Origin of the sequence: uncultured Mailhella sp. (assembly GCF_944324995.1) — a bacterium.
In the GTDB taxonomy this organism is placed as follows: Bacteria; Desulfobacterota; Desulfovibrionia; order Desulfovibrionales; family Desulfovibrionaceae; genus Mailhella.
The window spans coordinates 1-57671 of the sequence record NZ_CALUYL010000006.1 but is presented as its reverse complement, the minus strand read 5'-3'; the positions used below and the strand labels follow the sequence as shown (position 1 = coordinate 57671).

Sequence of the window (57671 nt, the reverse complement as noted above, 5' to 3'; positions counted from 1 at the left end):
CTGCTCTCCAACGCTTCGGACGCCCTGGAAAAGGTGCGCTTTCTTCAGAGCACCGGCGGCGAGGTGCGCGATCCGGAACTGCCGCTGGAAATCACCATCACCACGGACAAGGATAATCACGTCATCACCGTTGCCGATACCGGCATAGGCATGACCGAACAGGAAATGATCGACAACCTGGGCACCATTGCGCGTTCCGGTTCCGAGCAGTTCCTGAAGGAGCGCGAGGCGGAAAAGGCCGCAGACAAGCCCGCCGAAGAAGCGAAGGCCGACGCTGAGAAGTCCGACGAGGACAAGGACGACGAGGACAAGCCCGCTGACGCCGAAGAGCCCATCGTGGAGCACGACGACAGCAAGCCCGACGACGCGGCTCAGATCATCGGTCGTTTCGGCATCGGCTTCTATTCGGTGTTCATGGTGGCGAGGAAGGTGGAAGTGACCTCCGTTTCCGCCACGGGCGACGGCACGCCGCACGTGTGGACTTCCGACGGCACGGGCAGCTTCACCATCCGCGCGCTGGAAGGCGCGGAGGCCGAAGGACTGAAGCGCGGCACCAGCATCAAGATCTACCTTCGCGACGACGCGCACGAGTACGAGGAAAAATATCGTCTTGAAGGCGTCATCCGCAAGCATTCCAACTTCCTGCCCTTCGCCATTCAGCTCGACGGCGAGCGCGTCAACACCACGGCGGCGCTGTGGCGCGAGCCCAAGTTCTCCATCACGAAGGAACAGTACAACGAGTTCTACAAGTTCCTCACCTTCGATCAGAAGGAACCGCTCGACGTCATTCACTTCTCGGTGGATGCGCCCGTGCAGTTCAGCTGCCTGCTGTACATTCCCGGCACGGCGGTGGACGTCTTCGACGAGCGCAAGGACGAATGGGGCCCCGATCTGTACGTTCGCCGCGTGCTCATCGACCGTCACAACAAGGAGCTTCTGCCCAACTATTTCGCGTTCATGAAGGGCGTGGTGGACACCGAAGATCTGCCGCTCAACATTTCCCGTGAAACGCTTCAGGAAAACGTGGTGCTGCGCAAGATAAGCCAGACCATCACCCGTCAGCTGCTCACGCATTTCGAGCGCATGGCCAAGAGCGATCCTGAAAAGTACGAGGCCATGTGGAAGCTGCACGGCAAGTACATCAAGTTCGGTTTCGACAGCTATCAGTACCGCGACCGCGTGGCTCCGCTGCTGCGCTACTACTCCACGGCGCAGGACGACAAGCTCACCAGCCTCGACGACTACATTTCCCGCATGAAGCCCGATCAGAAGGAAATCTGGTACGTGTCGGCTCCGTCCATCGAGGCGGCCAAGGTGAATCCTCATCTCGGCCAGTTCCGCCGCAAGGGACTCGAAGTGCTGTACCTCACCGATCCGGTGGACGAGTTCGCGCTGGACGCCATCATGGAATACCAGAAGCATCCGTTCAAGTCCGTGGAGCTGGTCGAAGCCGGCGCGCTGGACGCCTTCCCGGACGTGGAGAACGCCGAACCCAAGCCCGAGCCGCTTTCCGAGGAGGAAAAGCCGGAACTCGATGCGCTCATCAGCGCGGTGAAGACCATTCTCGGCGATCAGGTGAAGGACGTGCGCGCGGCCTCGCGGCCCATCGACGCGGCGGCTTGTCTCGTTTCGCCCGAGGGCGTAAGCTCTTCCATGGAAAAGCTCATGCGCGTCATGCAGAAGAGCGAAGGCATTCCGAAGAAGATTCTCGAACTCAATCCCGATCATGCTCTGGTGCGCTCGCTCATGCGCATCTGCAAGGAAGGCGCCGAGGACGAGACCTTCAAGGACATGGTGAACGCCCTGTTCGATTCCACGCTTCTGCTCGACGGCTACATGAACGAGCCCTTCGCCATGGCGGAACGCAGCATGCGTCTGCTTCGTCAGGCCGCGGGCTGGTATTCTGATCTGCGCAAGTAAACGCAAGGAGAGCGCCCATGTACTACGACCTCGTCATCCATGTGGACGACAACGATCCCGCCCGTCTCAATCTGGCCTTCAACAACGTGGCCAACTACAAGGCCGCGCTGCCCGGCGAAGACTTCCGTGTGGTCATGGTGGCCAACGGACCGGCGGTGCAGCTCTTTACCCGCGCCAACGCATCTCTTGCCGAACGCGGCGCGAAGCTCATGGCCGAAGGTCTTTCCATCAGGCTGTGCAACAACGCGCTGAAGTCGTTCAGCGTGGCCCGCGAAGACTTGTGGGAAGGCTGCGAAGTCGTGCCTGCTGGCGTGGTGGAAATCGTGAAGCTGCAGCGCGAGGGCTTTGCCCTGCTGCGTCCGTAGTTTTTTGGCAGACAACGGCGCGCAGAGATTCTGAAGAGAGTCTTTGCGCGCGGAACAAAGAGGCGGAACGCGTGAGTGTTCCGCCTCTTTTGCGTCTGCGAGCAGGCAGCGCTCTTTACGGAGAGAAAAACGCCGTTCGGAACAGAAAAAATTCCGGACGGCGTTTTTGGGTTAAAACAGGCGGCGCGCATCAGGGCTGAGCGCTTTGCAGGGAAAAGTGCGCGATGACGGACGAGGGCAGTTCGTGCAGCGGGGCAAGGTCGGAAGTCACGCGGCCCATGGGAATGACCTTCATGGTAAGATTCGGCCGCGAGGTCTGGGCGTAGAAGAGGGCCACGCTGTTGTTCTGCGGGCAGTAGGTGATGTCGCCGTCGTCAAAGCGCAGTCTTCCTTCTTCCGTCGTGGGGATTTCCCGGTCGAGGCCGCCGTAGTATTCACGGCCGCCGTACTGCACCATGGGTATCGAAAGCGGCAGTCGGCGCAGGAATTCCCCGGCGACGGGACTGTTGTCGAGCACGGCGGAAAGTTCGACGTCGTTGATGCGGATGACGATGTTCCACGCGGAGGAAGCGGCCACGCCGAGCTCCTGCAGCCATGACGCGAGTTTTGGTTCCGCGTCTCTGGCTTCGGAGCCGAGCATGTCGAATATGGGGAGCACTCGCGCCTTCGGACAGTATTCCTCCACCACGCGGGCGCTGCGTCCCGGGCCGTACCCGTCGTGCGTGCAGAAGGGAAGGATGGTTTTTCCTTCGAGAGGATGTTCGGAAAGGAAGGTTGCCATGGGCTGCGGAATGGAATTGCTCCAGATGGGAAAGCCGAGATAGATGGTGTCGTAGTCGTTCAGATTTGCCTGAAGGGGCAGAAGGGGAGGAAGATAGCCGGTGCTTCGCTCCTGCCTTGCCTGTTCCACCACGGCGTGAAAGTCGTCGGGATAGGGTTCGACGGTTTTTATTTCCGCCAGGGGCGCGCCGGTGAGACGGCTCAGGGCTTCGGCCGTCAGACGGGTGTTTCCCGAGAGCGAATAGAAGAGAATGAGGCTTCGGCCGGAGTCTGTCGAGGCGGGAGCGCCGGAACAGGGCGAGGCGAGAGTAAAGGTGAGCAGGGCTCCAAGCAGCGTGACGAGTATGTCCTTCATGCAGCGTGCTCCTTGAATGTTGGAGATGATGGACTCTTTTGCGTGCGGGAAAAGGTGGCAAGGGGCGGATCAGTCTTCCTTCAGATATCCGAGATCCTTCAGCCATGCGCGCACTCTGCCTTCGGCGTCGCGCACGTCGTTTCGATAGACGGAAAGCGCGTCGCGGACAGTGGCATGCAGGGGAAGGGCCTTGAGATCGTTTATGGTGTTGGCCGGGCCGCTGGTGCCGTGCGTGCAGAAGGGCACGATGGTTTTTTCCCTGAAATCGTGCTGTTCCAGAAAGCTGAAGACCGGCATGGGCATGGTTCCCACCCAGTTGGGAAAGCCCACGAAGACGACGTCGTAACGACTCATGTCGGAGATGGTTTCCTTTAGCTTCGGCCTCGCCTGTTCCCTGAGTTCCTGTCTGGCCTGCTCCACGGCGGTGTCGAAGTCGGGGCCGTAGCGGCGCACGGGACGTATTTCAAAGAGTTCTCCGCCGGTCATGCGCTGAATGTCGCGGGCGATGAGACGGGTGTTTCCTGAGAGGGAAAAGTAGGCGATGAGCATGCACGGAGAGTCTGCGTGCTTTGAAGAACTGCTTTGAGGCGCGGCCGACGCCGTGCCGCAGAAGACGAAAAAGAACGCCAGAAGAACGAAGAGAGGGGACGTAAGGGGTTTTGGATAATGCATGGTTCCTCCCGGATGCATGTTCCGCCGGATGCGCTCCGGTTGAAAGCAGCCGGGGAGAAGCGTCGGCGGAAAGAGATCCGCTTCTTATTTATGCATAACGGGAGGGCGCGACGGCGAACAGCTGCAATTCTCGCATCTTCTTGCCTGTTTCTCGCAGATTGTTTTGTTACGGGCAACGCGAATGCGGCATCTTCGGGCAGATGCATCGGGCGGCCTGTTGTTTCTGCAACGATCAGGCAAAAAATAGAGAGTATCGTAGCTGGCTGAGCGCTGCGCCTCCCGGTACCATGCCTTCATGCTCATCGAAAAACCGGAGGATGTCTCTATGAACAAGTTGATCCTGTCCATGGCTCTGACTCTTGCCGCCCTCTGTGCTCTGCCCGGGCAGGGCGACGCCGCCGAAATCGGCAAGTCGCAGACCATTCTGCGCAACGGCGAGTTCCCGACCGCCAAGGGGTCGGATCAGTTTTTCACCGGCAGCGTGCGCGTTGAACAGCTCTATCCCGCCAACAACGACATGCGCTCCAGCGTGGGCGTGGTCACCTTTGAGCCGGGCGCGCGTTCCAACTGGCATATTCATCCGGTAGGGCAGGCGCTCCTCGTCACGTCCGGCGTGGGCCTCACGCAGGAGTGGGGCAAGCCCATTCAGGTCATCCGTGCGGGCGACGTGGTCATTTGTCCCGTCAATGTCAAGCACTGGCACGGCGCGGCGCCGAACAGCGCCATGACTCATATCTCCATCTGCGAGGAAAAGGAGCCGGGCAAGGTCGTGGTCTGGATGGAAAAGGTCACCGACGAACAGTACAACGCCAGGTAATTGTTTGATTCCGCAGTATTGAGCGGTCATCCCCGTCCTGCGGCAAGTCCCGGGGCGGGGTGTTTTTCTTGTGTCGCAGCCTGCATGCCGCGGCGTTTTTGAGCGAACGGCATGCTCGGCCCTGTGCGTACCGAGGCGCAATGCGTCCTGCTTATCCGCCTCTGAACACGGCAGGGGGAGGCGGCGGAGCCCTGCGCGCGTTGTCTGCGCCGCGCGAAGCAGATCGCGGTCGCGCCGGGCAAGGCAACGTTCGTTAATGAGACTCATTCGTAAACAAAGGAGAATTTTTTATGGCAGAGAACACCATGAAGGCCGGCGTGCTCGTCGGTCCCGGCGAGGTGCGGATCATGGACGTGCCCGTCCCGGACATGGCTCCGGGCATGCTGCGCATTCGCGTGCGCGCCTGCGGCGTGTGCGGCAGCGACATTCACATGTGGAAGGCAGGCAAGGGCTGGAGCAGTCAGCCGCCGGAACACTTCATCATGGGGCACGAATTCTGCGGCACGGTGACCGATCCCGGCGACAGCGATTTTCGCGCAGGCGAGCGCGTCACGTTCTGGGCCAACCTTTACTGCGGCGAATGCGACATGTGCCGCTCGGGCCGGGAACAGCTCTGCCGCGCCGTGAACGGCACGAACTACATCGGCTTCGTGTGCAACGGCGGCTATGCGGAATACTTCGTCGGCAAGGCCATGAACGCCTATCGGCTGCCCGATACGGTGTCGGACGTGGCCGCAGGCCTCATTGATCCGCTCATGGTGGCCTATCACGCGGTGCGTCGTTCGGGGCTCAAGCTGCACGACAAGGTGCTTGTCGTGGGCAGCGGCATCATTGCCCAGCTCATCGGCGGTCTGGCGAAGAAGGCCGGAGCCTCGCTGCTCGTCATGTCCCGCATCGACGATCGGCAGACGGGCAAGGCGCGCGAAATCGGCGATTTCGACGCCTACGTGTACGGCAACGCGCCGGACAGGGCCGAAAGAATGCTGGAGCTTTCCGAGGGCGGCTTCGACGTGGTTTTTGAGGCCGTGGGTTCCGGCGACTCGCTGGCGGCCTGTCTGGACGGCGTGAAGCCCGGCGGCGAGGTGGTCATGATAGGCAATTCCGTCTCGCCCACGGTGCCTTTCGAGCTGAACCGGGCAGTGCTGCATGAAGTGAGGCTCACCGGCAGCGTGTCCTGCACGCGCCGGGAATTTGAGGAAACCATTGATCTCATTGCCCGCGGCATTATTGATCCTGAAAAGTACGTCACCGACGTTCTGCCGCTGGAAGAACTTCAGCATGCGCTGGAAATGCAGGTGTCTGCCGAGGGACGCGTGCTGAAAACGGTGATCCGCCCGTAGCGGGACGCCGGGGAGGTGTGACATGAAGAAAAGAAGGCTGGGACGCAGCGGTCTGGAAGTTTCGGCCGTGGGCATGGGCTGCATGGGCTTTTCGCACGGCTACGGGGTCGGCCCTTCGGAAGAGGAGGCCGTGCGGCTCATACGCCGAGCCTTTGAGCTCGGCTGCACCTTTTTCGATACTGCGGAAGGATACGGGCCCTTTGTGAACGAGGAACTTGTGGGGCGGGCCGTGGAGCCTTTTCGCGACCGCATCGTGCTGGCGACGAAGTTTTCGCCGTTTGCTCTGCCCGGTCAGAACATGCCCGAGGGCAAGCTCAGCCGAAGCGGGGTGCGCCGGGCCGTGGAGGATTCGCTGCGCCGTCTGCGCACGGACTACATCGACCTTTACTATGAGCACCGCGTTCCCGACGACGAAACCGTGGAAGAGGTGGCGTTCTGGATGGGCGAGCTGATTGCGGAGGGCAAGATTCGCGGCTGGGGACAGTCGCAGTCCACGGAGTCGCAGATACGCCGGGCCCATGCGGTCACGCCGCTTGCGGCCGTGCAGAGCGAGTATTCCATCATGGAGCGGATGTTTGAAAAGGACGTCATTCCCGCCTGCGCCGAGCTCGGCATCGGCTTTGTGGCGTTTTCGCCGCTGGCCAGCGGTTTTCTGAGCGGCAGGTGCGCCGTGAACGCCGTGTATCAGGGCGACGACGTGCGCCGCGTCATCACCCGTTTCGAGCCCGGGAACATGGCGGCCAACGAGCCGATTCTGATGCTGCTCCGACGCGTTGCCGAAGACAAGGGGGCCACGCCCGCACAGATTTCGCTGGCCTGGATGCTGCATGGTCGGGATTTTGTGGTTCCCATTCCGGGCATGCGTCGGGAAGAGCGCATTGTGGAGAACCTCGGCGCGGCGGACGTGGAACTTTCCGACGATGAGTTCGAGGCTCTGGAGCGCGCGCTTTCGGGCATGGTCGTACACGGCAACAGAACGGACGAGGATATCGAACGGCTGGGCTCGGTGAGGGCCAGGTAGCCGGACGGAGCGTTCGTCGGCGCCGGGGGCGAGCATGCGCGGAGCGGGGCAGGAGAGCGCTCTTCCTGTGCGGGGGCGGCAGGGATGCGTTCCGTTCACGCCGCCTCGGGCAGAATCGGGCAAGAACTCAAGAGGAATGTATCTGGCGGCCTGGGCATGGCCTGATATGATTGAGGCACAAACAACAAAAAGACGCCGCGGCTCATAGTTGCCGGGCAAGGGAGTTTTTATGAAGAAAGCCGTTTCTCTGGGTGCGATGATTGTTGCGGGCCTGATGCTGTCTTCCTCCGTGGCCCTTGCCGCGCCGGACCAGAGCTCAGGACGCGTGGATGCGACGGCGCGGAACATGCAGAAGTTTCTCGGAAGCACAACGTCGTCTCTGGCGGCCACGGATCCCGATCTTGCCGCCATGCGCGACAGGCTCCTCTACGGCGAGATCATGGATCACGGCACGCTGAGCGACAAGCAGCGCATGCTGGTCACGCTGGTGGTGCTGACCGCCGGTCAGACGCTGGACGACTTCAAGACGCAGGTGAACGCCGCGCTGCGCGTGGGCGCAGCGCCCGTGGAAATTCGGGAAGCGCTGTATCAGTGTGCGCCCTACATCGGCTTTCCCCGCACGGAAGCGGCCGTGAAGCTGATGAACGAAGTGTTTGCGGAACATAAGATCGCCCTGCCTCTGGAAAAGCAGAGCACCGTGACGGAGCAGACCCGCTACGCCGACGGTCTGGCGGTGCAGAAGTCCATTTTCGGCGAGGGCATCGACAAAATGCACGAGGCCGCCACCGAGGATCAGAAGGCCGTGGTGCAGAACTATCTTTCCGCCTTCTGCTTCGGCGACATCTACACCCGCAAGGGGCTGGATTTGAAGACCCGCGAACTTCTCACCTTTTCCATCATCAGCGCCTTCGGCGGATGCGATTCCCAGGTGCGTTCCCATGTGCAGGGCAACATTGCCGTGGGCAACACCCGCGAGAATCTGATCGACGCGCTCGCGCAGAGCCTGCCCTACATGGGATTTCCGCGCACGCTGAACGCGCTGGCCTGCGTGAACGCCGTGGCTCCGGCCGCGGGCAAGTAGCTTTTTCCGACAAAAGGCGTTTTTCGCCTGACTGAGGATCCCGCAGTTGAGCGGGGTGGTCTTGGTCTGCACATTTTTTCCGCCGGGCGAGAGCCCGGCGTCATGAACAGGAGACGATTGTGAGCAACTCTGATGATCGCCGCGTGTCGGCAGACATGTGTTCTCTTGAGGTCGGCGTCGCATCGAGACGCGTTTTTCTGAAGACTCTTGCGCTGGGGGCCGCTGCGCTGGCCGCGCCCGCGCTGTTTTCCACGCGGGCCCTGGCCGCGGAAGCGGGAGGCAAGGTGCTGATCGTGTATTTTTCTCATAGCGGCAACACGCGTCGTCTTGCGGGATTCATTCACGAGCACGTGGGCGGCGACATGGTGGAACTGAAAACCGTGAAGCCCTATTCCGAAGACTATGATACCGTGGTGGACGAGGCGAAGAAGGAGCAGGAGGCGAACGCCCGTCCGGCCATTGCCACGGAACTGCCTTCGCTGGACGGCTACGACACGGTGTTCATCGGCTATCCGAACTGGTGGGGCACGCTGCCCATGCCGTTCTTCACGCTGCTTGAAAAGTACGATCTCGGCAATCGGACCGTCATTCCGTTCTGCACCCACGAGGGCAGCCGCTTCGGACGCAGCGAGAGAGATCTCAAAACGCTGTGCCCGCAGGCCCGCATGCTTGAGGGCTTCGAGGTGCGCGGCTCCCGCGTGTCCGGCGCGGCCGACGACGTGAACGAATGGCTGAACGGTCTGGGCTTCAAGACGGCCGGATAAACGCGGGCTCTCCGGTTCTGTGGGGGAGCGGAGAGCGTAGCACTGCGCAGACGGAAAGGGCGGCTTTCAGGGCCGCCCTTTGTCGTGGTGGTAGGGAGAAGTCTTCGATTTCGTAATTCGCGACTTGTCGCGGGGAGGCGCTTTTGCCTTGAGTATCGTCCCGCTTGCAGGAACAGCGTTTGAGCTTTTGTTTTGCGCGTCGTTCGTTGCGTGTTTTTGCTTCGGGCTTCGCTTTTTCCGCAGGGCGGTCTCTTAGCAGGCGCAAGTTCTTTATTTCGGACGCTTCCTTGGATCACGAGCGCCGCTTGCCCTCGCGGCTTTTGTCGTCGGCGCGGCGGGCGCGTCGTTTTGGCGTCGGGGCTTGAGGTTCCGACGCGATCTGCGTGGCCGCGCCTTCGTCAGGAGAGGCCGGACATGGTCCTGCGGCGATTCATGTCGCGCAGCGGCGGCTCGCCGAACACCCGTTTGTATTCTCTGTTGAACTGCGTCACGCTTTCGTAGCCCACGCTGAGGGCCGCGCTGGAAGCGCGTTCGTGCTCCATCAGCATGAGGCGCTGGGCCTCGTACAGGCGAAGCTGCTTCTGATATTGCAGCGGACTCAGCCCCGTGAGCAGCTTGAAGTGACGGTGCAGATTGGATGCGGACATGTTCACCTGCCTGGCCAGCGATTCCACCTTCAGCGGATTTTTGTAGTTTTCCCGTATCCAGCTGATGGCCTGCATGACCTGATGATTCTGCGTGCCCGGCGTGTTCAGACGGCGCAGCAGCGGGCCGTGCGGACTGATGAGCAGAAGATAGTGCAGTTCGCGCAGCATCATGGGCGCGCGGACGGGAATTTGTTCGGGCTTTTCCAGAAGCTCGATAATCCGAAGAAACATTTCCATGATGTCGAGGTCGGCATCGGCCACGGAAACGCCGACGCTTTCTTCGTCGCTTTCGGGCAGTGCGTCCTTCATTTCCAGGGCCAGGGAGGAGAGCATTTTTTTGTTCAGATAGAGGTAGGCGAAGAGAAACGGATGGTCGTGCGTGGGATTGACCACGTAGGACGCAATGGGCATGTCCACGCCCGCCACGACGGTCTGGTTCTCCGTATAGACGTATTCCTGCCCGGCCATGATCGAATGCTTCGTGCCCTGCACCACGAGTCCGACGAGGGGCTTTTCAAAGCACTGTTCCGGCGCGCCGCCGTCTTCGCGGCGGACGAGGTGAAAGCCCTCCACGGCCGTGGCAAAATTTTGGGGAGACTCCAGATAGCGGAGCATGTTTTCCTTCAGCGATTCCTGCAGTTGCCTGATCCGTTGCAGCTGTTCCGACATGGGCATGACCTCCGCCAGAGTAAAAGAAAATGTTTTCCGGCCCGGCGCGCTCGATGCAGACTGTGCTTTGCCGGAGCTCTTTCGGCGGGCGCGCCTCGTTGCGACGGCAAGATAGCCTCCTGACTTCGGCGGCCCTTTTCCGGCGGGAGAGGGGATCCGCGTCGGCGTCCGCACCGCGCCTGAGCCCGGCGTAATTTTTCCGCAGCGCCCCGCGCCTTCGCAGCGCTCCGCTAGGCCTGCCGGGCGGCCAGCGCTTCCCACCAGCGGGGAAATTCCGGCAGAGGTCGCGCCAGGGACACGACGTCGCCGATGATCGGCGTGACCAGACGGAACGCCTTTCCCTGCGAGGCGGTCGTCACGCGGCGGAACGGTTCGTCCCAGGGGTGATAGGCCAGGGCGAACTTGCCGATGTGCGCGGGCAGCAGCGCCTTTGCGCCCAGATCCTGCGCTGCCTGCACGGCCTCTTCCGGCGTCATGTGGATGTACTTCCAGCGCTCGTTGTACTGTCCGCAGTCGAGCAGCGCGAGATCCGGCGCGCCGAGCTTTTTTCCGATGTCGGCGAAGTGGGGGCCGTAGCCGCTGTCGCCGCTGAAGAAGACGCGGCAGCCCGGTGCTTCCAGCATGAAGCCGGTCCACAGGGTCTTGTTCTGCGTGAGGGTGCGGCCGGAATAGTGGCTGGCCGTGACGAAGCGGATGCGAACGCCGTTCAGGTCGATGTCGTCGCCCCAGTCGGCCTCGCAGATGCGCTCGCGCTCAAAGCCCCAGCGCCGAAAATGCGCGCCCGTGCCGAGTCCGCACGCGACAAGACCGACGCGCGTTTTCAGCGCCGTGACCGTGGGGTAGTCCAGGTGATCCCAGTGATCGTGGGAGATGAGCAGGGCGTCGATGTCGGGCATGTCTTGCGCCGTGCAAGGCGTGCTTCCGGCAAAGGCCCGAGTGCTGAACGAGACCGGCGCGGCGTGATCGCTGAACACCGGATCGATGAGCAGGCGTTTGCCGCCCATCTGGAGGAAAAAGCTGGAATGCCCGAGCCAGACCACGAAGTTTTCGGAGCGGTCTCGCGAGAGAAGGTCGGGCTTTTTGGAGGGAACCGGCGCAGGAGGCGCGGGATTGGGGCGCTCTTCCACGAGAGAGCGGAGCAGCGCGCCCGCAAAGGTGCTGTTGTCGCTGAGCACGGGGCGCTCAATGAGATTGTGGAACGCTCCGTCGGCATAGTGCGGCGAGCGCAGAATGCGGCGCATGTCTTCGCCTTCGGGCAGGGCTCCGAACTGTTCCTGACGCAGAAAGGCGAACACGCCGCCTGCGCCCGCCGCAACGGCGGCTCCCGCCATCATGCCGAGAAAGGCGCGTCGTTTCATAGCGCGCTCTCTTTCTGAAGGCGCAGTCCTTTGCCGAGGCGGTAGGCTTCTTCGGGGAAGGGCGTGTTGCGTATGGAGCCTTCGGTCCACACTCCGGGAGCGACGACGCGTCCGGCGTCGGTCCAGCCGAGGTAGTCCAGCAGCACTTCGTAGTGCGTGAGCATGGGGCTTTCGTCGCGCCTTGAGTTGTTGGCGTAGGTCATGAGGAGCACGGCCTGCTTCGGCCTGTGGATGGAGCCGTTTATGGCGTAGAAGCGGTCGATGACGGCCTTGAGCTGGGCGGATATGCCGAAGTAGTACATGGGCGTGACGAAGGCCACGAGATCGGCGGAAACGATGTGCTCGCGCACGAGACTGAAGTCGTCGTCATCGAATACGCAGGGGCCGTCCATGCCGCAGCTGTTGCAGGCGATGCAGGGATGGACGCTTTTCTGCGCGGCGTCGAAGCGGAACACGTCGTGCCCGGCTTCCTGCGCGCCTTTGATGAAGTGATCGGCCAGCGTGTTGGAATTGCCGTGTTCCCTCGGGCTGCCGGTGAGAACGAGAATCTTCATCTTTTTCTCCTTGTCGGGTTCTGCGCCGCGCGCTTCGGAAAGGGAAGACGCCGCGCCGGAGAGAAGCAGACCTCCGGCAGCCGTGGCCATGAGAGAGCGTTTGAGAAAGTCTCGCCGGTTCATGATTCCTCCGTGCGTCGGCGACGGGGGCGGTCGCCCGCGTTGTTTCACTGACGATAACGTTCATGAAACGGTCAGGATAGATACTATTCTTTCGATTAATTGCCTGATTCTGTCAGGGCGTGGAGAATTGCGGAAGTTTTGCCGTTTAAAAGGAAAACGCCGTCTCTGAGGCGGCGTTTTCTGCTCAGGAGGAGCGTTCCGCCGTCGTTTTGGGAACGCGCGGCGGAACGCCGGAAATGCGGAATCATCCGGCGGCGGATTCCTTTTGGGCAAGGCATTCATCGTATTCCCTGCGCAGGGTTTCCATGAGTTCGTGAACGGAAACGATGCTCTTCACGCGGGCCACGTTGGCTCCGCAGAACACGAAGCCCTTGTCGAGATTGCCCTTCATGGCGTTGATGAGCGCCGAGGAAATGCAGTAGGGCGTGGTGCTCGGATCGCAGGTCTTGATGCAGTGGAATACGCACTTGAAGGGCTTTCGCTTGCCTTCGCGCGCGGCCTCGATGAAGGAATTGTTCAGGGCGCGGCCGGGCATGCCCACCGGGCTGTGAATGATGGTCACGTCTTCTTCTTTTGCGTCCACGTAGGCCTGCTTGAAGCGGATGTCCGCGTCGCATTCGTCCGTGGCCACGAAGCGGGTGGCCATCTGCACGCCGGAGGCGCCGAGCGAGAGCATTTTTGCGATGTCCGCGCCGCTGAACACGCCGCCGCCCGCAATCACGGGAATGGCGCGTCCGGCCTTGTCTTCCAGAGCCTTGGCGGCGTCGACCACGCCGGAGACCAGATGTTCGAGGGAGAATGCCTCGTCGAAGATGTGTTCTTCGGAAAAGCCGAGATGACCGCCGGCCTTGGGGCCTTCGAGCACGAAGGCGTCGGGAACGAGGCCGGTTTTGTGCATCCACTTTTTGGCGATGAGCGTGGCGGCGCGGCCGGAAGACACGATGGGCACGAGCTTGGTGCGGAATTCTTCCTTTTTCTGGGCGCAGGCGTCGAGAAAGATTTTCGGCAGATCCATGGGCAGGCCGGCGCCGGAGAAAATGACGTCGGCGCGCGCTTCGACGGCGGTGCGCACCATTTCGGCAAAGGTGGTGAGCGCGACCATGATGTTCACGCCGATGATGCCCCTGGTGGCGGCGCGGGCCTTTTCGATTTCGCGGCGCAGGGCGCGGACGTTGGCTTCCACGGGATTGGAAGCCACGTCGGGCTCGCGCATGCCGACCATGGCTCCGGCGATGACGCCGATGCCGCCTTCGTTGGCCACGGCGGACGCCAGTTTGGAAAGAGATATGCCGACGCCCATGCCGCCCTGAACGATGGGCGTGCGGGCGACCAGATCACCGATTTTCAACGCGGGGAAAGACATGAAAAACCTTACCTCCGGTCTCCGACGAAGGAGACGGAACTGTTCGTTCGTTATAATAAAGGGCTCTTCCTGGAGAGCGGCGCTATAGTAAAACCCGTTTTCTTTTATGACAAGGGGGGAAGAAAAATAACAGTTATTACCGGATAAGCGTTAAAAGTCGTCAGTTCAAAGGGTTAGTTATAAAATCGCCGTTATTTTCAAAACAAGAGGGGAAAAATTTTTTCGGCGCTTTAAACAGTCGTTCCGGCGCGACGGTTCGGGAAAAAGCGCCCGCGGGACTCTTTGTTGCATGAATGTGACAACGAAGTCTCTTTTGTGTCGGATCGGCTCGGGCGGCGGAACAAAAAAATAACGTCGTCCGGGCGGGAAAAAAGACGCGTGCCGGCCGGGGAACGCAAGGAAAACTGACGGGTTCGAGGGAGATTTCGGCGGCTGTGGACTCTTTGCCTGTTTTGGCGTAAGGAAGAAAACCATGCCGGGGGCGCGGCCCGCGGCGCAACGGAAAAACAGGATATGCGTGTGAAATCGTCCTATGCGGAAACGCTGGCCTTCGACGACGCCGGTCTGGCCAGTCAGCTTTTCGGCCCCCTGAACGCCCATCTGGAACTGATATCCGACGCTTCCGGCGCGGATCTGCAGACGCGGGGCACGGAACTTACCGTGAGCGACCCGCGCCCGGCGCAGCGGGAACTGCTGCTCAATCTTTTTACGCAGGGGTACGGACTTCTGCGCAGCGGACATACGCTGCGGGGCGAAGATCTTCTTCAGGGCTATGAGGAGCTTCTGCGCAATCCCCATGCCGACATCAGCAAGATGTTCCGCGAGGCGAGCGTCATCGTGTCTCCGCGCAAGAGCATCGTGGCGCGCAACACGGCGCAGCGGCAGTACATGGAACTTCTGCGCCGCAACGAGCTTGTGTTCGCCACCGGCCCCGCGGGCACGGGCAAGACCTATCTGGCCGTGGCCATGGCCATTTCCATGCTTGCCGCGAAGCGCGTGAAGAAAATAGTGCTCACCAGACCCGCCGTGGAAGCCGGAGAAAAGCTCGGCTTTCTGCCCGGCGACATGGAAGACAAGGTGAACCCCTACCTGCGTCCCCTCTACGACGCGCTCAGCGACATGCTCGGGCCGCAGGGCTTTGCCCAGAAGCAGGAGGCCGGAGTCATCGAAGTGGCCCCGCTGGCCTTCATGCGCGGCCGCACGCTCAACGACGCCTTCCTCATTCTCGACGAGGCGCAGAACACTACCCGCGAACAGATGAAGATGTTTCTCACCCGCATGGGCTTCGGTTCCCGCGTGGTGGTCACCGGCGACGTGACGCAGATAGACCTTCCTCCCGTGAACAGGGCCTTTCTGAGGGAAGGGGAAAAGGAAGGGGAGACCCGTTCCGGACTCGTGCATGCGCTGAAGGTGCTCGAAGGCGTGCGGGGCGTGGCCTTCCATCATTTCCACAGCTCCGACGTGGTTCGCCATCCGCTGGTGGGCCGTATCGTGGAAGCTTACGATATTTATGAAAAAAACTAGGAAGATTTCTCCGGTAAGCGTTTCCCAGCTCTGGGGACATTCCCGTTCCATGTTCATGCACCATCACCACGACTGGGGACTTTTGTCCCTGGCGGCGGCGCTGGTGTTCATTTCTCTTTTGTGCGCCATCCAGCCCGGCAGAACGGCCCGCGTGGTGTATCCCGCCGGAGAGATCGCCGCGCACGACGTGGTTTCCGACAGGGATCTGCTCGTGGAGGATCCGCAGGCCACGCAGCTGCGCCGCGATCGGGCGCTGGCGCTCCAGCCCATGGTCTTCGACATCGACAAGAAGGCCATCGAGAGCTTCCGGGAGGAAAGTCTCGGACTCATCGACGAAATCAACAAGCGCGGACTGGACAACGCCGGTCTGGAAAACGTGCGCCGCGCCTTCAACGAACGGCATCTCTCCGACGTTTCGGCTTCCGCCTTCCGGCAGCTGACGGCCTCCTACGTGCAGGAATATCTTCTGGGCACGCTCATTCCGTGGATGGAGTCCACGCTGTCCAACGGCGTCATCGCCGACATGCGTCAGATAGCCAACACCGACAACGCCGTCATCGTGCGCGATCTGGACAGCGGCACGGAAGTGCTGCGCACGCAGGCCGGCGGCCTCAAGGATCTGCGTTCGTTCCAGGTGGCGCTGGGGCGCAAACTGCGCGCCGAGGACAAGCTCAGTTCCCGGGCCAAGGTCGTGCTTCAGGAAGTCATGCCGCTCATGGTGGTGCCTTCGCTCGCCGTGAATCAGGAAGTGACCAGTCAGCGCAACGAGGAAATGCTCGCCGCCGTGGAGCCCGTGTTCTACAAGGTGCAGCCCGGCGAAGTGCTGGTGCGCGCCGGCGACATGGTGACCCACGAACAGCAGATAAAGCTGCAGGCGCTCTTCCGCGCCACTCCCGGCGTGGTGGACTGGCACGTGTTCGGCGGCTGCGTGGTGCTGGGACTTTTCCTGCTGCTCGGCCTGTTCATCACGCCGAGCGGCAACAAGGGCACGGTGCTGCGCACCAAGGATCAGAACCTTATTGCGCTGCTGCTCGTGTTTTTCGGCGGCACGGCGTGGTGTACCATGTACGTTCTGGTGGAGGCGGCTTCGGCCTCCACGGCGCACGTGCTGGCCTTCGCCTTCCCGGTGGCGGGCGGCACGGGCATGGCCGCGCTCATTTTCGCCGCGCGCCGCTACTGCACCGTGGGGCTCGTGCTCTCGTTCTTCGCCACGGTCATTTTTCGCGGCGAAATCGCGCTGTTCTTCTTCTATTTCATGTCGTCCATGACCAACACCTGGCTTGTGCTGCGGGCGCAGAACAGGCAGGACGTGGTCTGGGGCAGCGTTCCGCTGCTCATCTGGATGCTCATGACCGGCGTCGGCGCGGCGCTGTTCATCCATCTGGAATGGGCGCAGCTTCCCTTCCTGCTGCTCGCGCTCACGTGCAACGCCGTGGGCTCGCTGTTTCTGCTCTTCGCTCTCAGCCCCGTGCTGGAAATGCTCATGGGCTACACCACCCGCTTCCGCATGATGGAGCTCATGAATCTGGAACATCCGCTGCTTCAGGAGCTCATGATGACGGTGCCCGGCACGTATCATCACTCGCTGGTGGTCTCCAATCTCGTGGAGGCCGGAGCCGCGGCCATCGGAGCCAACAGCCTGCTGTGCAAGGTGGGCGCGCTCTATCACGACATCGGCAAGATTTCCCGCCCCGAATATTTCGTGGAAAATCAGTTCGGCGGCCCCAATCCGCACGACAAGCTTTCGCCCGCCATGAGCGCGCTCATCCTCTTCTCCCACGTCAAGCAGGGCGCGGAACTCGCGGAGGAATATCACCTCGGCCGCGAGATCACCGACATCATCGTGCAGCATCACGGCACGCGCGGAGCCATGTATTTTTACAACAAGGCCCAGCAGATGGGCGAAAATCCGCGCCTTCAGGACTATTCCTATCCCGGCCCGCGCCCGCAGAGCAAGGAAGCCGCCATCGTCATGCTGGCCGACTCCGTGGAGGCGTCGAGCCGCACGCTGGTCGATCCCACGCCCGCCCGCATCCGGGCCCACGTCACCAAGATAGTGAAGGGCGTGTACGCCGAAGGGCAGCTCGATGAATCCGACCTGACCTTCCGCGACCTGAACAAGCTCATCGACAGCTTCGTGCGCGGCATCACGGGCCTTTTTCATCAGCGCATCGCCTACCCCGAGGAAAAGCCCGATCCCCACAAGAACGGCCGCAAAAACGAGGAGTGCCGCAAGGACGAAGCCGAGGAGCTGCGTCCGGAATGGGTGATCGAACCCGGCCGCGCGAAGGAAAAGCGGGAGAAGGGAGCGCAGACGGAGCGCGCGGCGGAGCAGGGCGTCTGCGGCAGTGCCGCGGCATGCGCCAGGCCCTGCGACCGCGGAGCGACCGCCAAGGCTGCCCCGGAAGGCAACGCGACTTCCGGCAGCGCGGCATCGGGCAGCGCGGCGGCGGGCTATGCGCCATCGTGCGACGCCCCGGCCCCCGGCGATGAATCGGCCCCCGGCAACGCCGCGGGGGGCGAAGCTGCGGCGGGCGACGGAGAAGGCGCGGACAGCCCGGAGAAGGACGCATGAGCCTTCTGACCGGTCTCAGTGTGGAAATGCGCCGTCCGTGCCGCTTCTGCCGGCGGGAATGGCTCTCGTGGCTTGCCGCCATGCGCGCGGCCGCAGCCGAAGCGGGCATGCTTCCCGGGCAGATGAACGGGCCCCGCGCGGCCGAACGGTCGAGCGTTGCCCCGGAAGAGCTTCCCGTGCAGCTCATCGTGGCGGGCGACGGCGACATCGCTTCCGTGAATCTCCGCAATCTCGGCTGCTTTGGCCCCACCAACATTTTGAGCTTTCCCGGCGAAGCGGGCGAGCTCGGCACGCTTTTTCTCAGCGCCGACACGCTGGAGCGCGAATGCGTGCTCTACGGTCAGGACCCGGAAACGCACGCAAGACGCCTGCTCGCGCACGGCATGGGACACATTTCGGGTTTCGATCACGGCCCGGAGATGGACGCGTTCTGCGAGTATCTGGAAGAATCCTGTCCGCGTCCGGCAGAGACGCGGGAATAGACTCTTGACGTTCAGCCCTGCGTAGTACAAGCTGAAAAATCCTTTTCGACATCAGACGGACGCTTCTTCCGCAGGGGGAAGGCGTCCGCATACATCATACATACCGGAGACATTATGACCAGAATACAGAATGAACACCGTTGCGGCTGGGTGGCGCTCATGGGCCCGCCCAATGCCGGAAAGTCCACGCTGCTCAACGCTCTGCTGGGTCAGAAGATCAGCATCGTGACCTCCAAGCCGCAGACCACGCGCAGCCGCGTGGTGGGCATCATGTCGGAACCGGGCGCGCAGGTCATTTTCATGGACACCCCCGGCGTGAACCACTCGCGTCAGCAGCAGCGCGGCCATCTGAGCAAGATGATGAGTCAGGCCGCGTGGCAGAGCATGGCCGCCGCCCACGCCGTGATGCTGGTGCTCGATTCCGAGCTCTACATCCGCAGACCGGAATTTCTCGAACGCGACATCCAGTCGCTGCGCGACGCGCTGGCGGAAGACGAGCGTCCGCTGCTCGTGGTGGTGAACAAGGTCGATCTGTTCCATGACAAGTCCCGCATGCTGCCGCTTCTGGTGACGCTTCAGGAATATTTCCCGAAGGCGGAAGTCTTCCCCATGTCGGCCCTGACCAAGGACGGACTCGACGATCTCAAGAAGATCATCGTGAACATGATGCCCGAGGGCGATTCGCAGTTCCCGGAGGATCAGCTTTCCACCGCGCCCACGCGCTTTCTCGCTGCGGAAATCGTGCGCGAAAAGGTGTTTGAGCGGCTGCGTCAGGAAGTGCCGTACACCACCGCCGTGGACATCGAGGCCTGGGAGGAGGATCCGGAACGCGATCTTACCGTCATTCACGCGGTGATCTTCGTGCAGCGTCCTTCGCACAAGGCCATGGTCATCGGTCGTGCGGGAGCCACCATCAAGGAAATCGGCACGGAAGCCCGGCGGGACATTCAGAAGCTCATCGGCGGCAAGGTGCATCTGCAGCTGTGGGTGAAGGTGAAGGACAACTGGGCCGAGGACACCGAACTGCTCCACGACCTCGGATTTGAAAACGAATAGCGGATTTCAGGGTCGCCTCCGGGCGGCCCTTTTTTCCGAAGATTGCGCCTCAGAGGCAAAGGATTGAACATGACATTGCTGGAAGAACGCTGGAGAGGAGTGCTGGACGGCATGGCCGAAGCCGTGCGCAGGGCCGGACGCGAACAGGGAAGCGTGCGCCTTGTGGCGGTGTCGAAATTTCATCCCGCGTCGGACATCGCCGAGCTGTGCCGTCTCGGCCAGAAGGATTTCGGAGAAAACTACATTCAGGAAGCCCGCGCCAAGCAGGCGGAACTTGCGGATCTCGACATCCGCTGGCACGCCATAGGCCCGGTGCAGACCAACAAGGCCAAGGACGTGGCCGGCCGCTTTGCGCTGCTGCACACGCTCGATCGCGAAGAGCTCGCGCGCGCCCTTTCGCGCCGTCTGCCGGAAGGCGCAACGCAGGACGCGCTCATTCAGGTGAACATCGGCGAGGAGCCGCAGAAATCCGGCGTGCATCCCGCCGATCTGGCCGGACTTTTTGAGCAGCTTCTGAAGGATGATCTCATAAGCGCCGAAGGGCCCGGACTCCGGGTGCTCGGCCTCATGTGTCTGCCGCCCCGCTGCGGCGAGGGGGAAGCCGCGAGGCCGTACTTTGCGCGTCTGCGCGAACTGCGCGACGACATGGTGCGTCGCTTCGGTCTGCCGCTGCCCGAGCTTTCCATGGGCATGTCCGGCGACTATCGCGAAGCCGTGGAGGAAGGAGCCACCATCATCCGCGTGGGCACGGAAATTTTCGGCCCGCGTCCGGTGAAGATGTAGGGCTGTGCCGGGGCGCGGCGATCCGCCGGGCTGCCGCTTCGTGAACGAATGAAAAAACGCCGTTCGGACGAGGTGTCCGGGCGGCGTTTGGTGTTTTGAAAAGACGGGGCGGCGTCGGGCCCCGGCGTCGTGGAGGTTTGACGTGGAAGAGGCGGGGGGGAACGCCTTCTCCGATCGCGTGGAGTCTGCCGCAGCCGGGCGGCGCTGCCGCCGGAACCGGGCATGCTCGGGAATGTTTGAGGCCCTCGCCGGGCGCGGACGCACGGGAAGAGCGGCGCTGTTTCTTTCTTTTATTCTTGCGCTATGCCGCCGGGCGCGGACGCGCGGGGAACATCCCAATTGAAGGAGGGACGCGTCCGCAGAGCTGCCCGAAAGGGCGGGCAGGCGTCAGAGCTCCAGCGAGCGCGCGAAGCAGGAAATGAGAATGGCTCCGGCCTGCGCCACGTTGAGGGAGTCGAACTCGCGCCGGAAGGGAATGCACAGGCTGCATTCGCAGTGCTTGAGCACGCCGGGGCGCACGCCCTTGTCTTCGTTGCCGAGCACCAGCAGGGCGGGCAGCGGCAGCTTTTCCGTGAGCGGATTCACGCTGTTGTCCACCTTCTGCGCGGCGCAGGTCACGAATCCTGCCTCCCGGGCTTCCTTCACTGCGCGGGAAAGATTGACCACCTGCGTGATGGGCAGGCGTTCCAGCGCGCCGGCGGCGGAACGACGGGCGCCGGGGCCGAGAAAGGCGCTGTTGTGCTTCGGCAGAATGAGTCCGGCCCCGCCCATGGCAAAGAGCGTACGGGCCAGCGTGCCCACGTTGCCGGGATCCTGCACCTGATCGAGCGCCACCATGAGCGGCAGCGGCGCGTGCGCGGCCTGTTCCAGAAAGGTTTCCCACGGCGTGAACGCGGCGTCGCGCAGGCGCGCAATGACGCCCTGATGCCCCGCATGGGCGGCCATGCGCGAGAGCGTGTCGTCGTTCACAAGGGAGAAGCGCACGCCGTACTCGCGGCACAGATCAAGCAGACGGGAACTTTCGGCGCTGGCGCGTCCCTTGCGCACATACACCATGTCCACCCTCTCCGGCTCGCGTTCCAGAAGCTCCAGCACGGGCTTCATGCCCGGCAAAAAATTTTCCATATCTTTGTCAGTCGTCGTCATTATAAGTTATTTCCGCTGGATAACGTTAAAAAATCGGGCATGGGGCGGTCGCGGCCGATTGAATCTCCGCCCTTTTCAAGGTATTCTTGCCCCTTATTGGGAGCAGGTCGCGGGAAACATTCCTGTTTCTTTTCCCCGGTCGCCCGCCTGTTCTGGAAAACCGACGTGTTTCCGGTCTGCGGGCATGTGTTTTTTTCGGCCTTCGGGGCATGTTTTTGCAACGTGCTCTCTGGCTGGTATCCTGCTTTTGTTCGAGATGCAAGTCCACATGATGGAGCGCTGACATGAAAATTGGCAAACTGTGCTGCCTTCCCCTTGCGGGAATGGCAGTGCTGATGATGCTTTCCGCCTGCGGCAAACAGCAGACGGTGGAATCCCCGGACCTGCTGGCGTCCCAAGCCCGGCAGGAAGCCGTGGATCTGGGTTCTCTTTCCTCCCTCACTTCCGCCGAGAAAAAGGCGTATTCCAGCACCTCCAAGCTGGACAGAAATCTGAGCCCGGGCATGGAACGGCAGGTGCGCTATCACTTCGTGAAGTACTCGCGCGAACGCCGGGGAACCATGGAAAACTTCCTGCGCAACAGCATTCCCTATCTGAACTACACCAAGAGCGTGTTCCGTTCACGCGGACTCCCCGAAGATCTCGCCTATCTCGCCTATCTGGAAAGCGGCTACAATCCCATGGCCGTGTCCCGCTCCAACGCCGTGGGCATGTGGCAGTTCATTTCCTCCACGGGCCGTTCCTACGGCCTGCGTCAGGACTGGTGGATGGATGAACGCCGCGATCCGTACCGCTCCACCGAAGCGGCGGCAAGCTACCTCGCCCGCCTCTACGACATTTTCCACGACTGGCATCTCGCCGTGGCTTCCTACAACGGCGGCGAAGGCAAGATAGGCCGCGCCAAGGAAGCGACGGGAGCCAATAAGCTCCACGAAATCATTCAGAAAAACGACACCCTCGACTACAAGCTCCAGCTTCGCGAGGAAACGGCGCTCTACGTGCCCCGCTTCCTTGCCATTTCCAAGATCATGCGCAACGCCGAAACGCTGGGACTTCAGCCTTCCTCGCCCGACGACGAGCATCCCGTGCTGCTTCCCGTGTCTCCGGTATCGGTCAGATCCGCCACCGACCTTGTGGAACTGAGCCGTCGCCTCGGCATGAACTGGAAGGAATTTCAGGCCTATAATCCGCATTTTCTGCGCTCCATCTCTCCTGCGGGACGCACGTCCACCGCGTACGTGCCGCGCAACAAGGAAGCTCTTGCCAGACGCGTGCTGAGCGGCACGGTTTCCGGAGCCGGCTGGCGCTACTACACCGTGCGCCGCGGCGATACCTACGCCAAGGTGAGTTCCCGCACCGGCGTGCCCGCTTCCGTCATCAAACAGCTCAATCCCGGATCGCTGAAGCGCGGCAGTCAGCTGCGTTTGCCCGTCAACGGCAAAAATCTCCCCGCCGTCGTGCCCGCCGCGCCTTCGCGCGACACGGCCATCGCTTCCAATTCCGGCCGCCGCACGTCCGTGAGCGCGTCGAAGGGCGGCGATCACGCCTCCAGCGCGCTGGCCGAGCTCAAGGGACGCCGTTCCTCCGTGCGCAGCGTGCCCGCCACCTACAAGGTGCAGAGCGGCGACACGCTCACGGCCATCGCCCGCAAGTACGACATGGATCTCGACGATCTGTACGCGGCCAACGGCGGCGCCGACAAGCTGGACACCCTGAGAGTGGGGCAGGTCATTCGTCTTTCCGCGCCCGTCGCCGTGGCATCCAGGTCCGCGCCCGCAAGGCGTTCCGCGCCCGCAAGGCGTTCCGCGCCGAGCCTCGCCTCGCACACTGTGCAGTCCGGCGAAACCGCCTACGCCATTTCCCGCAAGTACAACATCAGCTTTGCCGAACTTGCCGCCGTCAACGGCGGCGCGGACGCCCTCGGCAGTCTCTCGCCCGGCCAGGTGCTGAAGATTCCCGCCGGAAAGACCACCGCCGTGGCGCAGAACAACACGCGCCAGGCCTCTCCCGCGCGGCGCGTTCAGGCGCAGGCTCCCGCGCGCAAAAGCGCGAGCAGCATTGCCGAATACAGCGTGCAGAACGGAGAAACGCTGTGGAGCATTTCCCGCAAGTTCAATATGAAGCCCATGGAGCTTCTGGCTCTCAACGGCATGGATCAGTCCACCCGCGTCAAGGTGGGCGATACCGTCAAGGTTATTCGCAATAAGTAGGAGCAGAGGTGAAGCATGGGATTTTTCTCCGCCGTTAAAAAGTTTTTCTCCGGAGGAGGTCACGCCGGAGAGGCCGACGCCGCCAAAACCGAGACTCCCAAAGACGAGGCGGCGCAGGTTGTCGCAGAAAAGCCGGCTGAATCGGAGCAGGAAGAAGCCAAGCCTTCCGCAACGCAGGAGCCGGAGGAGCAGGAAGCGTCTGTAGGCGCTCCGGCCTCGGAAGAAGCGCCGGAAGCGCAGGAGGCCGAATCTCCGGCAATGGCCGAAAGCGAGCCTGCTGAGGAGAAGGCAGACGCCGAAGTCGAAGAGACGGCGGAGCCTGCCGAAGCTGCGGAAGCTGAACAAGCGCCGACGCCCGATGCCGCGCCGGAAAAGACGGCTGAACGCGAGGAGCCGAAGGCTGAGGCCGCGGCCCGGACGAAGGACGAGGCGGCGTCTGCCGCTGCGCCGACGGCGCGTTCCGAAGAGGAAGAAGCCCTCACGCTGGCGCTGCGTCAGGCGGAGCCCAAGCTTTCCGCGTGGCTGGCCGTGGTGCTGGACGGCGTGGAGGAGGCGGACGACCTTCTGTGGAAGCGCCTTGCCTTTCTGCTCCGCGCGCTGGAAACTCCGGAAAACGAAGCCCGCGAGTTTCTGGACGACTTCCGCGGCTGGCTCGACCGCATGGAATATCATTGGCTGGAGGACTTCCGTTCGGAACTTCAGTATCGTCTGGCCCTTGCCCTCGACATGGAGGACGAGGAAGACGAACGCGACCGGCTGTTTGCCAAGCTGCAGAACGGTCTTGCGCGCACCCGCGCCCGCTTCGGACAGGGGCTTTCCGCGCTTATGGCCGGACATACCGAGCTCACCGCGGAATTCTGGGACGAAATGGAAGAGCTGTTCATCATGGCCGACATGGGCGCGGAGCCCTCGCTGGCCCTGGTGCGTCGCCTGAAGGATCGCTCCCGCGCGGAGGGCGTGACCACGCCCGACGGGCTCATGCCTCTGCTGGAACAGGAAGTGGAGGCCATTTTCAAAACGCCCCGGCGCATCGCCGCGGTGAATCCGCCGGAAGTCATTCTCATGGTGGGCGTGAACGGCGTGGGCAAGACCACCACCATTGCCAAGCTGGCCTATCGGGCCAAGATGCAGGGCAAGAAGGTGCTCATTGCCGCGGCCGACACCTTCCGCGCGGCGGCCGTGGAACAGCTTGAAGTGTGGGCCCGGCGCATCGGCGCGGACTTCCACGCCAAGGGCATGGGAGCCGATCCGGCGGCCGTGGCCTTTGAGGCCATGGACAAGGCCATGCAGGGCGGCTACGACGTGCTGTTCATCGACACGGCCGGACGTCTGCACACCAAGTCCAACCTCATGGACGAACTGCACAAGATTCGCATGGTGGTGGAACGCAAGCTCCCCGGAGCGCCGCACCGCACCATTCTCGTCATCGACGCCACCACGGGCCAGAACGCGCTCCAGCAGACCAGGATGTTCAAGGACACGAGCGGCGTGAACGAAATCATTCTCACCAAGCTCGACGGCACGGCCAAGGGCGGCGTGGCGCTGGCCGTGGCCAGTCAGTTCGAGCTGCCCATCACCTTTGTGGGCCTCGGCGAAAAAATGGAGGATCTGCGTCCGTTCGATCCGCACGACTTTGCGCGTGCGTTGCTCGGCAGAGACGAATAGTTCCTGCCGCGCAATCGTGGATTGCGACGCGCTGAAAGCGATGACACGAAGGGGGGATGATTCCCCCCTTTTTTTTCGCCCTGCGGCGGTGTTGAGGGAAAAGCGCCGAAGGGCGGGAGTTTGTCGTTTGCGGACTTTTGGCGGCAGACTTTGCTGCGTGGCGCGACGTTGAAAACGGGAGACGCGTTGGTGGTGACTTTCGGATGGCGCGACGGGAACGTGCGCGGGCGAGTCTTTGGGAAGCGCGTTTGCGGGAGGCTCGGGGCGACGCGACGGCGTATCGGCGGAGGCGACGGCGCAAGAGGCCGGGCGTTGCGGGCGGATGACCTGCGGCAGGCGGGACGGCTTTGTGGACGGCGTGCTCATGGCGGAAGTTCCGCAGAATGTCCCCGGCCTGCGGAGAAGGGAGAGACGGGCGTTCTGCCGGGCAGGAGCAGCATGAGCGGCGGGGAAGCATTCGGCAAATGCGGCAGGGCGGCAAGGGCGCAGCCGTGAGGAAGTCTGCAATGCGCGGGCGGGAAATCGTCGGTGCAAGGTGTCGCACGAAGGCCGACGGTGCAACGGAGACGGTCAGGAAGAAGATCAGGAAGACGGCACGACGAAGAGGGCGCAGGAAAGGTGGTGCAGCGAAGCCCCTCCGCGGCAAGAGCGGGCAGGAAAAGTCGCCCGGGGCGCGGGCTGTGCTTCCTGACTCTCGGAGCAGTACGTCAGGCTCGGCATCGCCGCGCGCGGGGCGCAAAAAAACGCGGCGTTCCTTTTTTGGGAAAACGCCGCGTTTCTGCTTTGCCGTCGGCGAAGCGTTATTTGGCCCGCAGCCAGAATTCGGCCACGTTCACGTCCAGATCGTCGTCGAGATCCGCCACGCTGAACTTGAGCGTGCGGCTTTCGATGGGCTTGTCGTTTTCGTCCAGGAGCTTGATGACCATGGTGTGCTGTCGTCCCGTGGCTTCGCCGGTGCCGCTGTCGTCTTCCAGCAGGAACACGGGCTCCTTGTCGTCGATGAACACTTCCACGGCTTCCAGCGCCGGATGTTCCTGACCGTCCTGACCGGTGAAGGCGTAGTTGCCGAGCGAAAGCTTGTAGGTCTTGCCCTGCACGTAGCACCACGCGCCGAGACCGATGAGCAGCAGAACAAGCACGCAGTTGACGAGAACATGCTTGAGAATGACGCGTCTGCGGTTGGGGAGCTCTCTCATGCGGCACCTCCGGATTCGCCGCGCAGGGCTGCGCGGGCGCGTTCCTTGTCGGCGTGGCGACGCCAGGCGTGCAGCACCAGCGCAAGGGAAATGATGGCGTAGCACACGAACACGCGGAAGTATTCGCCGATCTGCGCGTCGCCCACCAGATACTTGCCCGCCATGGGAGACACCACGAACATGAGGTGGAAGAGCAGCACGCCCGTGAACACGTTGACGATGGACGCGCGCGCCACGGTGGCGCCGCCCACGAGCAGGGAGGCGATGGCGAACACGCCGGCCTGTTCGTGGCTGTTGTAGGTGTTCAGAGTGCCCACGTTCTGCAGGAAGATGATCTGACCGTAGGCGGCGAGCACGGTGGAGATGACGATGGAAATGATGCGGGTGCGCATGACCGGAATGCCCGCGGCGTGGGCCACGGAAAGATCCTGACCGGTGGCGCGCATGTCCTGGCCGAGCTTGGTGCGGCGGAACCACACGATGAACAGGCAGAACACGGCGATGAGCAGGAACGTGGCGAGCGGCACGTGTATGCCCATGATGTCGAGCTCGATGGCGTTGTCGAGCGAGCCGCGGATGTTGTCGAGATTGGTCACGTTGCGGATGCCGTAGCCGCGGGAGAGCACGAGTTCGGGGTTCAGGATGGGCACGAGGCTGCCGAATCCGTAGAGCACCGCGAGCTGATACACGCCGTTCATGAAGAAGCCGAGAATGTACGAGGTGACCATTTCACGGCCGCGGGCCTTGTTGAGCACCACGCCGCACATCCAGCCGAAGAGGATGGCGAGCGGGGTGGCGATGAGGGCGGCGAGGGTCATGCCGTACAGGCCGGAGACGTTCCAGTCGCTGATGAAGATGAGTCCTATCTGACCGGCCATGGCGCCGAGCACCATGCCGAAGTTGAGGCCCATGCCCGCCATGATGGGAATGAGCAGCGAGAGCACGAGGAAGGAGTTTCTGGCGAGTCTGGTGAGCATTTCCTGAATCAGGTACTCGGCCGTAAACTGGGAATAGTAGATGCCAATGGCGCTCACCAGCAGAAAGACGATGGGCACGGCGTTGCGCATGCAGAAGAGTGTGACGGCATTGCCGCCGGACGAGCTTTTCATGATCTTACCTTTGTCACACGGGTCAGGGCGTAGAGAATCATGCCGTTGGACACGATGATGCGGATGACTTCGGACATGTCGGTCTGCAGCATGCTGTTGATGACCGAAGGCGTCATGGTCAGTATGCCCTGGAAGAGGAACGTGCCCACGATAACGTTGATGATGGAGGCCTTTTTCACGGAAGCGCCGCCGATGAGCAGGGCGGCCACGGCCGGGAAGGCCATCATGAACGGGCCCATGTAGAGCTGAATGAAGCCGAAGCTCTGCTCATAGACGATGATGCCGAGCGCGCCGAGCCAGGTGGAGAGAATGACCGAAAGGGTGCGCATGCGGTTGATGTTCACGCCGCTCGCGCGGGCGTATTCGGGATTGGAGCCCACGGTGGTCATGGCCGTGCCGGTGCGGGTGCGCATGAAAATCCACATGAGGCCGCACAGCAGCAGGAAGAACAGGAACATGCCGGTGGGGAAGTAGAAGGATTCGCCGATGTTGAAGGCGGCGATGTCGCTGATGGCGCGCTGCCAGAACTCTTCCACCGACACGGTGGTGCGCAGGCCCACGCCCGCGTAGCCCCACACCATGTTCGAGCTGGAATAGGGCAGCACGAGCCACATGATGCACATGAACGCCACGGAGGAGAAGCCCACGTAGGTGGCGATCATCATTTCTTCGCCCTTGACCTTGTTGAGCAGCAGTCCGTATCCCCAGCCGAGAATCACGGCGATGGGCGTGGCGATGGCCATGGCCGCGAATACGCCGGGAATGCCTCTGGCTTCGAGTTCCACACTGGTGACCGCGCCGAGCAGGCCGGCGATGATGCCGAGCGGCAGGCCGAAGTTGAGTCCGCAGCCGGACTGCACCATGGGCACCATGGCGAGCACGAGCACGCCGTTCATGCCGAAGCGCACGAGGGTGTCGCTGAGGGCGGCGTCCACGGGCACGCCCACGAAGGGAGCCACCAGAAACAGGATCACCAGAAACACCGCAATGAGAATGCGGGGCCATCCGGCTTCTTCGATGAATTTCTTGATGCGGTTCATGCGCTTGCCGCCTCCGTACCGTTGGAATTGTCTGTGGCGGCCTTTTCGGCCTCGGCGGCGCCTGCGCCCATGAGCAGATAGCCGAAGGCTTCGGAAGGCGTGCTCGCAGGCAGAATGCCCGCCACGGCTCCCTTGTCGATGATGGCGATGCGGTCGCAGACGGAACGCAGTTCCTCAAGTTCGGAGGAAATGACCACCACGGTCATGCCGTGTTCGCGGTTGTAGCGTTTCAGGGTGTCGAGCACCACTTTTTTCGCGCCTACGTCGATGCCGCGGGTGGGCTCGGCCACGAAGAGCAGTTTGGGTCTGGTTTCAAAGGCCTTGGCGAGGCACACCTTCTGCTGATTGCCGCCGGAAAGTTCCTGCACGAGCTGCTTTTCGCCGGTGCATTTGATTTCCAGATCGCGGATGTACTTGCGGGCGCATTCGGCAATGGCCTGTTCGTCGCGAATTTTCAGCGGGCCGAAGTTCTTGAGAAAGCGCTTCTGCGTCTGGAGCGAGGTGAAGATGATGTTCCAGGCAATGGATTCCTCAAGCAGAAGGCCGACGCCGCGCCGATCTTCGGACACGGCGGAAATGCCCATGGAAAGCGGCGAGACGGGATTGTTGAGCTCCACGTTCTTGCCGTGAAAGGTGACCTTTCCTCCCGCGGGATGCAGGCCCATGATGCCGTTGGCGATGCCGAGCTTGCCCTGACCGGCCATGCCGCCGATGCCGAGAATTTCGCCCTCGAACACGGTGAGGTTCACGTCGCGCACGGTTTCGCCGGGCATGTCCACCCAGAGGTGTTCGATGTCCATGACGACCTTGTTCGAGCGCTCCCGCGCTTCCTCGACGCCTTCGGCGCGGTCGATCTTGCGGCCCACCATGGCGCTTGCTATCTGGCGCACGCTGGTTTCGGCGGGCGTGGTCTGGAGCACCACCTCGCCGTCGCGCAGAATGACGATGTCGTCGCACACGCTCATGACTTCCTGGAGCCGGTGCGAGATGAAGATGATGGAAATGCCCTGCGCGGCCAGACGGCGCATGGAGTCGAGCAGAATGTCGGCCTCGCTTTCGGTGAGCACGGCGGTGGGTTCGTCGAGCACGAGCAGGCGGGTGCCCTTCTTGTCGATTTCGCGGGCGATTTCCGTGAACTGCTTGTAGCCCACGGGCAGTTCGGAAATGGGGGTGGAGCTGTCGAGCTCGATGTTGAGTCTGGCGATGGCGTCGTCGGCGCGGCGCGTCATGGACGCGCGGTCGAGGGTGGTGAGGCGGTCGCCGAAGGCTTCCACCAGCGGATTGTACACCAGCGTTTCGCGGTTGAGCACGATGTTTTCCGCCACGGTGAACCCGGGAATGAGGGAGAATTCCTGATGCACCATGCCGATGCCGGCATTGAGCGCGTCCATGGGACTGCGGAAGTTCACTTCCTTTCCGTCTATCAGAATTTTTCCTTCATAGCCGCCGGTTTCCTGAATGACGCGCATGCCGAAAAGGATGTTCATCAGGGTGGACTTGCCCGCCCCGTTTTCTCCGACAAGGCCGAGGATGCGTCCTTTGCCGAGGGTGAAGTTGACGTTTTTGAGCACCCGGTTGGAAAAGTACGCCTTGCCGACGCCTTCTACGCGGAGCAATGGTTCTTCTGCGCCCATAGGACCTCTTTTGCTAAGGATGTGTCTCCCGCCGACGTGTGGATCGGGAAAAAAGGAGAAAGAAGGGGGAGACGTGATGGATGGCGCGTTTCAGAAAAAACGCAGAGAAGAGCTTAGCACAAAAAAATAAAAACGGCAAAAGCCTTTCCCCTGCCCGGGCGGAAGGCATGATGAAATCTTGTAACGCATTGAATGAGTTACGTTTTACACGAGCGCAATTCGAGCGCAAAAAGCAGTGGAACGAACGGTACAAAAAGGGAAGGCCGAAGCCTTCCCCTGCGAAGCGTTACTTGATCTTCTTGTACTTGTCGGGCACGGGCACTTCGGTCATGTGCATGTAGCCCTTGCCGAAGATGTACAGGTCTTCAAAGACCAGCACATGGTTCTTCTTTTCCTTGCCGGTGGCCACGTCCATGTAGTAGCCGCCGCTCCAGGTGGAGCCGGGGGTGGCGGCGTTGTAGGCTTCAAACACGTCTTCCTTCTTGAAGTGACGGCGGAAGCTGCGGCCGCCGGTCACGCCTTCCTTGGCGTACTTGATGGCGAGTTCGCCGAGACCGAGGGAATTGGTGAAGCCGTAGGAATAGGTCCAGGTGCCCATGCGGCCGGCGGCGCCCTTGGCGATGACGGTGTCTTCCACGCGCTTCAGAATGGCGGGGAAGTTGCCGGACACGTCGGCAAGATCAATGCCGAGCGCGCCGGGATAGCCCATGAGGGGAGAAGGCAGGTCGGCTTCGATGAAGTAGCCGCCCTTGTCTTCGGTGAGGCGCTTGAGCAGAGGTTCGGTGTGGGCGTCGTTGGTGCAGAAGAACGCGGTCTTGGGGCCGAGCTTGTCGAGCCACTGGGGAACCTGTTCGAGAATGTACTGCTGGGCGCCGGCCACGCCGACGTCGGAGGTGGGATCGGGAGCGCTCATGAAGTGGAAGTTCACGCCGAGGTCCTTGCAGGCGACTTCCATGATGTTGCGGCGGCGGGAGAGCAGCTCGTAGCTCATGTGACGGGGGAAGGAAATGTGGACGAAATCGGTCACGCCGAGCTTCTTGGCGGCGGCGATGATGAGATAGCCGCGGGAGATGTTGTCGGCGTTGATGGCGAGGTCGGCGGCGCTTTCGATGACGTTCGGATCTTCATGGGCTTCGCCCACGAGGAGCATGATGTCGGGACGCTTTTCGCGGATGCGCTGGAAGGCGGCGGTGGTGCCGGGAATGCCCTGATTGACGATGACGGCCTTCATGTCGGGATCGTCGGCAAAGGAAACGATCTGCGAAATGGTGGTTTCCATTTCAGTCATGAAGTTGTCGGGGTAGGTGATGTGCTTGATCATGCCGCCGTTGGCGACGTCTCCGTACTTTTTAATGAGAGCTTCGGCTCCGCGCAGGTCGTCTTCCGACTGGGAAACCGTGCCCGTGCAGATGCCGATATGAATTTTGGCAGGCTCCGCGGCGGAAGCCTGTGTGGCGAAGGCCATCAGTCCCAGACACATGGCTGCGAGAAAACGTTTCACCTTTCATTCCCTCCTTGAGAAATAGGCGACCGGTCTTTTAGACCAATTATGTTCCAGCTTATACTCATATCGCGGAAGATGTCAAAAAGGAAAAAAACAAGCGGAATCTGTGAACGGCGGACGCAGGGAAAATTTGAATTTTGACGGCGTCCGTCGGGAATGCCGCGGCGCGTCCGGCGCGGACAGGCTGCGCGGCGGCGGAGAAAAGGCGTTGCAGAGCGGCCCTGGAAGACGAAGATGGTCGGAAGATCGAAAGAAGGAGCGGCAGGGGAAACGAGAGGAGAAGCAGACGGGAGAGAAGAGGAGAAGGCGAGAGAGCGGGGGAAGAAAAATGAAGCGCGCCGCACGGGCGGGAGGCGTCACGCCGCAGGGAGGGATCAACAGACTCTGCCTCAGTATTGTTTTGCCGTGTTCCCGGAAGCGTTTTTTTCCCGGGAAAACGCGCGGGCGGGAGGCGCGGGACTCGTGCCCCTCGCCATGCCGGGCAAAAAAAAGGCGGCCCGCGCAGGCGACGGACGCGGAGAGCGTCCGGGGAGCGCAGGCCGCCGGAAGGGTTTAGTCAAGCGGCGAGAGGAACTTCTTGCACGCTTCGTTGTCGGTTTCGTCCCACCAGGCGAAGCCGAGCTTGTCGAGATTGGCGTAGAACTCCTCGCACTGTTCGGGCGCGACCTCGAAGCCGCAGGCCACGCGGCCGTATTCCGCGCCGTGGTTGCGGTAGTGGAACATGGTCACGTTGAAGTTCGTGCCGAGCGTTTCCAGGAACTGCAGGAGCGCGCCCGTGCGTTCCGGGAACTGGAAGCTCAGGATGTGCTCGTTCTTCACGATGCTGGGAGCGCGGCCGCCGATCATGTAGCGCACGTGGCTCTTGGCAAAGGTGTTTCTGGTCATGTTGGTCACGTTGTAGCCGGCCTCGCGCAGACCGCTGATGATGCGTTCAAGCTCGTCCATGCCTTCGGTGAGGCGCAGCGAGGTGAAGATTTCGGCCTGCGAGGGATCGGAGAAGCGGTAGTTGAATTCCGTGACCATGCGGTTGCCGAGCTTGCGGCACAGATCGAGGAAAGCGCCCTTTTTTTCGGGAATGGTGACGGAAATGATGCCTTCGCGCTGTTCGCCCACTTCGCAGCGTTCGGAAACGAAGCGCAGGGTGTGGAAGTTCATGTTCGCGCCCGAGAGAACGGCGGCCATGCGCGCGTCCTTGATGTCGTGGCTTGCGGCGTACTTCTTGAGACCGGCCAGCGAGAGCGCGCCGGAAGGTTCGGCAATGGCGCGGGTGTCGTCGAAGATGTCCTTGAGCGCGGCGCAGATTTCGTCGTTGGAGCAGGTGATGATTTCGTCGAGGTTGTCGCGCAGCACGCGGAAGGTTTCGTCGCCGATGCGCTTCACGGCCACGCCGTCGGCGAACAGGGAAACGCGGTCGAGGGTGACGGGCTCGCCCGCCTCCCACGCGGCCTTGAGGCAGGCGGAGCCCTTGGCTTCCACGCCGATGACCTTCACCTGCGGCAGAATCTGCTTGATGTACACGGCGATGCCCGCGGCGAGTCCGCCGCCGCCCACCTGCACGAACACGTGCGTGAGGCGGCTGTCCTGTTCCAGCAGTTCGCGGGCGATGGTGCCCTGACCGGCGATGACGTCGGAATCGTCGTAGGGGGGAATGAGGGTGAGCCCCTCTTCCTTCGCGAGGCGCATGGATTCGGCATAGGCCTCGTCGAAGCTGTTGCCGAAGAGCACCACGTTGCCGCCGAAGCGGCGCACGGCGTCCACCTTGATGTCGGGCGTGGTCCTGGGCATGACGATGGTGGCCTTCACGCCGAGCCTGGAGCCGGAAAGGGCGCAGCCCTGCGCGTGGTTGCCCGCGGATGCGGCAATGATGCCGCGCTTTTTGGCTTCTTCGGGCAGCCTGGCGATTTTATTGTAGGCGCCGCGCAGCTTGAACGAATGCACGGGCTGAAGATCTTCGCGCTTGAGGCTCACGCGGCAGCCCACGCGTTCCGAAAGCTTTTCCATGTATTCGAGCGGGGTCACGCGGGCCACGTCGTACACGGGGGAAAGAAGTATTTTGCGCAGGTATTCTGCAGGGGTGGGATGTTCTGTGGACATCGGGGCGTTCTCCTGTGCACGTCTTGCGGCGTGCCGTTTATTTTCCGGCGTTCTGTTCGCAGGTTTTTCCGGGCTTGCGCAGGGCGTGCAACTCGTCGCGCGCGTCTTCCCAGGTGGGTTCATGGAACACGGTTTCACGGCGGGGCGTGACTTCCACCATATGCGTCTGACCGTTCACCGTCACGCGCACGCTGATGCGCTGCCCTTCCTCGCTCGCGCGGCAGGCGCGCGGCGAATAGGAGGCCACGAGCGCGGCGGCTTCGCGCAGGGAGTCTTCATCCCAGGGGCGGCTGCGGCGGCCGAGGGCGATGGGGCCGGGGAAGCCCGCCACCTTGAAATGAACGTCGCCTTCGCGGAGGAGTCCGGCATAGGCTTCGTTGTCGAACTTGTGTCGGCCTATGGTGAGCCAGCAGTCGTCGTGCCAGAACTGGCGGCCCACGTCGGCAAGCCGAAAGTCGTTCACGTCGGGGGAGGCGAGGCGGGAGAGCACGGGCCAGAAGCGGCGGGTGTTTTCCTTTTCCGTGAGCTTGCAGCCGCCGCCGGGAGTGGGAATTTCGGTGATGTGGAACTGTTCGGCGAGGGCGAGCTGTTCCTTGCGGCCGCGTCCGTTCATGCCGAGCAGGCGGGAGCGGTCGATGAGGCCCGATTCTTCGGGAGCCGTAGGATCAAGCAGTCTGGCAGAGAGCGGACGCACGAGAATGTCGCGCACGTCTGCGTCGCGGCGGATGACGTTGAGCGTGTCGCGCCGCTGCGACATGGGGCGCTGTCCCAGCACTTCGCCGGACACGAGAAACTTTGCGCCGTATTCGGCCATGCGTTCCCTGGCGAGGCGCATCATGAGAATCTTGCAGTCCACACAGGGATTCATGGCGCTGCCGAAGCCGTGTTCCGGGCCGCGGCGGAGCATGTCCACAAACGGCGCGGAAGCGTCGATGGCGTCGATGTCGAGTCCGTAGATCTCCTGCCAGTGTTCCACGCGGCCGGGATGGCCGAAAAAGGGCGAGTAGAAGTGCAGGCACTTGATGGTCCTGCCTTGTTCCATGAGCAGCCGGGCGGCGAGAATACTGTCCAGTCCCCCGGAAAAAAGAGCTATGCCGTCATAATTTTTCATGACTCTTTAGATAGATGGTATGCGGCGCGCTGGCAAGTGTTTCTCTTGCCCCCCGCCCGCCCTTTTGCTAATGTTCCTGTCTTGGGGCGTTTCCCCCCGGGGAAAGGCCGCTTACGCACGGCGTCGCGCTTGTCCTGAAGGGCAGGGCGTTCGTTTCGTGCGGCAATACGCTCTTACTTCAGGAGATGTCATCCATGGCGAAGAAGCCTCTTGTTTCCGCGGAAGATGCCCGCCGCGAAGCGCTCAAGACAGCCCTCAGCACCATTGAAAGAAAGTATGGTCAGGGCGCGGTCATGAAGCTGTCCGACGGGGCGCACGTGCATGTGCCGGTCATTCCCACCGGTTCCCTCGGCCTCGATCTGGCGCTGGGCATCGGCGGCGTGCCGCGCGGCCGCGTGACCGAAATCTACGGCCCCGAATCTTCGGGCAAGACGACGCTCACGCTGCACATCATTGCGGAATGCCAGAAGCTGGGCGGCGTGGCCGCCTTCATCGACGCGGAACACGCCCTGGACGTTTCCTATGCCGCGAGACTCGGCGTCAAGACCGACGAGCTGCTCATTTCCCAGCCCGATCACGGCGAACAGGCCCTCGACATCGCCGACATGCTGGTGCGCTCCGGCGCGGTGGACATCGTGGTCATCGACTCCGTGGCCGCCCTCATTCCGCAGGCCGAACTCGACGGCGCCATGGGCGAAACCCAGGTGGGCAGTCAGGCGCGCCTCATGTCGCACGCCATGAGAAAGCTCACCGGCACCATTCACAAGTCGCGCACCTGCGTGATCTTCATCAACCAGATACGCATGAAGATCGGTCAGATGGGCTACGGCAGCCCCGAAACCACCACCGGCGGCAACGCGCTCAAGTTCTACAGCTCCGTGCGCATGGACATCCGCCGCGTGCAGACCTTGAAGGATCGCGACGAGGCCTACGGCTCCCTCACCCGCGTGAAGGTGGTGAAGAACAAGATGGCTCCGCCCTTCCGCGAAGCCAAGTTCGACATCATCTGGGGCACGGGCATTTCCCGCGCGGGCGAAATTCTCGACATGGCCGTGGACGCGGGCATTGTGGACAAGAGCGGCGCGTGGTACGCCTACGGCGACGAAAAGCTGGGCCAGGGCCGCGAACGCGTGCGCGACATGCTCAACGAGAACATCGCCCTGCGCGATGAAATCGAGGCCAAGGTCAAGGAGCATCTCGGCATGAACGCCGACGGCGTTCCCGCAGCCGCGCCCGTGGAGAGCGAAGGCCTTCCCGGCGACGAGGACAGCTACGACGAAAGCTACTAGCCATGTTTCGCCGGACGCTCCGCCGAAAGCGGGGCGCTCCGGCGTTGTTTTCCGGCAGAGGGCTTCGGCGCGGAATGCGCCTGAAAACGTTGCTCTCCGATCGGAAAACGGGGCGGGGAAAATGTTCCCGGGGAACGTTTTCCGGCCCGTTCATCACGAAAACTTGCGGGGGAAGAGCTCTCTTCCCCCGTCTTTATGAGAATGAGAGGTCACGGTATGGCTCAATCGGAAGAACATATGCTCACTGCCAAGGAAATACGTCGAAAGTTTTTGGACTTTTTTGCAAAGAACGGACATGCCATAGTGCCTTCTTCGTCCCTGGTGCCCAAGGACGACCCCACGCTGCTCTTCACCAACGCCGGCATGGTGCAGTTCAAGAAGCTCTATCTCGGTCAGGAACGCCGTTCCTACCGCTGCGCCGCCACCTCGCAGAAGTGCCTGCGCGTTTCCGGCAAACACAACGACCTTGAAAACGTGGGCCGCACCGCCCGCCATCACACCTTCTTTGAAATGCTGGGCAACTTCTCCTTCGCCTACTACTTCAAGCGCGAAGCCATCACCTTCGCGTGGAAGTTCGTGACCGAGGAACTGCATCTGCCCGCCGACAAGCTCTACGTCACCGTGTACGAAAACGACGACGAAGCCTACAACCTGTGGCAGGAAATTGCGGGCATGCCCGCCGATCACATCACCCGCATGGGCGAGAAGGACAACTTCTGGACCATGGGCGACACCGGTCCCTGCGGCCCCTGCTCGGAAATCTACATCGATCAGGGCGAGGACATGTCCTGCGGTCCCAACTGCGGCATCGGCAAGTGCGACTGCGACCGCTTCCTTGAAATCTGGAACCTCGTGTTCACGCAGTACGATCAGAAGGAACCCGGCGTGCGCGTGCCGCTGGAACATCCCAACATCGATACCGGCATGGGCCTCGAACGCATCGCCGCCGTGTGCCAGGGCAAGCGCTCCAACTTCGACTGCGACCTCTTCCAGGACATCATTCAGTACGCGGCTTCCATCGCCGGCGTGAAGTACAGCTTCTCCGCGCCCGACACCAACGACGTGGACACCGCGCTGCGCGTCATTGCCGACCACAGCCGCGCCGCCGCCTTCATGATCGCCGACGGCATTCTGCCTTCCAACGAAGGCCGCGGCTACGTGCTGCGCCGTCTCATCCGCCGCGCGCTGCGCTTCGGCACGCTCATGGGTCTGCACGAGGCCTTTCTCTACAAGACCGTGGGCAAGGTGGTGGAAGTCATGGGCGACGACTATCCCGAACTTCGCGAGCACGCCGACTTCATTTCCCGCGTGGTGTTCGAGGAAGAAAACCGCTTCCGCGTGACCCTCGACAAGGGCCTCGCCCTGCTCGACAGCGAACTTGAAGCGCTCTCCGCCGCCGGCAAGACCGTGATTCCCGGCGACGTGGCCTTCCGCCTGAACGACACCTACGGCTTCCCGCTCGACATCGTGTCCGACGTGGCCTACAAGCGCGGCTTCACCGTGGACGAGGAAGGCTTTGCCGAAAAGATGCAGGAACAGCGCGCCCGCGCCCGCGCGGCGTGGAAGGGTTCCGGCGAAAAGGATCTGGCGGCCCGTTTCCGCGGTCTGCTTGAGGAAGGCATGCAGTCGGAATTCGTGGGCTACGACACGCTGAAGACGAACAGCCGCATCGTGGCGCTTCTCGACGAAGACGCCCTGCCCGTGGAAAAGCTGGAAACCGGCGCCAAGGGCTACGTGGTGACCGGTCATACGCCGTTCTACGGCGCGTCCGGCGGCCAGAGCGGCGACACCGGCGTCCTGACCACGGAAGAGGGCAAGGCCCGCGTGACCGATACGCTCAAGCCCATGCCCACCCTGACCGTGGAACAGATTGAAGTGACCGAAGGCGTCATCCGCGCCGAGCAGGAAGTGGACATGGAAGTGACCGAAGGCGACCGCATCGCCGCGGCGCGCAACCATTCCTGCACGCATCTGCTTCAGGCGGCCCTGCGCAAGGTGCTGGGCAGCCACGTGCATCAGGCGGGCTCTTCCGTGGGCCCCGATCATCTGCGTTTCGACTTCACGCACATCGCGGCCATGACCGACGAGGAAATCGCCGCCGTGGAACGCGAAGTGAACGCCATGATCATGGCCGACTACCCCGTGACCACCCGCGAAATGGATCACGACGAAGCCGTGAAGTCCGGCGCCATGGCGCTGTTCAATGAAAAGTACGGCGACAAGGTGCGCGTGGTCAGCATGGGAGCCGAAGGCGTCGAGCCCTGCTCCATGGAACTTTGCGGCGGCACGCATCTTTCCCGCACCGGTCAGGCGGGCTGCTTCGTCATTCTTTCCGAAGGCGGCGTGGCCGCCGGCGTGCGCCGCATCGAGGCGGCCACCGGCTGGAACGCCTACAACATCATGAACGAGCGCCGCAGCGAACTCAACGCCCTCGGCGCGCTGCTCAAGGTGCGCTCTTCCGATCTCGCCTCCCGCGTGGAAGCCATGCAGAAGGAAATCAAGACTCTGCGCAAGGAACTCGACAAGGCGCAGGCCGCGAGCCGCGGCGACGTGATGTCCGCCGTGGAAGAGATTGCCGGCGTGAAGGTGCTGGCCGTGAAGGCCGGGGCCATGAACGTGAAGGCGCTGCGCGAAATGATGGACGACGTGCGCTCCAAGATGCCTTCCGGCGTGGCCTGCCTCGTGTCGGAAGACAACGGCAAGGCGCAGATGATTCTCTACGTGTCCAAGGACCTGCACGACCGCTTCACCGCGCCCGCGCTCATCCGCGACGTGGCCGCGGCCATCGGCGGTTCCGGCGGCGGCCGTCCCGACCAGGCGCAGGCGGGCGGCAGCAATCCTGAAGGCATCGACGAGGCCTTCAAGATTCTGAAGCAGAAGATCGCCGGTTAGTTTGTGTTGACGGAAGGGAAGGGGGATGCTCCTTCCCTTCTTTTTGCGCTCTGCGGCGGGTTTCCGCAAAAGGCGTCGGAACTGCGGCGGACGCGGGCGTTTGCGCATGTTGCGCAGGGCTCGAAACTCACGTCGTCTGTTCGGCGTCGGGCCTGCCGGGCGGAGCGCGGATGAATTCATGGTCAGGAGAGGAAGATGCCGGAACTTCCCGAAGTGGAAACCGTGGCGCGCACGCTTGCGCCGCAGGTGTGCGGACGGCGCATTGCATCCGTGAACGTGCTGAACGCCGGAACGTGGCAGGGAGAGGCTGGCGCGGAGCGCGTGGCGGCCGGGCGATTTGTGGCGACGGGAACGGGAAGGCGCGGCAAGCTGTTGCTGCTTTATCTTTCCCGTGAGGCGGACGTGCTGCCTGCTTCGCACCCGGAGACGGAGATTCCCGCGCCGGAGAGCGCGTCGTGCTGGCCGCTCTGCTATTCGGCCTGCGGCGCGGAGCGCTCTCGCCCTTCGCTGGATGGAAAGGAGCCCGGCGACATCACGGCGCTGGCCTTTCATCTGCGCATGACGGGCAGGCTCTTCGTCTATCCTGCCGGAACGCCGCCGGAAAAGCACACGAGGGTGATATTCACGCTGGACGACGGCAGGCTTCTCTTTTTTGACGACACGCGCAAGTTCGGTCAGGTGCGGGCGCTCTCGACCCGGGAGATGGAGCGCTGGTCGTTTTGGCGGGAGCTCGGGCCCGAGCCTCTGGAAATATCGGACGAAGCCTTTGCCGCGCGCTTTTCTTCCGGGCGGGCGGTGAAGGCGCTGCTGCTCGATCAGTCCGTGGTGGCGGGCGTGGGCAACATCTACGCCGATGAGAGTCTGTTCCGTGCAGGCATCCGGCCGGACGCGCCGGGAAAGTCTCTTTCGGCGGAACGGCTGGCGCGTCTGCACCGGGCGCTTGTGGAGGTGCTGCTCGAATCCATCCGCGATTGCGGCAGCTCCATTCGGGACTACCGCACGGCCCGCGGAGACGTGGGCGCGTTTCAGAACCGTTTTCGCGTGTACGGCAGAGCGGGGGAGAAGTGCGTTTCCTGCGGCCGGGCACTGGCGTCGGGACGCGTGGCGGGAAGAATGTCCGTGTGGTGCCCGAGGTGTCAGAAGCGCTGAGCGGCGCTCGGCAAAAAAGACCGGCGTTCAGGCGCTGGGCAGGACTCAGGATGCAGGCTGGCGGCGCAGCGCCTGCCACGCAGGTCGGAGAGCTGCGATTCCGGGCGCAGCGGGGAAAAGCGTCGGCGGACGCGGGTGCAGGTTCGGCCGCCGCGCGGTCGGGATCAGGAAAGCGGATGGAACTGATGCACCGTGGCCTTCTGCACGGGCTTTTCCTCCGGCTTTTCCTTGGGAGTTCTGCGCCGCCAGGGGCGCATGTCCTCGATGCGGGGCTTCTCGACTTCGGCCTTCTTGAGCTCCTCGCGCTCTTCCCATTTCACGTTGAACAGCTGGTTCTTGCCGCGCACGGCCTGAATGAGGGAAAGCACGATGACGGCTTCTTCCCATTCGCGGGAAGCGTCGAAGTCCTGAACGCGCTGCATGTACTTGTTCCACAGCGCCATGAGGGAAGCCTCATCCATGGCGTTGAGCTGACGGGCCATTTTGAGCAGCATTTTTTCCATTGTTGTCCTCGCGGTTGAACTGGTCTTGCTTATACCCTGCAAGCGCTGCGCGGGCAAATGAATTCTGACGGTCCGCGCGCCGCCCCCCTGCCGGAGGGGCAATTTGCCCGCACTCGATTTTTATGATAAAAACGTAAACTCCCCAAGGAACGACGCCGCAAGGCGCGTTTCCGCGCTGCGCGGGCAGGAACCGCAAGGCGCGTTCTTCCAACATCTTTATCGCCGAGGCGGAGTTGACATGAGCGATCTGAAAGATATGTACCGCACCATTGTGGCGGACGGGTTCCCCGACACCATGACCATCACGCTGGGAGACAGCGTGCTCACCTATCGCAAGCGCACCTGGGAAATGGGCGGCGAAGTGCGCGGACTGCGTTATGGCGAAAACCCCGATCAGCCCGCTGCGCTCTATGAATTCGTGGAAGGCGAAAACAAGGTGGCCGATCTCAAGTGGCGCGCTCCCCATCAGGGCATTGTTTCCGCGCTCACCGAAGAGCAGATGGTGCAGTCCGGCAAGCATCCGGGCAAGACCAATCTCACCGACGTGGACAACGCCTGCAACATTCTCCAGTATCTCACGAAGAAGCCCGCGGCCGCCATTTTGAAGCACAACAATCCCTGCGGCGCTGCCTGGGCCGACACCCTCTTCGACGCGCTGAACAACGCCTTCTGGTGCGACCGCATTGCCGCTTTCGGCGGCGCGGTGGTGGTGAACCGTCCGCTCGACATGAAGTGCGCCGAACTCATCGCCTCCCAGTATTTTGAAGTGGTGGCCGCGCCCGCCTTTGAAGAAGGCGTGGTGGACGTGCTCAAGGGCCGCAAGAATCTGCGCATCTTCGAGCTGCCCGGCCTTGCGCATCTCGACGAGCTGCGCGGCATTCCCATGCTCGACTTCAAGAGCCTCACCGACGGCGGCATCGTGATGCAGAAGTCCTTCGTCAACCGCATCAGCAGCGTGGACGACTTCATGCCCGCCACCGGCACGAAGAAGGACGGCACCGTGTTCACGGCGCGCAAGCCCACGGAACAGGAAGCCGAAGATCTGCTCTTTGCCTGGGCCGTGGAATCGGGCGTGACCTCCAACTCCGTGATCTTTGCGCGCAACGGCGCCACGGTGGCCATCGGCACCGGCGAACAGGATCGCGTGGGCTGCGCGGAACTGGCCATTCACAAGGCCTACACCAAGCATGCCGACGTGCTTTCCTTCAAGCGCACCGGCCTTTCCCTGTACGAGCTTCAGCAGAAGGCGCTTTCCGACGCCGAAGCCGCGGCCACGCTTGAAGAGATCAACCGCGAGACCCGGGAAAGCAAGGGCGGCCTCATCGGTTCCGTGGTGGTGTCCGACGGCTTCTTCCCCTTCCGCGACGGCGTGGACGTCGTCATGGCGCAGGGCGTGACGGCCATTGCCCAGCCCGGCGGCTCCATACGCGACTGGGAAGTGGTGCAGGCCTGCAACGAGCACGAACCGCAGGTGGCCATGGTGTTCACCGGCCAGCGCTCCTTCAAACACTGATGAATCATAATGCCGGGGAGGCGCGAGCTTTCCCGGCATTGTCATGGATGCCTCTCTTCACGCGCCCTTCTGCGACCGGGGAAGCGTGACCTCTGTTTTCATCCGTGGCGGGCCGCAGTAGGAATTTTTCGGAGCCCCGTCGAGAGCGGGAAGCCGCTCCGTTTTCGGCTTTCTCCGCGCCGGACGCGCGCAGCGCGCATGTTTGTCCGCCGGGGGCGGTCTGACCATTTTTGCCTTTCAGGACTGGAGACATGGCATCGCATATTGTGCAGAATCCCTCTGCGGGCTGTATTGTGGAATTCATGCAGGGAAACGAACCCCAGATAGCGTGGGTGATGGAGGAACAGAAGGGCAAACTCCGTCTTTTCCTGCCCAACAGGCGTGAGACCACGCTTTCTCCGTCGCGCATTCTGCCCTGGGCCGGCCCGTCGTATCCTGCCCAGCAGAGCAAGGACGACGTGGTGGACATCCTGAACAGACACAAGGATCGCCGGGAGCGCCTCGCTTCCGAAGTCGCGCCCGTGGAACTGTGGGAAATGGCGCAGGGCGAAATGGACAAGGCGCCTGCCGAATGGTTTGCGGAGCTCGGCTACACTAATCCCGACGCCGACGCCGTGGCGGCCTGCGGTCGGGCGCTTCTGCAGTGCAAGACGCATTTTCGCTTCCAGCCGCCGGAATTTGAAATTTACGACGCGGCCACGGTGGAATCCCGCCGTCAGGCCGAAGAGGCCGCGCGCGTGCGCGAGGCCATGGTGTGCGGCGGCGCGGACTGGTTCCGCCGCCTGTGGGAGGCGCGCATCGGGCGTCATCCCGCGCCCGATCTTTCCACCGCGCCGGACGAGGCGGTTCGTCACCGTCTGGAACGCATGCTCCGCGCCCGCATGATCGATCCCGAAACCGTGGAGGACGAAGCGCTGTGGAAGCAGGTGACCAAGGGCCTGCCCGACGATCCGCACCTGGCGCTGCTGCTGGCCATGACCTGGGGCCTTGTGCCGGAACACTACAACTTCTGGCTCGACCGCGCGGACTACGCGGCGGGCACGGCCTGGGAAGAGCCTTTTGCCGAAGAGACGCAGGCGCTCATCGACGCCGTGACCAGGGGCGACGACATGCCTCCGGCCGAAGATTCGGCCTTCATCAGCATCGACAGCGCCACCACCCGCGACATCGACGACGCCTTCCGCATCTTTGCGGCAGAGGACGGCGGCTGGGACGTGGAAGTGGCGCTGGCCTGTCCCGCCTGGTTCTGGAATTTCGACAGCCCGCTCGGCAAGGCCGTCTTCCATCGCGCAACAAGCATTTATCTGCCGGAGGGCAACTGCCACATGATGCCCGAAGCGCTCGGCGAGGGTGCGTTCAGCCTGTTTGAAGGGCAGGCGCGTCCCGCGCTCGTGGTGAGTGCGCACGTGTCGCCGGACGGCGCGCTCGGCGAAGGCTCGTTCCGCTTCTCCACGATAACAATCGCCAAAAATCTCAATTACCCCGACTGCGAGGCCGCGCTCGACGGCGAAGACAACGCCGCCGCGCCCTTTGCGGATCAGCTTCGTCTCGCCTCGGCCATGAGCGACGTGAGACTGGCCTGCCGTGTGGATCACGGCGCGGTCATCATCGAGCGGCCGGAAATCGACTTCACGCTGGAGGGCGAGGGCGTCGACGTGCAGGTGAAGCTCAAGCAGACGCCCGCCGCGCCGAGGGCGCAGCTTCTGGTGGCGGAACTCATGGTGGTGGCCAATGCCGCGCTCGCCGAGTGGGCCGTGAAGAACGACGTGCCGCTTCTTTTCCGCACGCAGGACGTGGCCGTGCCCCGGGAATACGCCGGAGTGTGGAAGAGCGCGCCCGACATCGCCCGCGTGGTGCGCATTCTGGTGGCGGCCTCTCTCGACGTTTCGCCGCGTCCGCATGCAGGCATGGGGCTTTCGGCCTACAGTCCCGTGACGTCGCCGCTGCGCCGCTTCACCGATCTCGTGAACGAAGCGCAGCTTCTGAGCGTGGTGACCCGCGGCGAGGCGCGCTGGTCCCGCGAGGAGCTTTCCGACATGCTCATGCATCTTTCCATCCGGCTTGAGGCGGCGGGTCAGGTGCAGCGCTTCCGCCCGCGCTACTGGAAGTATCTCTACATTCAGCAGCAGGCCCGTCTGCACGGCGACGAATGCTGCTGGAAGGCCGAAGTCGCCGAGGAAAACGACATGTGGGTCAGCGTGAGTCTGCCGGAAATTCAGCTCGGTCTGCGCGGCAAGCGTTCGCTGTTCGGCGAGAAGGTGTTTCCCGGTCAGCAGCTGCACGTGCGCCTCGGCAAGGTGAATCCGCTGCGGAGCGAGGCCGTCATTCTCGACGTGCGCGAATATTGAGCCGGTTGCGCCCTGCCATGGTCTGAGATATGATAAGAAAACAGAGACTCTCTTTCCGGATATTCCAAGGAGAAGGCATGTCGTCAGCCCGAACGGTTGCTTCCCTTGTCTCATGCTGCGCGCTTCTGGCCTTTGTCGGCTTTTCGCAGACGGCCTGCGCGCCCAGACAGAACACGACGCTGTCGGCCCGTCAGGCCGCGCAGGACGACGCAGGCTCCGGGGATCTCGATTCTCAGCTTGCCATAGATCATGAACTTTTTCTGGCCGCCACCTCGCCGGGAACGCTGGTGGAAAGCGATTCGCTCAGCGTTTCGGAACTGGCGGAACATCGCGCCATGTACGGCGATTCTCTGGAACTGCGTTCCGATTTGTCGTCGCTTCAGTTTCCCGGAGGCATGCTTCAGCTTGAACGGGGCGGAAACGTTTCCGGGCCCGTGAGCCGCGGTCCCGCGCCGGGAAGCGCCGAGGCCCGCCGTCTGGCCGAAAGAAACACCAGAGAAGCGCTCTGTTCCGCCGGAGAAACGGTGTGCATCACCTCTCCCTACGGCGTGCGCCGCTCTTCCCGCCGCTCGCACAAGGGCATCGACATCCGCGCGCCTCTGGGCTCGCCCATCATGGCGTTCCGCAGCGGCATGGTGCGCTGCGCCGAATATCACAGCAGCTACGGCTACATGGTGGAAATCCAGCAGGACGACGGCATTGTCGCGCGCTACGCGCACATGAGCCAGATGCTCGTCCGCAAGGGAGACAGGGTGGAACCCGGCCTCATGATAGGCCGCGTGGGCTCCACCGGGCGTTCCACCGGGCCGCACCTGCACTTTGAACTTCTGCACGACAACAGGCAGATGAATCCCATGACGTATCTGCCTACGCCCAAACAGGTGGTCGTCAAGGGCACGGAGGCCGATGCCGCCGCCGCCAGAAAGGCGCTGGCCAAATCCGGCCATTCCAAGTCCAAGCTGAAGAAGTCCTCGTCCAGAAGTTCCAAAAAGGTGACCTCGACCAAGAAAAGTTCGTCCAAAAAGTCGGTGAAGTCGTCGAAAAAGACGTCGAGCCGGAAGACGGCGGTCAAGAAGACGAGTTCCTCCAAGAAGGTCGCGGCAAAGAAGACCAGTTCCAGAAAGACGACGAAGAAGTCGAGCTCTTCGAGCAGAAGTTCCTCGAAGAAGTGACGGCGTCTGAACGATGCTTTGAAGACGGCGCGGGGGCGCGCGGGGCTGCGGCTCCGGGAGTCCCCGCGCCGTTTTTTCCGGTCGAACACGGGCTGCTGGGCGTTGTTCCGATGAGCGCAGGGGAGGAGCGCTTTGCGCGGCTCGCCGATAACGGGCGCTGCCGACGGAGTTTCCGGCGGTCTGTGGGGCGAAGCGTTCTTCCGATGCTTCGTCGATGGTCCGGTCGCTCGGCCGAAGACGTGTTTTCCGATGAACTGACTCCCGAAGGGCGGTGCTTTCCGGCCGCAGGATCGTCAGTGTCTGTCCCGGAGCGGCCCGGCGAGCCTCCGCAGCGTCGGCGCAAGTGCCGAACGCAGCAGACCTGCATGAACCATGTCGGGGAACGGCTGATGCCGTTCCTTTTCTATTTAAACGCTCTTTGTCGCAACAGACGCGCCCCGGTCTCGCCGGGGCTTTTGTTGTTTAATCGGTCGGCACGGCCTTTTTTCCGGCAGGGGAGGGCGCGCGCGTCCTCGCTTTTTCCGGCCTCTTCAAGTCGTCGCCGCTTTTTCTCACGGCTCGACAGATTATTACAATATCCCTCTCACGGGCCCGACGCTAGGTTGGATCTGAAAACGATATGCCGTCGTTTTCCATCTCTAGCACAAGGAGGTCCCATGCACCTTACCCCGCGAGAAATCGAAAAACTCATGGTGCTGTCTCTGGCGGAAGTGGCGCAGCGCCGCAGGGAAAAAGGGCTGAAGCTCAATCATCCCGAAGCGGTGGCCGTCATCACCGCCACGGCGCTGGAAGGCGCGAGAGCCGGAAAGACCGTGGAAGAAGTGATGAACGACGCCCGCAAGGCGCTCACCCGCGACGAAGTCATGGAAGGCGTGCCCGAAATGATTCCCTTCGTTCAGCTGGAAGCCGTGTTCACGGACGGCAGTCGTCTGGTCACGGTACACGATCCCATAAGCTGAGCCGTCGTTTCCACGTCAGCGTTTCTCCCATCTCACGCCGAGGCCGCAGGTCCCGGCACAACACAGGCAGGCAGCATATGGCAGATTCGCCCAAGGCTCCCGTCGGCGGATGCATTTTCGCCGCCGACCCCATCACGTTCAACGAGTCCCGGCCTTCCATCACCCTCAAGGTGCGCAATACCGGCGACCGTCCCATTCAGGTTGGTTCCCATTTTCACTTCTTCGAGGTCAACCGCGCGCTGGAATTCGATCGCGCCGCCGCCTACGGCATGCGCCTGAACATTCCTTCCACCACGGCCATCCGCTTTGAACCCGGCGATGAAAAAACGGTGTCCCTCGTGCCCTACGGCGGACTTTCCAGCGTGTACGGCTTCAACAACCTCGTGGACGCCTGGACCGGAGACGCGCACGCAAGAGTCGTCAAGATCGACAGGGCCATAGCCCTCGGCTTCAAAAGCGCGAAGCTCTGAGCCGTAGAAATATCCGGGCGTCCGCCCCGTCGGGCTCCCTCCGGGAACGCGCCGCTTCACGCATTGCGGTGCAAAAGCGCGCCCGGTTCCTGACGACGTCACCTTTTCCGCATGACCATGCTCTAACCCAAGGACTGCGACATGCCCCAGATTTCAAGACAGGAATATTCCAGCCTGTACGGCCCCACCGTGGGCGACAAGATCAGGCTCGGAGACACGGATCTCTATGTGGAAATTGAAAAAGACCTGCGCGGCTACGGCGACGAGGTCATCTACGGCGGCGGCAAGACGCTGCGCGCGGGCGAGGGCGGCGATTCCCGCTCCGTGCGCGACAACGGCGTGCTTGACCTCGTCATCACCAACGCAACCATCATCGACGCCGTGCAGGGCGTCATCAAGGCCGACGTGGGCATCCGCGACGGCCGCATCGTGGGCATAGGCAAGGCGGGCAATCCCGCCGTCATGGACAACGTGGATCCGCATCTCGTGGTGGGCAACGCCACCGACGCCATTTCCGGCGAGCATCTCATCCTCACCGCCGGCGGCATCGACGCCCATGTGCATCTCGTGTGCCCGCAGCAGGCCCAGACCGCCATTTCCAACGGCATCACCACCTTCTTCGGCGGCGGCATCGGCCCCTCCGACGGCACCAACGGCACCACCATCACGCCCGGCGCGTGGAACATTCACCGCATCATGGAAGCCGCCGAAGCACTGCCCGTGAACCTCGGCATTCTCGGCAAGGGCCACGCCTACAACGAAGAGCCCCTGCGCGAGCAGATCGAAGCCGGCGCCTGCGGCTTCAAGATCCACGAGGACTGGGGCGCCATGCCCGCCATCATCCGCGCGGCGCTTTCCGTGGCCGACAAGATGGACGTGCAGGTCTCCATCCACACCGACACCCTGAACGAAGCCGGTTACGTGGAAGACACCATCGCCGCCATGGAAGGACGGGTCATCCACACCTTCCACACCGAAGGCGCGGGCGGCGGTCACGCGCCGGACATCATCCGCGTGGCCGGGCAGCCCAACGTGCTGCCGAGCTCCACCAACCCCACGCTGCCCTTCGGCGTCAACTCGCAGGCCGAGCTCTTCGACATGATCATGGTCTGCCACAACCTCAATCACAACGTGCCCTCCGACGTTTCCTTCGCGGAAAGCCGCGTGCGCCCGGAAACCATCGCCGCCGAAAACGTGCTGCACGACATGGGCGCGATTTCCTGCATCGCGAGCGACTCCCAGGCCATGGGCCGCGTGGGCGAAAACTGGATTCGCGCCATCCAGACGGCGAGCGCCATGAAGGCCGCCCGCGGCAAGCTCCCCGAAGACTCCGCGGACAACGACAACTTCCGCGTGCTGCGCTACGTGGCCAAGGTGACCATCAATCCGGCCATCATTCAGGGCGTCTCCCACCTCATCGGCTCCGTGGAAACCGGCAAGGTGGCCGATCTCGTGCTCTGGCAGCCGGCCTTCTTCGGCGCCAAGCCCTACATGGTCATCAAGGGCGGAGCCATTGCCTGGTCCGCCATGGGCGACCCCAACGCCTCCCTGCCCACGCCGCAGCCGGTCATCTACCGGCCCATGTTCGGCTCGCTCGGGCGCTGCCTCCAGTCCACGCGCTACACCTTCACCTCGCAGGCCGCCATGGATCGCGGCATCGGCGAGCAGCTCGGGCTCAAGAGTCATCTTGCCGCCGTTCACGGCATCCGCAGCCTCACCAAGCAGTGCATGGTGAGAAACAATCTCACGCCTCACATCGAGGTCAATCCCGAAACCTTCGCCGTCATGGTGGACGGAAAGCACGTCACCGTGCCGCCCGTCCAGAACGCGAGCCTCGCGCAGCTGTACTTCTTCAGCTGACGCGTCTGCAAACGGCAGGCCTCGGCAAAAAAGCGCATCCGGGCGCGTCCGGGACCTGTTGATTCACGGCAGAGCGGCCTTTCGGAAAAAGGCCCGGCAACATCCGGCCGGACGGCGGAGAAATTCCAGCGTCCGGCCGGACGCGCCCGGAGAACAGCGGGTCGGCAGCGGCCCGGTTACGGAAAACGTTATGGGGGCATTTGTGGAAATCATTGAAAAGGTACTGGGCAACAGGGCCGACGCGGACTGGGCCGGACGGCTTCGCGACGCGAACATCGACTATCTGGAACTCTCCCAGTGGGACGCGCAGAAGAATCGTCTGCGCAAGGAAACGCTCGGCGGGCGCGTCATGGCCGTGGCGCTGGAGCGCGGAGAGTCCCTGCGCGACGGCGACGTGCTGGACTGGGATGAAAGGCGGCGCTGCGCCGTGGTGTGCCGCATACGCCTCTGCCCGGTGATGGCCGTGGATCTCTCCGGTCTTGCCGCGTTCGGCGAGGAGGATGCCGTTTCCTGCGCGGTGAAGCTCGGCCACGCGCTCGGCAATCAGCACTGGCCCGCCGTGGTGAAGAAGGGCGTGGTCTATGTTCCCATGACGGCGGATGAAAAGGTCATGAGCGCCGTCATGGACACGCACGCCATTGCCGGCGTGACCTACGCCTTTCTTTCCGGAGAGAGCGTGTACGAAGCGCTTTCCGGCGAGGAGGCGCGGCTTCTGTTCGGCGGAGCGGAAAGTCCGCTTTCCGGGCACGAGCATCATCACGGACATCATCATTCCTGAGGAAACGGGGTGAGCGCGGTGGACATTCTTTCTCTTGTGCATCTCATGCAGTTCGGCGACTCCATGCTGCCCACGGGCGCGTTTGCCTTTTCCGGGGCGCTGGAGGCGGCGGCGCAGACGGGCGTGGTGCGCGACGCGCGCACGCTTCAGCAGTACGTGGTGTCGGCGCTCAGGCAGGCGTCCACGGGCGACGCGGTGGGCCTCGCCTTTGCCCTGCGCGCGCTGTGCGACGACGCGGCCAGCGCGGGAGCGCCGGTGAGCGACGCCGCGCTGGCGAGGCTCGGCGTGATCGACCTTGCCCTGTACCGCCGCAAGCTGCCCGAGGAATTCAGGGACATGATGACGAAAACAGGGCTCAAGCTGGCCCAGCTCGGCGCGGAAACCACGAAGTCGCCGCTGCTTTCGCGTTGGCTTTCCCGGATAACCACGGGCTGCACGCCCGGTTCCTATCCCGTGTCGCTGGCGGCGCTCTTTGCCGCCACGGCCTTTGCCGAAGCGCCCCTGCGAGGCGCGGACGGCGCGGAAACGAAGGCCGTGCTTGAGGAAGGGCTCACCGTTTATTTCTACGGCGTGGCCATGGGCTTGCTGAACGCGGCGCTGCGCCTCATGCGCGTGACGCATCTGGAAACGCAGGCCGTGCTGTACCGCAGTTCGGAGCTGTTCGAGCCGCTGTGCGCGCGGGCGCTGGCCACCCCGCTTGACCGCATGACGGGCTATGCGCCCATGACGGAAATTCTTTCCGCCGTGCATGCCGGGGCGCGGGTCCGTCTTTTTATGAGCTGAAGAGGAGAGACTCCCATGAAAAAAATTACCCGTATCGGCGTCGGCGGCCCGGTGGGCTCGGGCAAGACGGCCGTCATCGAGGCCGTGGTGCCCGTGCTCATGAAGCGCGGCGTGCGCCCGCTCATCATCACCAACGACGTGGTGACCACCGAAGACGCCAAACACGTGCAGCGCGAACTTGCCGGCGTGCTCGACGCCGAACGCATCGTGGGCGTGGAAACGGGCGCCTGCCCGCACACCGCCATCCGCGAGGATCCCAGCATGAACCTCGCCGCCGTGGAGGATCTGGAGAGACGCTTTCCCGACAGCGACGTGGTGTTCATCGAAAGCGGCGGCGACAATCTTACGCTCACGTTCAGTCCGGCTCTGGCCGACTTCTTCATCTACGTCATCGACGTGGCCGCCGGGGACAAGATTCCGCGCAAGAGCGGCCCGGGCGTGTGCCATTCCGACATTCTGGTCATCAACAAGGAAGACCTTGCGCCGTACGTGGGCGCGAGTCTGGAAGTCATGGACCGCGATTCCCGCCTCATGCGCGGCGATCGCCCCTTCATCTTCACGAACTGCATGACCGGGCACAACATCGACGTGCTGGCCGACTGGATCATGCGCGACGCGCTCTTCGATCTGCCGGACCGTCCGGCGCAGGAGACGTCCGGCGCGGCGAACGAGGCGGCCCATGCGTGAGGAGAGCTTCGTCGATACCGGCGCGCCTGCGCCCGACTGTTCGAGCTTTCAGGCGGCGCGGCAGGCGCTTGCTGACATGGATCGCAGCGCGGCGGAGCTTGATCCGTACCGCGACGAGCCGCCCCAGATGAAGAGCGGCTCCGTGGGCAAGCTGGGCTATCTGCGTCTGGACTTTCGCCGCGACGAGAATCTCGGCCGCACCGTGCTGGCCGATCTGGACCGCCGCGCGCCCATGATTGCGCAGAAGGCGCTGTACTGGGAGGAGTCGCAGCCGGACATGGCCTGCGTGATCACCATCACGTCCACGGGCTGCGTGGTGCAGGGCGACCGCATGGCGCTGGATGTTCACGCGCGCCGCAATTCCCGCGCGCTCGTGACCACGCAGAGCGCCACGAAGGTTCACGTCATGGATCACAATCACGCCTGCCAGCTTCAGCGTTTCCATCTGGAGGAGGGGAGCTGGCTGGAATACGTGCCCGATCCGCTCATTCTTCACCGCCGCTCGCGCTATGTGCAGGACACCTGGGTCACGCTGCCGGAATCGGCCTGCTTTCTCTACGGGGAAATGCTGGTGCCGGGCAGGCGCTGGCATCACCGGGAGGAGCTTTTCGGCTTTGATCTTTATTCGGCGGGCTTTCACGTCTGCCGCAGCGACGGCGAGGCTCCGCTTTTTGAGGAGCGTCTCGTGCTGGAGCCGGACGGAACGAACTTCTGCAGCGCCGCGGTCATGGACGGCTTCGAGGTGTTCGGAAGCATGTTTGCTCTGGTTCCCGAAAATCTTGCGGACGCTCTTGTGCGCGACGCAGGCGCGGCCGTGACCGACGATCTGGCCTGGGGCGCGCTTCGCCTGCCGGAGCACGCCGGAGCGGCGTTCAGGGTGCTCGGGCACGGCGTGGAGAGCGTGCGCAGGAAAATGCGGGAATTCCATTCGCTGGTGCGGGAAAGGGCGCTCGGCAGGCCGCTGCCGCCCGACTTTCTCTGGCGCTGAACCGGTCGGAATACGCGGAAACAAGGAGGTGGCGGACAATGACGGTCAACGGATGCGTCGCCGGGCGGGGAAGCTGTCCGGCGGTTTCGGTGCTCGGAACGCTGTTGCGCGGAGCCGGGCAGGTGATGTTTCAGAATTCCCCGTGGACGGGACTGCTCTTTCTCTGCGGCATTGCCTGGGGCGCGTGGAATGCGGGCAGACCGGAAATATTCTTCGGCGCGCTTCTGGGCCTTGTCGTCGGCACGGCGACGGGCTGCCTGCTCGGCGCTCCCCGCAGTGACGTGCAGGCGGGTCTGCACGGCTACAACGGCATTCTCGTGGGCTGCGCGCTGCCCGTGTTTCTGGAGGGCGGAGCCGTGTGCTGGCTGCTCATTGCGCTCGGAGCCATGTTTTCCACCGTCATCATGCTGGCGGTGTCGCGGGTGTTCGCCTCGTGGAAGGTTTCGGCCATGACGGGGCCGTTCGTGTTCGCCACCTGGTTCATTCTTCTGGCGTCCTACAGCTTTTCTGGCTTCGACGCCGTCGCGCTGCCGCATCCGGCGCTGCCCGCGCTTCCGCACGACGCCGTGTCGCTCTTCAGCGCGGAAGCCTTCTTCATTTCCAGTCTTGTCGGCGTCTCCCAGGTCTTTCTCATCAACGACCCCGTGACGGGAGCGCTGTTTCTGATCGGCCTTGCCCTCTCTTCGCCTTCCGCCGCGCTGTTTGGCTGGGGCGGCTCGCTCGCGGCCATGACCGCGGCGCTGCTGCTCGGGGCGGACGGCGCATCCGTGGGCGCGGGCCTCTATCAGTTCAGCGCCGTGCTCACGGCCATAGGCATGGGCACGACCTTCTATCGGCCCGGCGGAAGGGTGATTCTCTACACCCTTCTGGCCACGGTGTTCACCGTGGTGGCGCAGGGCGCGCTCAACGCGGCGCTCGCGCCTCTCGGCATTCCCACGCTCACCTTTCCCTTCGTCGTCGCCGCGTGGCTCTTTCTGCTGCCGCACGTCGTTCTTGCCGGAACGAGAGGCGGCGACGACTCACCTTCAGCCTGACGGGAGTCTTTCATGTACACAGTCGATTCGGGAGATACCGCGTTCATTCTGCTCTGTACGGCGCTGGTCTGCCTCATGACTCCGGGTCTCGCCTTCTTCTACGGCGGACTCGTGCGGCGCAAGAACGTGCTCACCATCATGATGCAGAGTTTCATTTCCATGGGCGTCATCGCCGTCATCTGGATCTTCGGCGGCTTCAGCCTGGCCTTCGGACCGGACGTCGGCGGCGTCATCGGCGACATCACCTATCACTTTGCTCTGGACAAGGTGGGAGCCGCGCCGAGCTCCGACTACGCCACCACGGTTCCCTTCCTGCTGTTCTTCGCCTATCAGCTCATGTTCGCCATCATCACGCCCGCGCTCATCACGGGCGCCTTTGCCGGACGATTCAATTTCCGCGGCTACCTGCAGTTTCTCGTGCTGTGGATGATCTTCGTCTATATTCCGGCCTGTCACTGGATCTGGGGCGGCGGATTCCTGGCCGGACTCGGCGTGGTGGACTTTGCCGGCGGCATCGTGGTGCATGTGAACGCCGGTTTTGCGGCGCTCGCCACCGTGTTCTTCCTCGGTCGCCGCGACGACGTGGCTCCGGGCTCGCATCCTGAGCCCAACAATCTGCCGCTCGTGGCCGTGGGCGCGGGCCTGCTGTGGTTCGGCTGGTTCGGATTCAACGCGGGCGGAGCCTACGCCGGCGACGGACTCGCCGCCTACGCCTTCACCAACACCACCATAGCCGGTTCCATCGCCATGCTGGTGTGGATGTTCCTCGACTGGCACGGCGCGAAGCGTCCTTCCTTCTCCGGCGTGCTGGTGGGCGCGGTGGCCGGTCTTGCCACCATCACCCCCTGTGCGGGCTACGTACCCCCGTGGGCGGCCATCATCATCGGCGCGGCCGGAGCCGTGGTGTGCTACTACGCCAAGTGCGTGCAGGCCAGACTGCACTTCGACGACGCGCTGGAAGTCTGGCGCGCTCACGGCATGGGCGGCCTCACCGGATCGCTCCTTGTCGGCGTGTTTGCCTCCACGGCCATCAACACCGTGCATGCCGGCGTGGAGCAGTTCTTCCTCCAGCTTCTGGGCATCGTGGTGGTGGCCGCATGGTCCTTCGGCGCGACCTGGGTCATCCTCAAGGTCATCAGCCATTTCGGCCCCATCCGCGTGAGCTACGAGCAGGAACTCGAAGGCCTCGACGAGGCTCTGCACGGCGAGTCGGCCTACCGGCTCTGACCGAAGGCGCGGCGCACCCCTGCGGCGCGCCGCCTTCCGGTCGGGCGCAGACTTTGTCAATGTGCGCTTCGCGGCGCATCGGCGTTTGCGGACAGGGTTCGGCGTTGACAATCGGGCGGAAACTTCTGATGCTCTGCCCCCTGGAGTGAATCAATGGATGCAGTTTTCTTTGTTGCGGCGGGCGGCGCGCTCGGCGCATGGTGCCGCTATGTCACGGGACTGGCGGCCGCGGCCGCGTTCGGATCGTCGTTTCCCGCGGGCACGCTCATCGTCAACGTGGTCGGCAGCTTCGTCATCGGCAGCGTGTACGCGACCGGGCCTTCCGCGCTCGTCGGCGACTTCGCCATGCAGGGCTTCTGCGGCGCGCTCACCACGTTTTCCACGTTTTCTCTGGACAGTTTCCGGCTTTTTCAGCAGGGGCGCGTCGTCCGGGGCGTCGTCAACGTGCTTTTGAACATGGTCCTCGGCCTCGGAGCCGCGGCGCTCGGCCTTTCGCTCTTCAGCGTGGATTAGGGCGGATCGCGCGTCGGGCGATTCGGAAAAGGATGTTCCAAACGCGGGCGAAGGGCCCGTGCAACGATTTCAGACTGGTGCGGGAAACATCATGACGCAGTTGATGAAACAGACGGTGGCGGTGCTTTGCGGCGGCGCGCTCGGCGCGGTGTGCCGCGTGGAGGCGGGCAGGGCTGTCATGAACTTTATGGGCGTGCATTTTCCTCTGGGCATACTTTGCGTCAACATGCTGGGCTCTTTTCTGCTCGGCCTGTTCCTGGGCGCGATTTCGCGGACAAAGAGCGGCTGCCCCACGGCTGCGGCCTTTGTTTCCACCGGATTTTTCGGCGGATTCACCACGTTTTCCTCCTTCGCACTCGACACGCTCACGCTCTGGGAGTCGGGAAGCGCCATGCTTGCGCTGCTCAATGTGGGCCTGAACGCCGCGCTCTGCATCGTGCTTGCGGGCCTCGGCTGGACGATTGCCGCGCCCTGGAGAGAGAAGGAGGCGTGAGAAACTGGAGCGTGTACCTTCTGCGCTGCGCCGACGGCACGCTGTACTGCGGCACGAGCGTGGACGTGGCGCGCCGCGTGGCCATGCACAACGGCCTTCTTGCCGGAGGGGCGAAGTACACCCGGGGGCGTCGGCCGGTGACGCTGCTGGCCTGCGCAGGCGGCATGACGCGTGAGGAGGCGCTTCGCCTTGAGCGAAGGGTGAAGCGGCTGCCCCGGGCGCGGAAGCTGGACGCGCTGCTTGGGGCCTGTTCTTCGGAGGACAGGATGTGAGGCCTCTTTTTCGGAAGAGGCCTTTTTCGTGCCTTTTGGCAGACGCCTGTTTTGTCTGCGGGAAAGGCGCAGAGAGCGCTTCCGTGCACTTGACCGCAAAGACGCGCGGGAATATGCTCTAGCCTCCCTCAAAAGCAGCGCAAAGGCTGCTTCAGAAATTTATTCAAGGGTGTCATATGCGTAAAATCCTTCATCTTTTCCATAGCGTCCGCGTGGCGGCGCTTCTGGTGCTGGCTCTGGCGTTCGCCGTGCAGTGCCAGGCCGCAACCATGGTGGACATCTACGGCCCCGGTCAGAATCAGATCAAGCTGTCCATGGCGTCTCCGCTTACCGCTCCCGGTCAGCGCGCCACGGCGCTGGGCTCGGAACTGAACGACGCCATCGTGGCCGACCTCAATTTCCTGCCGTTCATGCAGCTCATTCCTTCCTCGGCCGTGCTCGGCGGCACGGTGCTCACCGCCTGGCAGGGAGCCGACGTGGATTTCCGTCGCTTTCAGATTGCCGGCGCCGACCTTCTGGTCACGGCGCACTGGCCTTCCGGCGACAGGGAAAATTCCACCGTGGAACTGCGCGTGTTTGAAACCTATTCGGGCAAGTTCGTGTTCGGCAACGCCTATTCCGGCGTGACCCACACCGAAGTGCCCAACGTGGCCGATCGCTTCTGCGACGACCTCATGGCCGCGCTCACCGGCGCGCGCGGCTTCTTCAGCAGCTCTCTCGCCTTCGTGAAGGGCAACGGCAAAAAGCGCGACGTGTGGGTGGTGCGCGCCACCGGTCGCGATCTGCGTCAGGTCACCAACATTCCCGGCTCCGCCATGTCCCCCTCGTGGTCGCCCGACGGCCGCTACGTGGTCTTCAGCCATCTCGACGACAGCACCCACGCCCTCGGCGTGTGGGATCGCCTGAACAACACGGTCAAGCGCGTCCGCTTCCCCGGCAACACCGTCATCGGTCCCTGCTTTTTGCCGGACAACCGCGTGGCCGTGAGCCTTTCCACCGGTCATTATCCCGACATCTTCCTGCTGAACCGTCAGTTCAAGCGCGAGCGTCCGCTGGAACAGAGCGCGGCCATCAACGTGTCGCCTTCCTTCGACGCCTCCGGCACCAAGATGGCGTTCACCTCCAGCCGTCTCGGCAGCCCGCAGGTCTTCCTGAAGGACTTCTCCACCGGATCCGTGACCCGCGTGAGCATGGACGGCTCCTACAACTCCGAGCCCTGCATCAGCCCCGACGGCACGCTCATCGCCTACACCAAGGCCACGCCTTCGGGCTTCCGCATTTTTGTTCACGACATGATGACCGGCTCGGATCAGCAGATTTCCTTCGGTCCCGGCAGAGACGAACAGCCCGCCTTCGCCCCCGACAGCTATTTTGTGGCGTTTACTTCCACCAGAAGCGGCACTTCCCAGATTTATCTGACCACCCGCCACGGCGGCGAGGCCAAGCATGTGCCTACGGGACCGGGCAATGCCTCGTTCCCGAGCTGGGGAAAGTAAAATATTTTAAATTTCTGGGCGAAATCCCCCCCTTGCGAGCTTGACATCCCCAAGGGCGAGGGTAATATGCCGTTCTGCCCGATAAGTGCAGTTTTCTTTCTTCGCTCGATGATAAGAGGGAACGAGCGGGGAGAGAGAAATATTATGACTTAACTCTCAGGAGGAGTTATCATGAAGTCTCTGAAGTCTTTTGGCCTGGTTATGGTTCTCGCTCTGGCTCTCGGCATGGGCGCCGGCTGCGCTAAGAAGAACGCTGAAGTGGAAAACGTGGAACCCGCTCCCGTGGC

48 protein-coding genes (1 of these 48 running past the window's edge) are annotated in these 57671 nt (G+C 62.8%); 33 read left to right on the top strand and 15 right to left on the bottom strand.

What is annotated here, in order from left to right; all coding sequences use genetic code 11:
- Window positions 1-1920: the 3' portion of a molecular chaperone HtpG gene (gene htpG, locus Q0K02_RS04300; protein WP_294485387.1), read on the top strand. It extends 99 nt beyond the left edge of the window; only the last 1920 of its 2019 coding nucleotides appear in the window; its start codon lies off the left edge, out of view; it ends in the stop codon at window positions 1918-1920.
- A 17-nt stretch (window positions 1921-1937) separates the two neighbouring features.
- The gene (locus Q0K02_RS04295) at window positions 1938-2285 is read left to right on the top strand and encodes a DsrE family protein (protein ID WP_294485386.1); all 348 of its coding nucleotides are present in this window, start codon (window positions 1938-1940) and stop codon (window positions 2283-2285) included.
- A 190-nt stretch (window positions 2286-2475) separates the two neighbouring features.
- Here Q0K02_RS04295 and Q0K02_RS04290 read toward each other — a convergent pair whose 3' ends face one another.
- Together Q0K02_RS04290 and Q0K02_RS04285 are read right to left on the bottom strand one after the other, a co-directional pair.
- Window positions 2476-3420: a cyclophilin-like fold protein gene (locus tag Q0K02_RS04290; RefSeq protein WP_294485385.1), complete on the bottom strand. Its 945-nt coding sequence runs from the start codon at window positions 3418-3420 to the stop codon at window positions 2476-2478.
- A 69-nt stretch (window positions 3421-3489) separates the two neighbouring features.
- The gene (locus tag Q0K02_RS04285) at window positions 3490-3969 is read right to left on the bottom strand and encodes a flavodoxin (RefSeq protein WP_294485383.1); all 480 of its coding nucleotides are present in this window, start codon (window positions 3967-3969) and stop codon (window positions 3490-3492) included.
- A 448-nt stretch (window positions 3970-4417) separates the two neighbouring features.
- On the opposite strand from Q0K02_RS04285, the gene Q0K02_RS04280 reads away from it, so the two are divergent.
- The 5 genes from Q0K02_RS04280 (at window position 4418) to Q0K02_RS04260 (ending at window position 9115) form a co-directional block, all read left to right on the top strand.
- Window positions 4418-4909 (top strand): cupin domain-containing protein, encoded by a 492-nt coding sequence (locus tag Q0K02_RS04280; RefSeq protein WP_294485382.1) that lies wholly within the window; start codon window positions 4418-4420, stop codon window positions 4907-4909.
- 290 nt (window positions 4910-5199) lie between these two features.
- Window positions 5200-6249 carry an alcohol dehydrogenase catalytic domain-containing protein gene (locus Q0K02_RS04275; protein WP_294485380.1) on the top strand — a complete coding sequence of 350 codons (1050 nt, stop codon included), beginning with the start codon at window positions 5200-5202 and terminating at the stop codon, window positions 6247-6249.
- Window positions 6250-6271: 22 nt separating this feature from the next.
- Window positions 6272-7270: an aldo/keto reductase gene (locus Q0K02_RS04270; RefSeq protein ID WP_294485378.1), complete on the top strand. Its 999-nt coding sequence runs from the start codon at window positions 6272-6274 to the stop codon at window positions 7268-7270.
- 229 nt (window positions 7271-7499) lie between these two features.
- On the top strand, window positions 7500-8351 hold the full coding sequence (locus Q0K02_RS04265) for a carboxymuconolactone decarboxylase family protein (protein WP_294485377.1): 852 nt from the start codon (window positions 7500-7502) through the stop codon (window positions 8349-8351).
- Between the two features lie 119 nt (window positions 8352-8470).
- Window positions 8471-9115 (top strand): flavodoxin, encoded by a 645-nt coding sequence (locus Q0K02_RS04260; protein ID WP_294485376.1) that lies wholly within the window; start codon window positions 8471-8473, stop codon window positions 9113-9115.
- Between the two features lie 398 nt (window positions 9116-9513).
- On the opposite strand, the gene Q0K02_RS04255 is transcribed toward Q0K02_RS04260, so the two are convergent.
- The 4 genes from Q0K02_RS04255 to Q0K02_RS04240 form a co-directional block, all read right to left on the bottom strand.
- Complete coding sequence (locus Q0K02_RS04255) at window positions 9514-10431, bottom strand: AraC family transcriptional regulator (RefSeq protein WP_294485374.1); 918 nt, start codon at window positions 10429-10431, stop codon at window positions 9514-9516.
- A gap of 230 nt (window positions 10432-10661) precedes the next feature.
- Window positions 10662-11789, bottom strand: a complete 1128-nt coding sequence (locus Q0K02_RS04250) for an MBL fold metallo-hydrolase (protein ID WP_294485372.1) — start codon at window positions 11787-11789, stop codon at window positions 10662-10664.
- Complete coding sequence (locus tag Q0K02_RS04245; protein WP_294485370.1) at window positions 11786-12466, bottom strand: flavodoxin family protein; 681 nt, start codon at window positions 12464-12466, stop codon at window positions 11786-11788. Before Q0K02_RS04245 ends, Q0K02_RS04250 begins: the two co-directional genes overlap by 4 nt.
- Before the next feature lie 244 nt (window positions 12467-12710).
- Window positions 12711-13829 (bottom strand): nitronate monooxygenase, encoded by a 1119-nt coding sequence (locus Q0K02_RS04240; protein WP_294485367.1) that lies wholly within the window; start codon window positions 13827-13829, stop codon window positions 12711-12713.
- A 513-nt stretch (window positions 13830-14342) separates the two neighbouring features.
- Here Q0K02_RS04240 and Q0K02_RS04235 point away from each other — a divergent pair.
- The 5 genes from Q0K02_RS04235 to Q0K02_RS04215 all read left to right on the top strand — a co-directional run bounded on the left by Q0K02_RS04235 (window position 14343) and on the right by Q0K02_RS04215 (window position 20249).
- Window positions 14343-15353: a PhoH family protein gene (locus Q0K02_RS04235; RefSeq protein ID WP_294485365.1), complete on the top strand. Its 1011-nt coding sequence runs from the start codon at window positions 14343-14345 to the stop codon at window positions 15351-15353.
- A complete protein-coding gene (locus Q0K02_RS04230; protein WP_294485363.1) occupies window positions 15340-17928 on the top strand; it encodes an HDIG domain-containing metalloprotein in 2589 nt (862 codons plus the stop codon). The genes Q0K02_RS04235 and Q0K02_RS04230 overlap by 14 nt, the downstream gene beginning before the upstream one ends.
- A gap of 122 nt (window positions 17929-18050) precedes the next feature.
- Entirely contained in the window at window positions 18051-18410 is a 360-nt protein-coding gene (gene ybeY, locus Q0K02_RS04225; RefSeq protein ID WP_294485445.1) for an rRNA maturation RNase YbeY, read from the top strand.
- 114 nt (window positions 18411-18524) lie between these two features.
- A complete protein-coding gene (gene era, locus Q0K02_RS04220; RefSeq protein ID WP_294485361.1) occupies window positions 18525-19466 on the top strand; it encodes a GTPase Era in 942 nt (313 codons plus the stop codon).
- A 69-nt stretch (window positions 19467-19535) separates the two neighbouring features.
- The gene (locus tag Q0K02_RS04215) at window positions 19536-20249 is read left to right on the top strand and encodes a YggS family pyridoxal phosphate-dependent enzyme (protein ID WP_294485360.1); all 714 of its coding nucleotides are present in this window, start codon (window positions 19536-19538) and stop codon (window positions 20247-20249) included.
- A 387-nt stretch (window positions 20250-20636) separates the two neighbouring features.
- On the opposite strand, the gene Q0K02_RS04210 is transcribed toward Q0K02_RS04215, so the two are convergent.
- The gene (locus Q0K02_RS04210) at window positions 20637-21374 is read right to left on the bottom strand and encodes an RNA methyltransferase (RefSeq protein ID WP_363315661.1); all 738 of its coding nucleotides are present in this window, start codon (window positions 21372-21374) and stop codon (window positions 20637-20639) included.
- Between the two features lie 305 nt (window positions 21375-21679).
- Between Q0K02_RS04210 and Q0K02_RS04205 the strand changes: the two genes are divergently transcribed.
- Window positions 21680-23605 carry a LysM peptidoglycan-binding domain-containing protein gene (locus tag Q0K02_RS04205; protein WP_294485358.1) on the top strand — a complete coding sequence of 642 codons (1926 nt, stop codon included), beginning with the start codon at window positions 21680-21682 and terminating at the stop codon, window positions 23603-23605.
- A gap of 15 nt (window positions 23606-23620) precedes the next feature.
- Window positions 23621-25270 carry a signal recognition particle-docking protein FtsY gene (gene ftsY, locus Q0K02_RS04200; protein ID WP_294485357.1) on the top strand — a complete coding sequence of 550 codons (1650 nt, stop codon included), beginning with the start codon at window positions 23621-23623 and terminating at the stop codon, window positions 25268-25270.
- Window positions 25271-26070: 800 nt separating this feature from the next.
- Here ftsY and Q0K02_RS04195 read toward each other — a convergent pair.
- From Q0K02_RS04195 to Q0K02_RS04165, 7 genes are all read right to left on the bottom strand, one after another.
- Entirely contained in the window at window positions 26071-26466 is a 396-nt protein-coding gene (locus tag Q0K02_RS04195) for a DUF6672 family protein (RefSeq protein ID WP_294485355.1), read from the bottom strand.
- Window positions 26463-27575 (bottom strand): ABC transporter permease, encoded by a 1113-nt coding sequence (locus Q0K02_RS04190; protein WP_294485353.1) that lies wholly within the window; start codon window positions 27573-27575, stop codon window positions 26463-26465. The genes Q0K02_RS04195 and Q0K02_RS04190 overlap by 4 nt, the downstream gene beginning before the upstream one ends.
- The gene (locus Q0K02_RS04185; RefSeq protein ID WP_294485351.1) at window positions 27572-28615 is read right to left on the bottom strand and encodes a hypothetical protein; all 1044 of its coding nucleotides are present in this window, start codon (window positions 28613-28615) and stop codon (window positions 27572-27574) included. The genes Q0K02_RS04190 and Q0K02_RS04185 overlap by 4 nt, the downstream gene beginning before the upstream one ends.
- The gene (locus Q0K02_RS04180) at window positions 28612-30231 is read right to left on the bottom strand and encodes a sugar ABC transporter ATP-binding protein (RefSeq protein ID WP_294485350.1); all 1620 of its coding nucleotides are present in this window, start codon (window positions 30229-30231) and stop codon (window positions 28612-28614) included. The genes Q0K02_RS04185 and Q0K02_RS04180 overlap by 4 nt, the downstream gene beginning before the upstream one ends.
- Before the next feature lie 304 nt (window positions 30232-30535).
- On the bottom strand, window positions 30536-31750 hold the full coding sequence (locus Q0K02_RS04175) for a DUF3798 domain-containing protein (RefSeq protein ID WP_294485348.1): 1215 nt from the start codon (window positions 31748-31750) through the stop codon (window positions 30536-30538).
- Window positions 31751-32305: 555 nt separating this feature from the next.
- Complete coding sequence (gene ilvA, locus Q0K02_RS04170; RefSeq protein WP_294485346.1) at window positions 32306-33847, bottom strand: threonine ammonia-lyase, biosynthetic; 1542 nt, start codon at window positions 33845-33847, stop codon at window positions 32306-32308.
- A gap of 37 nt (window positions 33848-33884) precedes the next feature.
- Complete coding sequence (locus Q0K02_RS04165) at window positions 33885-34958, bottom strand: tRNA(5-methylaminomethyl-2-thiouridylate) methyltransferase (protein ID WP_294485344.1); 1074 nt, start codon at window positions 34956-34958, stop codon at window positions 33885-33887.
- Window positions 34959-35152: 194 nt separating this feature from the next.
- Here Q0K02_RS04165 and recA point away from each other — a divergent pair, with 194 nt between their 5' ends.
- The 3 genes from recA to mutM all read left to right on the top strand — a co-directional run bounded on the left by recA (window position 35153) and on the right by mutM (window position 40288).
- Complete coding sequence (gene recA, locus Q0K02_RS04160; RefSeq protein ID WP_294485343.1) at window positions 35153-36247, top strand: recombinase RecA; 1095 nt, start codon at window positions 35153-35155, stop codon at window positions 36245-36247.
- 237 nt (window positions 36248-36484) lie between these two features.
- The gene (gene alaS, locus Q0K02_RS04155) at window positions 36485-39139 is read left to right on the top strand and encodes an alanine--tRNA ligase (protein WP_294485341.1); all 2655 of its coding nucleotides are present in this window, start codon (window positions 36485-36487) and stop codon (window positions 39137-39139) included.
- Window positions 39140-39334: 195 nt separating this feature from the next.
- On the top strand, window positions 39335-40288 hold the full coding sequence (gene mutM / locus Q0K02_RS04150) for a bifunctional DNA-formamidopyrimidine glycosylase/DNA-(apurinic or apyrimidinic site) lyase (RefSeq protein WP_294485339.1): 954 nt from the start codon (window positions 39335-39337) through the stop codon (window positions 40286-40288).
- Between the two features lie 164 nt (window positions 40289-40452).
- On the opposite strand, the gene Q0K02_RS04145 is transcribed toward mutM, so the two are convergent.
- Complete coding sequence (locus tag Q0K02_RS04145; protein WP_294485337.1) at window positions 40453-40791, bottom strand: hypothetical protein; 339 nt, start codon at window positions 40789-40791, stop codon at window positions 40453-40455.
- Between the two features lie 238 nt (window positions 40792-41029).
- Here Q0K02_RS04145 and Q0K02_RS04140 point away from each other — a divergent pair, with 238 nt between their 5' ends.
- From Q0K02_RS04140 to Q0K02_RS04065, 16 genes are all read left to right on the top strand, one after another.
- Window positions 41030-42304 carry an IMP cyclohydrolase gene (locus Q0K02_RS04140; protein WP_294485334.1) on the top strand — a complete coding sequence of 425 codons (1275 nt, stop codon included), beginning with the start codon at window positions 41030-41032 and terminating at the stop codon, window positions 42302-42304.
- 251 nt (window positions 42305-42555) lie between these two features.
- Window positions 42556-44652, top strand: coding sequence for a ribonuclease catalytic domain-containing protein (locus Q0K02_RS04135; protein WP_294485331.1), 2097 nt, complete (start codon window positions 42556-42558; stop codon window positions 44650-44652).
- Window positions 44653-44729: 77 nt separating this feature from the next.
- Entirely contained in the window at window positions 44730-45824 is a 1095-nt protein-coding gene (locus tag Q0K02_RS04130; RefSeq protein ID WP_294485329.1) for a M23 family metallopeptidase, read from the top strand.
- A gap of 656 nt (window positions 45825-46480) precedes the next feature.
- Complete coding sequence (locus Q0K02_RS04125) at window positions 46481-46783, top strand: urease subunit gamma (protein ID WP_294485327.1); 303 nt, start codon at window positions 46481-46483, stop codon at window positions 46781-46783.
- A gap of 77 nt (window positions 46784-46860) precedes the next feature.
- Window positions 46861-47253, top strand: coding sequence for an urease subunit beta (locus Q0K02_RS04120; RefSeq protein ID WP_294485326.1), 393 nt, complete (start codon window positions 46861-46863; stop codon window positions 47251-47253).
- A gap of 141 nt (window positions 47254-47394) precedes the next feature.
- A complete protein-coding gene (locus Q0K02_RS04115) occupies window positions 47395-49113 on the top strand; it encodes an urease subunit alpha (protein ID WP_294485324.1) in 1719 nt (572 codons plus the stop codon).
- A gap of 190 nt (window positions 49114-49303) precedes the next feature.
- On the top strand, window positions 49304-49891 hold the full coding sequence (locus tag Q0K02_RS04110) for an urease accessory protein UreE (protein ID WP_294485322.1): 588 nt from the start codon (window positions 49304-49306) through the stop codon (window positions 49889-49891).
- A gap of 9 nt (window positions 49892-49900) precedes the next feature.
- Window positions 49901-50674, top strand: a complete 774-nt coding sequence (locus Q0K02_RS04105; protein WP_294485320.1) for an urease accessory UreF family protein — start codon at window positions 49901-49903, stop codon at window positions 50672-50674.
- Window positions 50675-50689: 15 nt separating this feature from the next.
- Entirely contained in the window at window positions 50690-51361 is a 672-nt protein-coding gene (gene ureG / locus Q0K02_RS04100) for an urease accessory protein UreG (protein ID WP_294485317.1), read from the top strand.
- Window positions 51354-52349 (top strand): urease accessory protein UreD, encoded by a 996-nt coding sequence (locus Q0K02_RS04095; RefSeq protein WP_294485316.1) that lies wholly within the window; start codon window positions 51354-51356, stop codon window positions 52347-52349. The genes ureG and Q0K02_RS04095 overlap by 8 nt, the downstream gene beginning before the upstream one ends.
- A gap of 38 nt (window positions 52350-52387) precedes the next feature.
- Window positions 52388-53383, top strand: a complete 996-nt coding sequence (yut, locus tag Q0K02_RS04090; RefSeq protein ID WP_294485314.1) for an urea transporter — start codon at window positions 52388-52390, stop codon at window positions 53381-53383.
- A 12-nt stretch (window positions 53384-53395) separates the two neighbouring features.
- Window positions 53396-54610, top strand: a complete 1215-nt coding sequence (locus Q0K02_RS04085; RefSeq protein WP_294485313.1) for an ammonium transporter — start codon at window positions 53396-53398, stop codon at window positions 54608-54610.
- Window positions 54611-54763: 153 nt separating this feature from the next.
- Window positions 54764-55123 (top strand): fluoride efflux transporter CrcB, encoded by a 360-nt coding sequence (crcB, locus tag Q0K02_RS04080; RefSeq protein WP_294485312.1) that lies wholly within the window; start codon window positions 54764-54766, stop codon window positions 55121-55123.
- Window positions 55124-55214: 91 nt separating this feature from the next.
- Window positions 55215-55616 carry a fluoride efflux transporter CrcB gene (crcB, locus tag Q0K02_RS04075; protein ID WP_294485311.1) on the top strand — a complete coding sequence of 134 codons (402 nt, stop codon included), beginning with the start codon at window positions 55215-55217 and terminating at the stop codon, window positions 55614-55616.
- Window positions 55613-55888 (top strand): GIY-YIG nuclease family protein, encoded by a 276-nt coding sequence (locus tag Q0K02_RS04070; RefSeq protein ID WP_294485310.1) that lies wholly within the window; start codon window positions 55613-55615, stop codon window positions 55886-55888. Before crcB (Q0K02_RS04075) ends, Q0K02_RS04070 begins: the two co-directional genes overlap by 4 nt.
- Window positions 55889-56157: 269 nt before the next feature.
- Entirely contained in the window at window positions 56158-57384 is a 1227-nt protein-coding gene (locus tag Q0K02_RS04065) for a translocation protein TolB (RefSeq protein ID WP_294485444.1), read from the top strand.
- Window positions 57385-57671: the final 287 nt, after the last annotated feature.

What these genes read in the sequence shown, in the direction of transcription:
- Q0K02_RS04295 (WP_294485386.1), top strand. Translation starts at nt 1,938, where the DNA reads ATGTACTACGACCTCGTCATCCATGTGGACGACAACGATCCCGCCCGT.
- Q0K02_RS04290 (WP_294485385.1), bottom strand. Translation starts at nt 3,420, where the DNA reads ATGAAGGACATACTCGTCACGCTGCTTGGAGCCCTGCTCACCTTTACT.
- Q0K02_RS04285 (WP_294485383.1), bottom strand. Translation starts at nt 3,969, where the DNA reads ATGCTCATCGCCTACTTTTCCCTCTCAGGAAACACCCGTCTCATCGCC.
- Q0K02_RS04280 (WP_294485382.1), top strand. Translation starts at nt 4,418, where the DNA reads ATGAACAAGTTGATCCTGTCCATGGCTCTGACTCTTGCCGCCCTCTGT.
- Q0K02_RS04275 (WP_294485380.1), top strand. Translation starts at nt 5,200, where the DNA reads ATGGCAGAGAACACCATGAAGGCCGGCGTGCTCGTCGGTCCCGGCGAG.
- Q0K02_RS04270 (WP_294485378.1), top strand. Translation starts at nt 6,272, where the DNA reads ATGAAGAAAAGAAGGCTGGGACGCAGCGGTCTGGAAGTTTCGGCCGTG.
- Q0K02_RS04265 (WP_294485377.1), top strand. Translation starts at nt 7,500, where the DNA reads ATGAAGAAAGCCGTTTCTCTGGGTGCGATGATTGTTGCGGGCCTGATG.
- Q0K02_RS04255 (WP_294485374.1), bottom strand. Translation starts at nt 10,431, where the DNA reads ATGTCGGAACAGCTGCAACGGATCAGGCAACTGCAGGAATCGCTGAAG.
- Q0K02_RS04250 (WP_294485372.1), bottom strand. Translation starts at nt 11,789, where the DNA reads ATGAAACGACGCGCCTTTCTCGGCATGATGGCGGGAGCCGCCGTTGCG.
- Q0K02_RS04245 (WP_294485370.1), bottom strand. Translation starts at nt 12,466, where the DNA reads ATGAACCGGCGAGACTTTCTCAAACGCTCTCTCATGGCCACGGCTGCC.
- Q0K02_RS04240 (WP_294485367.1), bottom strand. Translation starts at nt 13,829, where the DNA reads ATGTCTTTCCCCGCGTTGAAAATCGGTGATCTGGTCGCCCGCACGCCC.
- Q0K02_RS04235 (WP_294485365.1), top strand. Translation starts at nt 14,343, where the DNA reads ATGCGTGTGAAATCGTCCTATGCGGAAACGCTGGCCTTCGACGACGCC.
- Q0K02_RS04230 (WP_294485363.1), top strand. Translation starts at nt 15,340, where the DNA reads ATGAAAAAAACTAGGAAGATTTCTCCGGTAAGCGTTTCCCAGCTCTGG.
- ybeY (WP_294485445.1), top strand. Translation starts at nt 18,051, where the DNA reads ATGAACGGGCCCCGCGCGGCCGAACGGTCGAGCGTTGCCCCGGAAGAG.
- era (WP_294485361.1), top strand. Translation starts at nt 18,525, where the DNA reads ATGACCAGAATACAGAATGAACACCGTTGCGGCTGGGTGGCGCTCATG.
- Q0K02_RS04215 (WP_294485360.1), top strand. Translation starts at nt 19,536, where the DNA reads ATGACATTGCTGGAAGAACGCTGGAGAGGAGTGCTGGACGGCATGGCC.
- Q0K02_RS04210 (WP_363315661.1), bottom strand. Translation starts at nt 21,374, where the DNA reads ATGGAAAATTTTTTGCCGGGCATGAAGCCCGTGCTGGAGCTTCTGGAA.
- Q0K02_RS04205 (WP_294485358.1), top strand. Translation starts at nt 21,680, where the DNA reads ATGAAAATTGGCAAACTGTGCTGCCTTCCCCTTGCGGGAATGGCAGTG.
- ftsY (WP_294485357.1), top strand. Translation starts at nt 23,621, where the DNA reads ATGGGATTTTTCTCCGCCGTTAAAAAGTTTTTCTCCGGAGGAGGTCAC.
- Q0K02_RS04195 (WP_294485355.1), bottom strand. Translation starts at nt 26,466, where the DNA reads ATGAGAGAGCTCCCCAACCGCAGACGCGTCATTCTCAAGCATGTTCTC.
- Q0K02_RS04190 (WP_294485353.1), bottom strand. Translation starts at nt 27,575, where the DNA reads ATGAAAAGCTCGTCCGGCGGCAATGCCGTCACACTCTTCTGCATGCGC.
- Q0K02_RS04185 (WP_294485351.1), bottom strand. Translation starts at nt 28,615, where the DNA reads ATGAACCGCATCAAGAAATTCATCGAAGAAGCCGGATGGCCCCGCATT.
- ilvA (WP_294485346.1), bottom strand. Translation starts at nt 33,847, where the DNA reads ATGTCCACAGAACATCCCACCCCTGCAGAATACCTGCGCAAAATACTT.
- Q0K02_RS04165 (WP_294485344.1), bottom strand. Translation starts at nt 34,958, where the DNA reads ATGAAAAATTATGACGGCATAGCTCTTTTTTCCGGGGGACTGGACAGT.
- recA (WP_294485343.1), top strand. Translation starts at nt 35,153, where the DNA reads ATGGCGAAGAAGCCTCTTGTTTCCGCGGAAGATGCCCGCCGCGAAGCG.
- alaS (WP_294485341.1), top strand. Translation starts at nt 36,485, where the DNA reads ATGCTCACTGCCAAGGAAATACGTCGAAAGTTTTTGGACTTTTTTGCA.
- mutM (WP_294485339.1), top strand. Translation starts at nt 39,335, where the DNA reads ATGCCGGAACTTCCCGAAGTGGAAACCGTGGCGCGCACGCTTGCGCCG.
- Q0K02_RS04145 (WP_294485337.1), bottom strand. Translation starts at nt 40,791, where the DNA reads ATGGAAAAAATGCTGCTCAAAATGGCCCGTCAGCTCAACGCCATGGAT.
- Q0K02_RS04140 (WP_294485334.1), top strand. Translation starts at nt 41,030, where the DNA reads ATGAGCGATCTGAAAGATATGTACCGCACCATTGTGGCGGACGGGTTC.
- Q0K02_RS04135 (WP_294485331.1), top strand. Translation starts at nt 42,556, where the DNA reads ATGGCATCGCATATTGTGCAGAATCCCTCTGCGGGCTGTATTGTGGAA.
- Q0K02_RS04130 (WP_294485329.1), top strand. Translation starts at nt 44,730, where the DNA reads ATGTCGTCAGCCCGAACGGTTGCTTCCCTTGTCTCATGCTGCGCGCTT.
- Q0K02_RS04125 (WP_294485327.1), top strand. Translation starts at nt 46,481, where the DNA reads ATGCACCTTACCCCGCGAGAAATCGAAAAACTCATGGTGCTGTCTCTG.
- Q0K02_RS04120 (WP_294485326.1), top strand. Translation starts at nt 46,861, where the DNA reads ATGGCAGATTCGCCCAAGGCTCCCGTCGGCGGATGCATTTTCGCCGCC.
- Q0K02_RS04115 (WP_294485324.1), top strand. Translation starts at nt 47,395, where the DNA reads ATGCCCCAGATTTCAAGACAGGAATATTCCAGCCTGTACGGCCCCACC.
- Q0K02_RS04110 (WP_294485322.1), top strand. Translation starts at nt 49,304, where the DNA reads ATGGGGGCATTTGTGGAAATCATTGAAAAGGTACTGGGCAACAGGGCC.
- ureG (WP_294485317.1), top strand. Translation starts at nt 50,690, where the DNA reads ATGAAAAAAATTACCCGTATCGGCGTCGGCGGCCCGGTGGGCTCGGGC.
- Q0K02_RS04095 (WP_294485316.1), top strand. Translation starts at nt 51,354, where the DNA reads ATGCGTGAGGAGAGCTTCGTCGATACCGGCGCGCCTGCGCCCGACTGT.
- yut (WP_294485314.1), top strand. Translation starts at nt 52,388, where the DNA reads ATGACGGTCAACGGATGCGTCGCCGGGCGGGGAAGCTGTCCGGCGGTT.
- Q0K02_RS04085 (WP_294485313.1), top strand. Translation starts at nt 53,396, where the DNA reads ATGTACACAGTCGATTCGGGAGATACCGCGTTCATTCTGCTCTGTACG.
- crcB (WP_294485312.1), top strand. Translation starts at nt 54,764, where the DNA reads ATGGATGCAGTTTTCTTTGTTGCGGCGGGCGGCGCGCTCGGCGCATGG.
- crcB (WP_294485311.1), top strand. Translation starts at nt 55,215, where the DNA reads ATGACGCAGTTGATGAAACAGACGGTGGCGGTGCTTTGCGGCGGCGCG.
- Q0K02_RS04065 (WP_294485444.1), top strand. Translation starts at nt 56,158, where the DNA reads ATGGTGGACATCTACGGCCCCGGTCAGAATCAGATCAAGCTGTCCATG.